This is a genomic window from Brachybacterium sp. AOP42-C2-15 (genome assembly GCF_052377065.1).
GTDB lineage: Bacteria > Actinomycetota > Actinomycetes > Actinomycetales > Dermabacteraceae > Brachybacterium.
The window spans coordinates 57672-102636 of the sequence record NZ_JBQSWK010000016.1 but is presented as its reverse complement, the minus strand read 5'-3'; the positions used below and the strand labels follow the sequence as shown (position 1 = coordinate 102636).

Here is a 44965-nt window from a genome sequence, read left to right as displayed (position 1 = left end):
CGTAATTGCGGGCAGAGCCCGATCATTCCGCGGCGTCGAGCTCCAGATCCACCATGAGCTCAGCAGCGATCGTCTCGAGCGCCTCACGGACATCGCCCTCATCGGCCGCGGCGGGCAGTCGCAGCTCGGCCTCCGCCTCGAAGAGCATGCCCCCGCCCTCCGGGGCTTCCCGGGTCCAGCTCCGCAGCCCGTCGATGGTGGCGCCCTGCGAGCGCAGTGCGGCGGTCACCTCACGGACCATCCCGGTGCGGTCCTGGCCCAGCAGATGCAGGCGCAGCGCCCGGTGAGGGCTCCCGGCGGGGCCGTCCGTCGTTCCCGCGGTCGCCTCCACCGCGAGACCGACCTCGTCGGCGAGTGCGGGGAGGGACTCCAGGAAGGCGCCGACGCGCTCATCAGGGAGGTCCACCTGCACGATCCCGGCGAACTTCCCCGCGAGCAGGGCGAGCTGGCTGTCGACCCAGTTGCCTCCCTGCTCGTCGACAGCAGCGGCGAGGGCTGCGACGAGGCCCGGGCGGTCGTCTCCGATGGCGGTCAGCAAGTAGGTCGTCATGCGCCCAGAGTAGCGCTCGAACCGGAGGCGGACCATGGAGTCCGTGATCAGACCCCTGATTTGTAGAGCCCATAGGTGTAGGCGTCGTAGATCGCCTCCCACGAGGCTTCGATGACGTTGGGGCCCACGCCCACGGTCTGGAACTCGAGCCCCCGCCCGGAGGTGCGCACCAGCACCCTGGTGGTGGCGTCCGTGCCGTGCTGGGCATCGAGGATGCGGACCTTGAAGTCGCGCAGCTCGAAGTCGTCGATCTCCGGGTGGTGCTCGCGCAGCGCCGCCCGCAGGGCGAGGTCCAGAGCGTTGACGGGTCCGTTGCCCTCGGCGATCGCGACCTCGCGGCGGCGGGGGCCCTCGCCTCCACCGACCAGCTTCACGGTCGCCTCGGATTCGAGGGTGCCATCGCGTCCGAGCTGCGAGGTGGCCCGCCAGGACTCCACGGTCGAATAGCTGGGTGCCCGCCCGAGCTCGTCGAGCAGGAGCAGCTCGAAGGAGGCGTCCGCGGCCTCATAGGAGTAACCGACCGACTCCCGCTGCTTGACGGTCGTGGCCAGGCGGGAGAGCAGCTCCGGGCGGTCGGCCAGGTCGAAGCCGAGCTCACGACCCTTGAGCTCGATGGAGGCGCGTCCGGCCATGTCGGAGATGATCATGCGCATGTCATTGCCGATCGTCCGGGGATCGGTGTGCTGATAGAGATCCGGATCGACCTTGATCGCGCTCGCATGCAGGCCCGCCTTGTGGGCGAAGGCGCTCGTGCCGACGTACGGGGCCCGCGCGTTCACCAGCATGTTGACGATCTCGCCGATCGCGTGGGCGATGCGGGTGGTCTCGGCGAAGTTCTCCGCCGGGACCAGGTCCATCCCCATCTTCAGCTGGAGGTCGGCCATGAGGGTGACCAGGTCGGCGTTGCCGGTGCGTTCACCGTAACCGTTGATGCAGCCCTGGACGTGGGTGATCCCGGCGCGCACCGCGGAGATCGCGTTCGCGACCGCGCAGCCGGTGTCGTTGTGGGTGTGGACGCCGAGTCGGGCGTCGTGCGCGCCGGCGGCCGCCAGCCGCTCCCGGAGCTCCTCGATGATCTCGGTGACCTGGTGCGGGAGCATCCCGCCATTGGTGTCGCACAGGACCATCACTGCGGCCCCGGCCTCGTGGGCGGCGAGCAGCACGGAGGTCGTGTACTCGGGGTCGTGCAGGAAGCCGTCGAAGAAGTGCTCGGCGTCGACGAACACCTCGCGGCCGAGCCCCACCAGGTGCTCCACCGTGTCCCGCACCATCGCGAGGTTCTCCTCGGCGGTGGTGCGCAGGGCGCCGGTGACGTGCCGGAGGTCCGACTTCGCGACCAGGGTGATGGTCGGGGCGCCCGAGTCCACGAGTGCCGCCACCTGGCGGTCCTCCCCCACTGCGACCCCGGCCTTGCGGGTCGCGCCGAAGGCGGCGAGCCGGGCGGTGCGCAGCTCGAGCTCGACTGCGGCACGGGCGAAGAACTCGGTGTCACGCGGCACAGCACCGGGCCATCCGCCCTCGATGTAGGTCACCCCGAGCTCGTCGAGATGGCGGGCCACGGCCAGCTTGTCCGTGACCGAGAGGGTGAGCCCCTCCTGCTGGGAGCCGTCACGCAGCGTCGTGTCGTAGAGGTGGAAGGCCTGGATCGGCGTCGTGGCGGGGCTGATCGTCATCGTGCGCTCAGACCAGCCGGGTCAGCCAGCTGTGACGGTCCGGGATCCGGCCGTACTGGATGTCGGTGAGCTCCTTGCGCAGGGCCAGCGTGACCTCGCCGGAGCCACCGTCCCCCACCGTCCAGGAACCGCCGTTGGCACGGAACTCCCCGATCGGGTTGATGACAGCGGCGGTGCCGCAGGCGAACATCTCGGTGATCTCGCCGCTGCCGAGCTGCTCGAGCACCTCGCTCATCACCAGGCGCTGCTCGATCACCGTAAGGCCGCGATCCTCCGCGAGGCGCAGGATCGAGGAGCGGGTGACGCCCTCGAGGATCGAGCCGGTCAGCGCCGGGGTCAGCAGGCGGCCGTCCCGGGTGATCGCGAAGACGTTCATCCCGGAGAGCTCGTCGATGCTGGTGTGGGTCTCGGAATCGAGGAAGAGCACCTCGTCGGCCCCCTGCTCGGCGGCCTCGTTCTTGCCCAGCAGCGAGGAGGCGTAGTTGCCGCCGCACTTCGCCGCGCCGGTGCCGCCGGCTCCGGCGCGCGCGTACTCATCGGTGATCCACACGACCAGCGGCTGCACGCCACGCGGGAAGTACGGGCCGGCCGGGGAGGCTATCACGTAGTAGTCGACCGTGCGGGAGGCCCGCACGCCGAGAAACTCCTCGCTCGCGAACATGAAGGGCCGCAGATACAGCGACTCCTCGCTGGTGGCCTCGGGCACCCAGGGCTCATCGGCCGCAGTGGCGGCTTTCAGCGAGGCCAGGAAGTCCTCCACCGGCAGCTCGGGCAGCGCGAGCCGACGTGCTGAGCGCTGCATGCGTTCGGCGTTGGCCTCGGGACGGAAGGTCCACACCGAGCCGTCGGCATGGCGGAAGGCCTTGAGGCCCTCGAAGATCTCCTGGCCGTAGTGGAGCACCGCCGCGGCCGGCGAGAGCTGCAGCGGGCCGAAGGGCACCACCTCGGCGTCGCCCCAGCCACCGTCCGCGGTCCAGCGGGCGTGCACCATGAAGTCGGTGTAGTGCTGGCCGAAGCCCGGATCGGCGAGGATCTGCGCGCGCTCGTCGTCGCCGACGCGGCGAGTGGTGCTGGTCTGGGTGAAGTCGAGCGCGCTCACGGGATTCTCCTCGTTGCAGGGGGCAGTGTCAGTGTGTCAGGGTCCGGCGCTCAGCGCCCGGAGATCGCGGCGACCAGGTCGTCGCCGATCTGCGCAGTCCCACGGGCGGAGAGCTCCTCGGAACCGGCACGGGCGGCGAGGTCGTTCTCGACCGCGGCACGCACGGCGGCGGCCGGCTCGACATGCCCCAGGTGGTCCAAGAGCAGCGCGATCGAGAGCACCGTGGCGGTGGGGTCGGCGAGATCCTTGCCGGCGATGTCGGGGGCCGAGCCGTGGACCGGCTCGAACATCGAGGGGAAGGCACCGGTGGGGTTGATGTTGCCGCTCGCCGCGATGCCGATCCCGCCGCCGACGGCAGCCGCGAGGTCGGTGACGATATCTCCGAAGAGGTTGTCGGTGACGATGACGTCGAAGCGGGACGGATCGGTGACCAGGTAGATCATCATCGCATCGACGTGGGCGTAGTCCACCTCGACCTCCGGATGCTCGGCGCCGACCTGCTCGACGATGCGGCGGTAGAGGTGACCGGCGTGGACCAGCACGTTGTGCTTGTGGACCAGCGTGAGCTTCTTCCGGCGTGCCTCAGCCTGCGCGAAGGCGTAGCGCACCACGCGCTCGACACCGACGGCGGTGTTGAGGGAGACCTCGGTGGCGACCTCGAGCTCCGTGCCGGTGCGCAGCGAACCGCCGTTGCCGACGTAGGGGCCCTCGGTGCCCTCGCGGACCACTACGAAGTCCATCTCCCCGGGATCCGCCAGGGGCGAGACGACGCCGGGGTAGAGCTTGGTGGGGCGGAGGTTGACGTAGTGGTCGAAGGCGAAGCGGAGCTTGAGCAGCAGGCCGCGCTCGAGCACGCCCGAGGGCACGCCGGGATCGCCGACGGCACCCAGCAGGATCGCGTCGTGCTCCGCCAGCCGCGCCATGTCCTCGTCGGTGAGGGTCTCACCGGTGCGATGCCAGCGGCCCGCGCCGAGGTCGAAGTCGGTGGTCTCGACGCTGACGCCGGCGGGCTCGAGGGCGGCGCGCAGGGCGCGCAGTCCCTGGGGGACGACCTCCTGGCCGATGCCGTCACCCTCGATGACGGCGAGCTTCAGGACGGATGACAGGGCAGGGGCGCTGGGGGTGCTCATGGCAGGACTCCGGTTCTTCGGGAAGCGATCAGTAGACGAGGTCGACGGCGTGGATGGACCGTGCGTCGATCGTGGCGCCGAGCTCCTCGGCGAACTCGCGGTCCACGGACTCGTCGAGGTTCAGGACCACCAGCGCCTCGGCGCCGCGGGTGCTGCCGGCGCGGGAGACCTGCATGCCGGCGATGTTGATCCCGGCCTCGCCGAGACGGAGCCCGTACTTGCCGATCAGGCCCGGGCCGTCCTCATAGCGGATGATCAGCAGGTGGTCGCTCATCGCGACATCCAGCGCATGGCCGAACACCTCGGTGAGCTTGTGCTCCTGCTCGACGCCGCTGAGGGTGCCGGAGACCGTGACGACGGAGCTGTCGCGCAGGGTGCCGCGCAGGGTGACCACGTTGCGGAAGCGCTCGGAGTTCTCGTCGGTGACCAGCTTCACGGTGATGCCGCGCTCCTCGGCGAGGACGGGTGCGTTGACGTAGCTGACCTGCTCGGTGACCACGGAGCGGAACACTCCGCGCAGGGCGGAGAGCTTCAGAGCGGTGACGTCGTGGGTGGCGATCTCGCCGTGCACTTCGATATCGAGCAGCTCGGGAGCCTCCCCGGCGAGGGCTGTGAACAGCTGGCCGAGCCGGTCGGCGAGGGCGACGCCCGGACGCACCAGGTCGTCGATCGCGCCACCGGCGACGTTGACCGCGTCGGGGACCAGCTCGCCGGCCAGGGCCAGGCGCACGGACTTCGCGACGGCGACGCCGGCCTTCTCCTGGGCCTCGACGGTCGAGGCGCCCAGGTGCGGGGTGAGGGTGACGGTGTCGAGCTCGAGCAGACGCTTCGCGGTCTCGGAGGCCGACGGGGGCTCGGAGGTGTACACGTCCAGTGCTGCACCGGCGATGCGGCCGCTGCTGAGCGCGTCGAACAGCGCCTCCTCGTCGATCAGACCACCACGGGCGGCGTTGACCACGTGCAGGGAGGGCTTGGCGAGCGCGAACTGCTCGGCGCCGATCAGGCCGGTGGTCTCGGGCGTCTTCGGCATGTGGACGGTGACGACGTCCGCCTCGCCCATCAGCTCGTCGAGCTCGACCACGCGAGCCCCGAGCTCGGCGGCCCGGGCATGGTTGACGTAGGGGTCGTAGGCCAGCAGGTTCACACCGAAGGGGCGCAGCCGTTCAGCGACTAGCTGGCCGATGCGGCCGAAGCCCACCACACCCACCGTCTTGCCCAGCAGCTCGACGCCGGTGAGCTGCTTGCGCTCCCACTTCCCGGCCTTCACCGAGGCGTCGGCGCGACCCAGATTGCGCATCGAGGCCAGGATCAGCGCGACGGCGAGCTCGGCGGCGGAGGTGATGTTCGAGGTCGGAGCGTTGATGACCATGACGCCCGCGCTGGTGGCGGCGGGCACGTCAACATTGTCCAGACCCACACCGGCTCGCGCGACGACCTTCAGCTGCTTCGCCGCGGCGTAGACCTCGGCATCGACCTGGGTCGCGGAGCGGACCATCAGGGCGTCGGCCTCCTGGACCGCCGCCAGCAGGGCGGGGCGGTCGGTGCCGTCCACATTCCTGACCTCGATGTCGGGCCCCAGGACCTCGACGGTCGCGGGCGACAGCTCTTCTGCGATGAGCACGACGGGACGCGTCACGGGAACTCCTCCGGTAAGGATGGTTGTCGTCGCACGCATCCTCGGGGGCGACGGGTACCGGGACAGCTTAAACCGCTGTCCGCCATGCGGTCATGCCTGTCAGGATGCGAGACGCCGTCAGGGTTCACGGCGGAGACCAGCTCAGCATCACGGCCTCGATCTCCACGGTCTCGAGGTCCTCGTTCTTGGTCCCGTCCTCGAGGCCCGCCCGGAATTCTCGGCTGCTACTGCTCGTACGCGATCGGGGGTGCTGGGGGCGTCGGCACCGGAGTCCCCAGTTCACGCCTGCTGAGAGGCCTGCGGAGCTCCTCTATCGCTTCGACGACGCGCTTGGATGCCCCACCGCGGACGCCTCCGAAGACCGCCTCCGTACGTGCCGCGTACGGCTCGGGGACACGGAAACCCTGTTCAGCGACCTCCGCGCCCTCGGCGATCACCCCGGCGACGTCGCCGACGACCGGACCGAATCCGAACCCTTCATAGTCGAAGTACCCGGGGCGACCGATGTGCCCTCCACTGAGGAAGTCACCCCTATCGAACTGGAAGTAGATCACGGGTCGCTCCGCCACGGCTGCATCAAAGGCGATGGATGAATAGTCCGTCACCACGACCGCCGCGCCCGCGATCATCTCCTGCACATCCGCCTCCGCATAGGAGACCACTCGCACGTGGGGCGGAAGATCGAACCCGCCCAGATATGGCTCCAAATTCGGGTGGGGCATGAATACGATCTCCACAGCGTGCCGGTCGCCGAGTCCCTGAAGTTCCTGCGACGAGGCGAGAGACCTCCACTCTGTCGCGAACTGAGACTCGAAGAACAGTGGGTTGAGGGCTCGCTCCCCCGTCCCCGCCTTCACGGCGCCGGAGAAATACGCACGCCAGGTCGGCATCAGCAAAATGTGCTTGCGTGAACTGCGCTGGTCGCTCACGCGAGATATCTTGACGAGTCGATCATGGCGCGGGAAGCCCGTCCGGACCACTTCTTTCGTCGTAAAAATGTAATTCGAACCATCTCCCGCTATCGAATCCCTCTCATCCCGGGACGCCGTCACCACGAGGTCCACGGTTTTCGTATTCAGCCAGCGGGACAGGTCTGCTTGCGTCACACCGTGCTGCAGGAAGACATATTTCCATCGCCAACCGCCTCGCCGCGCGAACGGCTCCACCACGTACTGGTCGATATGGGAGGAGATCATATGGGTCGCATTGAGGCAGAGAATCATCCAGAGCAGGCTGCCGTGCGGGATCAGGCGCTTGAAACCTTCAGCGCGGAGCCTGTCCCAGTCGGGCGATCCCTTCTTCACCACGAACCAGGCATTTATTTCTCGACGGCTCGAGCGGAGGTACCGAAAGAGATGCTCTGCGTTGTCGTGCGCGTTCTGGCTGCGGTCCATGAGCACCCAGGCGTCGCGGAACATTTTCTTGAACGGCGGCCTGACCGCGAGCATCTCTGCTCGTCTCAACTTCTTCTGGCCATCGGTCAGCTTCTGCTTACGAGTCTTCGAGTGCCGGGAGACTTCGATGACGTTCGCGGCGCCGCGCTGGTCCTGCTTGCGCATCCGACGAACCTGCGCAGGCCGCACAGCAGTCATCGCTCCGCCGGGCCATTGCGAGGTGAGGGGGACCGACTGCCCATCAAGACGGACGCTCAATGTCCCGTTCAGCGGAACCCACAGCACGCGCTCGTGCAGCAGGGTGCGTCGCAGGTACGTGAAGTCGCGCGTCTTGGCATGGCGGGGCTCGACGGGTCGACCGCCGACGCGAATCTCTTCCTCCGGTGATGCTCCGGTGAAGTGATACACGAGTTTGACGAGACCCTTCTCCTCGTCGACTCCATCGATGACTACTGCATCCCAGCGCCACGGATGCTCTGCATAGCCATGCACCATCGCCTCCCGCTGCGCGGTCGTCCGCTTGACATCGGAGTATCCCTCGATGTTCATCGGATCAAGCATGCGCAGGGCAGCGCCTGCGAGCTGATGGTAGCGATCGCACGTCTCGAGGCTCAGCGGACGATAGGTCCCGTGGAGCGCGTCCTCGTTGCGGTAGATCCACGTCAGGTCATAGATCACCTCATACTGCACCCAATCCGGAACACGGCCCTTCCGCTCGATGGCGTGATGGAGGAGGTCCAGGGTGCCGAACTCAAGGACGTCCGTGTACCTACGAGGGTCAGTCTTGGCGTTCTGCATGGTCGAGCTGCCGTCGCCGCGACGCCGATAGTGGTACTGCGCGGTGTCCAAGAAGGCGACGACGGGACGGTCGAATTCGAGAAGGTACTTGGCCAGCAGATGCGCATCTTCGAACACCGGCCGCACTCGGACATCAAAAAGGAGATCAGCTTTCCGGAGCACGTCGACGCGGAGGCACGAAGACGCCACATGCATGTGGAAGTTCCGCGGGTACCGTTCGAGATCGACGCTCCGGTTCCCGCTCGCGAATCGGAACCTCAGCGCATGGCTGTCCCCTCTGTCGGGTTCGTCCTCCCAGTAGTCGATGTGGTGCCCCGCCACCAGCTCGACATCGTCATCGCTCTCCAGATACTTCGAGATCTCTGTGAAGAACGCTGCGTCGAGGAAGTCGTCAGGATCGGTGAACGTCACCCAGTCCTCATCCTGCAGGTGACCGATTCCCGTGTTGCGCGCCGCTGCTTGACCAGCGTTCTCCTGGTGGATCACCTCGACCCGGATGTCGGTGAGGCGCGCCCACTCCTCGCAGAGCGCCTCGGAGCCGTCGAGCGATCCATCATTGACCAGAACAACCCGTATCCGGTCATGCGGATACGTCTGGGCATCCAACGACGCAAAGTACTCCGGCAGGTACGAAGAGACGTTGTAGACGGCGGAGATGATGGCAAAACGTGGATGTGGCATTGACTCTCTTCGGAACGCGCGGCGATGGGGTCCTTGGTCGTCGACATGGCGGAGGCCTCATGTCATGGAGAACTACGTCCTGCACTCGAAACGAGAAGGTGCGGGAAAATAATTGTCCAGGAAGGCTTGAACGAATCTGTCAGGAATGGGCCTCGCCCCCGGCACCGGCGCATCATTCACACAGATGGCATCCCGATCGCGCTTCTCAGAGAAACCGTTGAATACTGGGATGAATGAGTCGTCCAGGACGTTCAGATAGGTGTATCTCAACTGGCCGGGCACTGCGCGGGCCGTCGACTGCGCATAGTAGTGATGCAGCTGGTCAGCGACGATGTCATCGTGGTGGCGGAACTGCGACCTGGTGGTCATCTCGTACGCCTCGTCGAAGAGCTCCTCCAGCTCGTACAGCACGCTGCGGAGCATGGGATGGGGGGTGTGCTTGATGGCGCGGGAGACGTTGACCCCAGTCGCATCCACCATGAGCTGCCGGATATTCGCTGTGATGTTCAGATGCGGCTCGTGCTCCACGGAGGGATCGATGAAGGGGCGGCGATTGTTGGACGGTGAGACGAGCGCGAGCCCGGAACCGGTGAAGAACTGCTCCGGAGTGACGGGGCGCGTGAGCATCACGTCGTCATTCATGTAGAGGAAATGCTCGCTCAGCCCCTCAATATGGTGGAGCCTGCTGATGATGGCATTCGAGTTGAACACCGGCAGTCGCCCATCGTCCGGAAAAATATCCCGGTGGTCGACGATCGTGATCTTCGCGTCCTCGCTGTCCAGCCATGCTGGCTGCTGCTGGTCGGTCACCAGATAGACGTGACGCACCCACGGCGCGAAGTCGTCGAGCGATCGCAGCGAGTATCTCAGCTCATCGCGCGATCGAAAACGAGCAGGATCAGTAGCTTCTGCGTGGAGCTCGGGCGAGTCCTCTGCTCCGGCAGTCCTCGCCTTCCGAACGAGCCACGCAGGGTCGGAGCCGTCGACCCAGGTATAGACCACGTCGATCGGGAACCTGACGTCATCCAGCATCGGTTGCAAGAAGACTTGCGGGATCTTTACGTCACGGCCGTCCCGCTCAGCGGTGACCAGGCGGGACGCTTCCGCTCCCAGGGTTCGAGCTGCCCTGTTCTCGCGCGGCGCCGTCACAGTGTCATCGACCGGGTCGGTCTCCCAGAATTCGATATCGCAGCCGTAGGCTAGAGCCAGTTTTCGGTCGCTTCCATCGAACATGAGGCACTCTGAGATGCGCCAGACGCCGGAGTCATCGAGACCGTCTTCCCAGCGCACGATTCCTCCGAGTGCGTATTCCGACCCCTTGGACAGTGCATCCGTGATCCGCAACGCGGCTCCGTGGGCGCTGTCCTGCGCACCCTTCTCCAGGGCCGCTCGAACCTGTGCTCTTGAATCGAGGTGCACCGCGATGACGCGCCGCCCCCGGTGGCCCACCCCGTCGACCCACCACCACGGGATACCGGCTCTCTCCAGCAGGTCGACGACGAGCTCGAAGTTGCGCGCGTACACCTCGCGGTCGAGCATGGCGGGGACGCGATGCCAGTGGGCGCTGCGGTACGTGACGAGGTCCGGACCGATCATCGAAGAAGGCACGGATCTCGAAGAGCGCACGGTCGTGGCAAGAGATCTGGAGCGCTGCACGGATCGTTGCACCGCGTTGCGGGTTGTGCGCGCCGCGTCCCATGCCACGGTGTCGCGCACGGGGTCCATCAGTCGGCTGGATCGCACCCGCTCGAACAGGTTCATCGCCACGACTACGTCTTCTCTCGCTCCACTCGGCCCGATGCGGTCAGCATGGGGATCGATCGTCTCCACGTTGCTGATACCCGTCGATCGTAAACGTTCACCGGGAGTTCATTCCGCATTGACCTCCCCCGGCGCGGTGCGGCGGCAGAACAGTTCGACGGGTTGCACGGTGCGCATATGCGAACGGCGGGCGCACCCTGAGGGAGCGCCCGCCGTCGCGGCAGAAGAGGTCGATCAGCGCGCGGCGCTGCCCTCGGTGTAGTCCGAGTCGACAGCCTGGGCGCTCCAGGAGAACATCTTGCGCAGGTCCTTGCCGACAACCTCGATCTGGTGCTTCGCCTCGGTCTCGCGGAGCTCCTTGAACTCCGGCGCGCCGGCGTCCTGATCCTCGATGAAGCGCTTGGCGAAGGCACCGCTCTGGATGTCCGCGAGGACGTCCTTCATGGCCTTCTTGGTGTCGGCCGTGACGACGCGCGGGCCGGAGACGTAGTCGCCGTACTCGGCGGTGTCGGAGATCGACCAGCGCTGCTTGGCGATGCCGCCCTCGAACATGAGGTCGACGATCAGCTTGAGCTCGTGGAGCACCTCGAAGTAGGCGATCTCCGGCTGGTAGCCCGCCTCGGCGAGGGTCTCGAAGCCGGCCTGGACCAGGTGGCTCATGCCGCCGCAGAGCACAGCCTGCTCACCGAAGAGGTCGGTCTCGGTCTCCTCGGTGAAGGTGGTCTTGATGACGCCGGCGCGGGTGCCGCCGATGCCCTTGGCGTAGGAGAGCGCGAGGTCCCAGGCACCGCCGGTGGCGTCCTGCTCGACCGCGACGATGTCCGGGATGCCGCGACCGGCGACGTACTCGCGGCGCACGGTGTGGCCGGGGGCCTTCGGAGCGATCAGCAGCACGTCGACGCCCTCGGGGACCTCGATGTAGCCGAAGCGGATGTTGAAAGGGCATCCGCGTCCTTCACCGCTGCCAGCAGGGCGGGGCGGTCGGTGCCGTCCACATTCCTGACCTCGATCTCGGACCCCAGGACCTCGACGGTCGCAGGTGACAGCTCTTCGGCGATGAGCACGACGGGACGCGTCACGGGAACTCCTCCGTTAAGGATGGTTGTCGTCGCACGCATCCTCGGGGGCGACGGGTACGGAGACAGCTTGAACCGCTGTCCGCCATACGGTCACACCATTCAGGATGCGAGACGCCGTCCGGGGACGAGGCGCGCTCAGGATTCGAGGCGGAGTCCGGCCAGCAGCTGGTGGGCGACGGTCGGGGCCTCCTCCTCGGTGAGGTCGTGGATCTGCACGCTGAAGTACTCCTGCTCGCGGTGGATGAGCACCTGGACGGAGAGCGTGGAATCCAGCCCCGGGCCCACCGCGACCACGGCGAGGTCGGCGCCGGGCACTTCGACCTGCGCGACGTGGTCCCGGGCCGCCAGCGGGTACGGGGACGGGACGGGGAACCCGGCGCGCATGACCGAGCCGCGGCGCCGTCCTCCCTGGAAGACGATCCCCACCTCGGTGACAGCGGGCTCACCGAGGTCGGGCGGCAGCTGGAGGGTCAGGCTCCGCACGGTGTGCTCGCGCCAGTCCTCCCCCGCTGCCGTGCCCTGGACCACGGGCAGCGAGCTCGGATCCTCGATGTGCACGCTGGGCGCGGAGTTCACCGAGTACACCATCAGCACATGGCCGCCGTCCTCGGAGAACCCGAGGCCATAGCTCACGGCCCGCACGAGCGGCCGCTCCTCCCCCGACGCCCGCACCGGGAGGGCTCCGCGCACGGAGGCCAGGAAGAGGATGCCGGAGAACTCGGCGCTGTCGAGGCGCTCGACCTCGGTGACGGCCTCGAGGATGCGCATCCGAGGGCCGTCCTCCGGGTACTCCAGGGGCTCGAGGTCATACATCTCCGGCACCCCGGTGTCCGGTCCCGAGGCGCCGGAGACCGGCACCGCTGCGAAGAGCTCGTCGAAGGCGGACTCGTCATAGCCCTCGAGGCCGAAGGCTTTCACGAGGGCGGCCCCGACTTCGTCGGAGCGGGAGTTGTCGGCCTCGAGCAGCAGGGGCGTGTCGAAGATCTCGAGGATCGCCTGCACGAGCACTCCCGTGGCGGCGCCGACCACCTGCTCATGCCCGCCGAACGCCTCCTCGGCGCGTTCATCGATGCTCCGCGGCAAGGCGGTGAAGATCGGCGAGTCCTCGGGGAATCCGGGCGACCACCAGGTGCCGTAGCGGTCCTCGCGCTCGAGAGAGCCCTTCTCGGTGCCGAACTCGGCGTCGGCCGCGGCGGTGTCGAGCTCGACGAGGTCGAGGTCCTCCTCGCTCGCCCAGCCATCGAAGGTGGTGCCGGGCTCCGCAGGCGGCTCTTCGGCGGGCTCGCCGCCGCCGTCGCTCGCTCCCCCGTCGCCTTCGGCGCTCGGCGACGTCTCCGCCTCCTCGTCACCGCCGCCGAGGCCGGGCAGCAGCGAGCAGGCGCTCGCCGTGGTCACCAGACCCAGGGCCCCCAGGCCCGCCAGCGCCGTGCGTCGCGTGGTCCTGCGCTGTGACATGCCGTGCTCCCTCTGCCCCGTGCGGGCGTGTTCCTGTACATCTGTCTGTCGGCGTTCATGATGCATGAAGAGCAGCGGCGGGCGCACCTCGAGAGGTGCGCCCGCCGTCGCGGCAGAAGAGGTCGATCAGCGCGCGGCGCTGCCCTCGGTGTAGTCCGAGTCGACAGCCTGGGCGCTCCAGGAGAACATCTTGCGCAGGTCCTTGCCGACAACCTCGATCTGGTGCTTCGCCTCGGTCTCGCGGAGCTCCTTGAACTCCGGCGCGCCGGCGTCCTGATCCTCGATGAAGCGCTTGGCGAAGGCACCGCTCTGGATGTCCGCGAGGACGTCCTTCATGGCCTTCTTGGTGTCGGCCGTGACGACGCGCGGGCCGGAGACGTAGTCGCCGTACTCGGCGGTGTCGGAGATCGACCAGCGCTGCTTGGCGATGCCGCCCTCGAACATGAGGTCGACGATCAGCTTGAGCTCGTGGAGCACCTCGAAGTAGGCGATCTCCGGCTGGTAGCCCGCCTCGGCGAGGGTCTCGAAGCCGGCCTGGACCAGGTGGCTCATGCCGCCGCAGAGCACAGCCTGCTCACCGAAGAGGTCGGTCTCGGTCTCCTCGGTGAAGGTGGTCTTGATGACGCCGGCGCGGGTGCCGCCGATGCCCTTGGCGTAGGAGAGCGCGAGGTCCCAGGCACCGCCGGTGGCGTCCTGCTCGACCGCGACGATGTCCGGGATGCCGCGACCGGCGACGTACTCGCGGCGCACGGTGTGGCCGGGGGCCTTCGGAGCGATCAGCAGCACGTCGACGCCCTCGGGGACCTCGATGTAGCCGAAGCGGATGTTGAAGCCGTGGGCGAAGGCGAGCGCCTTGCCCTCACCGAGGTGCGGCTGGATCGACTCGGCGTAGACCTTCCGCTGATCCTGGTCCGGGGTGAGGATCATGATCAGATCCGCCCACTCGGAGACCTCGGCGACGGTGCCCACGCCCAGGCCCTGCTCCTCAGCCTTCGCACGGGACTTCGAGCCCTCGCGCAGGCCCACCCGGACCTCGACGCCGCTGTCGCGCAGGTTCAGCGCGTGGGCATGGCCCTGGGAGCCGAAGCCGACGATCGCGACCTTCTTGCCCTGGATGATGGACAGGTCGGCGTTGTCGTCGTAGAAGATCTCAGCCACGTTGTGCTCCTTCGTGTTCGGGGTGCGGGCGACAGGTCGATCCTATCGCCGAGTGTCTTACGTTGTGAGAGGCCGTCTCAGTCCTGGAGACTCAGGTCCGGAGTTCCAGCCCTGGAGGTTCAGCCCTGGAGTTTCAGCCCTAGAGGTTCAGCCCGGGCGTTTCAGCCCAAGAGGCTGCGGTCGGTGATCGCGCGTCCACCCCGACCGATCGCGACCTCGCCGGACTTCACTATCTCGCGGATGCCGAAGGACTCGAGCATCCCCAGCAGCGCGCTGAGCTTGTCCTGGGTGCCGGTGGCCTCGACGGTCACCGAGTCGGCGGCCGCATCGACCACCTTGGCCCGGAACATCTGCACGATCTCCAGCACCGAGGTGCGGGTCGAGTTGTCCGCAGTCACCTTGATCAGGATGAGTTCGCGCTGGACCGTGGACCGGGCGTCGAGCTGGACGATCTTGAGCACGTTCACCAGCTTGTTCAGCTGCTTGGTGATCTGCTCGAGACGCCGCTGATCGACGTCGACCACCACGGTGATGCGGGAGATCTCCGGGTGCTCGGTTGGTCCGACCGCGAGCGAGGAGATGTTGTACCCGCGGCGCGAGAAGAGCGCGGTGACGCGGGTGAGCGCACCGGGCTTGTTCTCCACCAGGACCGAGAGGGTCTGGTTCTCGGGGGTCATGACGTAATCGGACGTGCTCGTCGGGTTTCCTGCGCCCGCAGAGCTTCCGGCGTTCATTGCACTCATGGCGTTCATGATCAGATGTCCCTCTCCCACTCGGGGCTCATGCCCTGCGCGATCTGGATCTCGTCGTTGGAGACGCCGGACGGCACCATCGGCCAGACCATCGCGTCGGCGCTGACGGTGAAGTCCACGATCACCGGGCGATCGTTGATCTCCATCGCCTGCTGGATGGTCGCGTCGATGTCCTCGTCCCGCTCGCAGCGCAGTCCGGCGCAGCCATAGGCGTCGGCGAGCTTGACGAAGTCGGGGATCCGGCGGGAGCCGTGCCCGGTGTTCAGGTCGGTGTTGGAGTAGCGCTTGTCGTAGAACAGGTTCTGCCACTGGCGCACCATGCCGAGGCTCGAGTTGTTGATGATCGCGACCTTGATCGGGATGTTGTTGATGACGCAGGTGGCGAGCTCCTGGTTGGTCATCTGGAAGCAGCCGTCGCCGTCGATGGACCACACCACCTTGTCCGGCTGACCCACCTTGGCACCCATCGCCGCCGGCACCGAGTAGCCCATGGTGCCCAGGCCCCCCGAGTTCAGCCAGGTGTAGGGGTTCTCGTACTTGATGAACTGGCTGGACCACATCTGGTGCTGGCCCACCCCTGCGACATAGATGGAGTCCGGTCCGGAGATCGCTCCGATGCGCGAGATCACCTTCTGGGGTGCGGTGAAGCCGTCCTCGGTCTCGGTCCAGCCCAGCGGGTAGTTGTCCCGGAGCATGTCCAGGGTGTTCCACCAGGTCTCGTAGTCACGGGTGTCGTCGGCCGCGATGCGATCCCGCAGCTCGGCGGTCAGAGCGCGGGCGATCTCGGCGGCCTGGCCGACGATCGGCACATCTGCCTCACGGTTCTTCGAGATCTCCGCCGGGTCGATGTCGGCGTGGACGATCTTCGCGCCGGGTGCGAAGGACTCCAGCACGCCGGTCACGCGGTCGTCGAAGCGGGCCCCGATGTTGACGATCAGATCGGAGCGCTGCAGGGCCGAGACCGCGGAGACGGTGCCGTGCATGCCCGGCATGCCCAGGTGGCTGGGGTGGGAGTCGGGCAGTGCGCCGCGGGCCATCAGCGTGGTGACGAAGGGGGCGCCGGAGACATCGATCAGCTCGCCGACCTCCTCGGTCGCACGGCCGCGCAGCACACCGCCGCCGAGCAGGAAGACGGGGCGCTTGGCTGCCATCAGCAACGAGACCGCCTCACGGATCTGCTTGCTGTGCGGGCGCGGGTCGGGGCGGTAGCCGGGCAGATCGAGCGCTTCGGGCCACTCGAAGGTGGTCATCGCCTGCTGGGCGTCCTTGGTGACGTCCACCAGCACCACGCCGGGTCGACCGGTCGATGCGATGTGGAAGGCCTGCTTGATCACCTTGGGGATGTCCTCCGCCTTGGAGACCAGGAAGTTGTGCTTGGTGACCGGCATCGTCATACCGACGATGTCCGCCTCCTGGAAGGCATCGGTGCCGATGAACATGGAGCCGACCTGGCCCGTGATCGCCACCATCGGGATCGAGTCCATCTGGGCATCGGCGATCGCCGTGATGAGGTTGGTCGCGCCGGGACCGGAGGTCGCCAGGCACACACCGACCTTGCCCGTGGCGTGGGCATAGCCGCTGGCCGCATGCCCGGCACCCTGCTCATGGCGAACCAGCACATGACGGAGGCCTTCGGCGTCCATCAGCGGGTCGTAGGTCGGCAGGATCGCACCGCCGGGAAGGCCGAAGACGACCTCTGCCCCGGCAAGCTTGAGGGACTCGACCAGCGCCTTGGCACCGGTCATCTGCTGTCCGTTCATCGGAACTCCTTCGTCGTCTCGGACGGTGGGCATGGCGGTGAACTGCTGCGTGGACCTCCTCGTCCCTCCGCCGTGCTGTCGCCGACGCACGAAAAAGCCCCTCCGCCAGGGACTCGGGAGGGGCGCGGATGACAGCTCGTAGTGACGAGGGGCGTCAGCCGCGCTCGGTAACTACGAGAAGGATCTTCTGCATGCCGACAGATTAGGCCTTTTCACAGCGCAGAGGCCACCTGTCCGGATTGCGAGACCGGGCGGACAGCAGGGTCGTGCCGCGCCACCCGCGGCGCCCTGCCGGACCGACGAAGGTCCTGCGGAGAGCGCATTTCGTCGTCTACCTTATGAGCGACGCCACCCGGCCCCCGAGAGGTTCGAGAACAGCAGCCATGAGCACCCCAGGACACTCCCCACTCATCGCCCCCGCGGAGCACGCGCCGCTGGCCGATCAGCGCATCGTCGTGATCGGTGGCGGCATGACCGGTCATCGCTTCGCCGCGCGCCTTCGCGCGCAGGACCCCGAGGGGCGGTGGACGCTCACCGTCATCGGCGAGGAGCCACAGCAGCCCTACGACCGGGTGCACCTGTCGAACTGGTTCGCCTCCCGCAACGCCGACCTGCTCTCCCTGGACGTCTCCGTCTGGGAGGACCCGCGCATCAGCCTGCTCACCGGGGACAAGGCCGAGACGATCGACCGGGTCGCCGCTCACGTGACCACGACGTCCGGCACCACCATTCCCTACGACCGGCTGATCCTCGCCACCGGCTCCTGGGCCTGGGCGCCGCGTGCCGACGGAAGCGAGCTGCCGGGGATCTTCTCCTATCGCACCGTGGGCGACGTCGAGCAGATCGCCGAATGGGTGGCGCTCCGCGAGAAGACGCTGGGACGCCAGGTCCGCGGCGTTGTGGTCGGCGGCGGCGTGCTGGGCCTCGAGGCCGCGGCCGCGCTGCAGGATCTCGGTGCCGCCTCGACCGTGGTCGAGTTCGCCGACCGGGTGATGGCGGTCCAGCTCGACCAGGGCGGCGGGGAGATGCTGCGCCTGCTGATCCAGGACAAGGGCATCGACGTGCGCACCGGGGTCGGCGCCTCCCGCTTCCAGCCCGCCGGGGACGGACAGGTCGGCACCGCAGTGCTCTCCGACGACTCCACCCTCGACGCGGACGTGGTCATCTTCTCCACCGGCATCCGCCCCCGGGACCGGCTCGCCCGCGAGGCGGGGCTCGCGATCGGCGAGCGCGGCGGCGTGGTCGTCGGCGATTCCTGCCAGACCTCCGACCCCGCGATCTGGGCGATCGGCGAATGCGCCTCCTTCCAGGAGGCCTGCGCCGGGCTCATCGCCCCGGGCAACGACATGGCCGATGTGGTCGTGGACCGCTTCCTGGGCGGCACCCGCACCCATCAGCGCAAGGACGACGGCACCAAGCTCAAGGGAGTGGGGGTGGACGCCGCCGCCTTCGGCGACGTCAACGCCGTCACCGCCGGAGCCCTCGAGGTCGCCTTCGTTGACCCCGTGAACCGCAAGTACCGCAAGCTGGTGATGTCCGATGATGCGAAGGTGCTGCTGGGCGGCGTGTTCGTGGGAGACATCGAGCTGTTCTCCCAGCTGCGCCCTCTGATCGGCCGCGCCCTGGGCGCGGACCCGTCGGCCGTGATCGCCCCCGAGGGCGGGGACGCGATGGCCGATGCCGAGCTGCCCGACGATGCGGTGGTCTGCTCCTGCAACAACGTCTCCGCAGGCACCATCCGCGCCTCGGTGACCGAGCATGGCTGCACCACGCTCGGCGAGGTCAAGGAGTGCACGACCGCGGGCACGGTGTGCGGCTCGTGCGTGCCCACCCTGACGAAGCTGCTGAACAAGGAGCTCGAGCGCTCTGGCATCGCGGTCTCCACCGCGATGTGCGAGCACTTCGCCCATTCCCGCGCCGAGCTGTACCAGCTGGTCAAGGAGGGCGGTCAGCAGACCTTCACCGAGATCGTCACCGCCTTCGGCCGGGGCCGCGGCTGCGCGGTGTGCAAGCCCGTCGTCGCCTCGCTGCTGTCGAGCCTCGGCACCACCTCCGGGCGCCTGCACTCGCCGGTCGGCGAGCAGCTGGGATCGCTCCAGGACACCAACGACCACGTGATGGCGAACATCCAGAAGAACGGCACCTATTCGGTGATCCCCCGGATGCCCGCCGGAGAGGTCACGCCCGAGCAGCTGCTGGTCCTCGCCCAGGTCGCCATCGACTACGGCCTGTACCTCAAGCTCAACGGCGCCCAGCGGATCGGCATGTTCGGGGCGCGGCTGGATCAGCTGCCCGAGATCTGGCGGCGCCTGGTCGATGCTGGCTTCGAATCCGGCCACGCCTACGGGAAGTCGCTGCGGATGGTGAAGTCCTGTGTGGGCTCCACCTGGTGCCGCTACGGCGTGCAGGACTCCACCTCGATGGCCGTCGCGCTCGAGCGGCGATACCGCGGCCTGCGCTCCCCGCACAAGCTCAAGGTCGGGGTCTCCGGCTGTGCACGCGAGTGTGCCGAGGCCCGCGCGAAGGACGTCGGCGTGATCGCGACGACCAAGGGCTGGAACCTGTACGTCGGCGGCAACGGCGGCGCCCAGCCTGCCCACGCCCAGCTGCTCATCGAGGACCTCGATGACGAGACCCTCGTCAAGTGCATAGACCGCTTCCTGATGCTGTACATCCAAGAGGCCGACAAGGTCCAGCGCACCGCGCGCTGGGTCGAGGACCGCGCGGGCGGGATCGAGGAGCTGCGCCGGGTGATCGTCGAGGACTCCCTCGGCATCGGCGAGGAGCTCGAGGCGCAGATGGCCAACCACGTCGCGACCTATGAGGATGAGTGGACCGCCACCCTCGACGACCCGCAGCGCATGGCCAAGTTCGTCTCCTTCATCAACGCCCCCGGAGTGGCCGATCCGGATCTCGCCTGGGTGCCCGAGCGCGGTCAGATGCGACCGGCGAACGAGATGGACCAGCACACCGCGCCCGACCCTGTCCGGGCACGGGCACTGGCCTCACTCAGCCTGGGGGCGACCAGCCCGCTGGGCGATTCCGTCGACGGCGAGGAGATCCGCTGATGACCACCCAGGACCAGACCATGATCGATGTCTGCGCACTCAGCGACCTCTCGGTCGAGCGCGGTGCCGCGGCGCTGCTCGGAGACGACCAGGTGGCGGTGTTCCGCCTGGTCGACGACTCTGTACGCGCCTGCCAGCAACGCGACCCGTACTCCGGGACCAACGTGCTCTCACGCGGGCTGATCGGCTCGCATGAGGTCAGCAGTGACGGTGAGGAGCCCGGGGAACTGGTGCCCACGATCGCCTCACCGATGTACAAGCAGGCCTGGAACCTCGACACCGGTGAGGTGCTCGACGCCGGCGGCGGCGAAAAGCTCCCGATCGCAGTGCACGAGGCGCAGGTGCGGGACGGCCGGGTTCTGGTCTCCGCCACGCCCCGACCTCTCGCAGCCGGCGCCACCGGGATCGCCCCATGACCGCCGCCCTCCCCTCATTCGACGGGGTGCTGGGCGACGCGACGCTCTCCCCCGGTGCCGTGGCGCTGGTGGGCGGCGGGCCCGGCGCCCTCGACCTGATCACCGTGCGCGGGCTGCACCTGCTGCAGCAGGCGGACGTGGTGGTCGTGGACCGGCTGGGACCGCGCGGCCTCACCGAGCGGCTGGGCACGGAGGTGACGCTGATCGACGTGGGCAAGACCCCCGGGCATCCCTCCCGCACCCAGGAGCAGATCGGGGCGCTGCTGGTCGAGCACGCCCGGGCCGGCCGTCGCGTGGTGCGGCTCAAGGGCGGGGACCCGTTCCTGCTGGGCCGCGGCGGCGAGGAGGTCCTGGCCTGCCGCGCCGCCGGCATCGAGGTGCAGGTGGTGCCCGGCGTGACCTCCGCCATCGCCGGCCCCGCGGCCGGGGATGTCCCGGTCACCCATCGCGGTGCCGCGGTCGCTCTGCACGTGGTCAACGCCCACGGAGATCTCGGTCCCGCGGATCTCGCGGCGCTCCGGGATCCCGGCACCACCACCGTGCTGATGATGGGCGTGGGGTGGCTGCCCCGGCTGGTCTCCCAAGCGCTGCTGAACGGCGTCGCCCCCGAGACCCCGGTCGCGGTGATCCAGAGCGCGACCCTGCCCGAGCAGCGGAGCGTGCGCGGCACCCTGGCCACGATCGAGAAGACGGTGCGGGAGGCCGGCGTCGGCTACCCCGCGGTGATCACGGTGGGCCGCACCTCGGCCGAGGGGTTCCTGGGGGCTCACTCCCCCGGCTCCCCCGGATCCCCCGACTTCCCTGCCGCTCCCGGCGCCACCGACTCCCCTGCCGCTCCGGTACGCGGGGCGGGGCGGGAGGCGCTGCCTGCGACCGAGCTGGCGGACCGCGCCGCGGTGCCCGTGCTCATCGGCTGCGCGCACGGCACCCGGCTGCGCGAGGGCCGTGACGTGATCCGGGCGATCCTGCGCCGGATCGCCGAGCAGCTCCCCTCCGTCGCCGTGCGGGAGGCGTACGTGGATGTGCAGAGCCCGGAGGTCGCCGAGGTCGTGACCCAACTGGCGCCGGCGAGCACCACCGTGCGCACCCGCGAGGAGGACACCCCGCCGGCCGCGGTGGTGGTGCCGCTGCTGCTATCCACCGGTTTCCACGTGGGCGAGGACATCGCCGGCGCTGTCGCCGGTCACCAAGCGCTGGCCGCAGCGCCTCTCGGCCCTGATCCCCGGCTCGCCGAGGTGATGGCCCAGCGACTTCAGGAGGCAGGGGCCCAGCCTGATGACGCAGTGGTGATGGCGGTCGCCGGCACCCGCGACCGGGCGGGGCAGAAGATGGCCGCGCAGATGGGCGCGCTGCTCTCCGCACGGCTCCAGCGCGAGGTGACCGTCGGCTTCATCGCCGCGGCGCAGCCCACGGTCGCCGATGCCGTGACCCAGGCTCGGAAGCGCACCGGAGCCCGGGTGGTGGTCGCCACCTATCTGCTGGCTCCCGGCTACTTCCATGCCCAGCTGCGGCAGGTCGGCGCGGATCTGGTGGCGGCGCCGCTGGGAGACCACCCGTTGATCGCCGAGATCGCGGTGGACCGCTACCGCTCCGTGCTGGGCGCCTGAGGGATGGGATAGCGGGCAGGAGCTGGCGTCCCGCAACGCCGTAGCCCACGCCGTCCAGGCTGCCCGCGCCGCACCCCACGCAGCACACGCAACTCACGCAACTCACGCAACTCACGCAACTCACGCAACTCACGAGCATCCCCTCTGAGCTGTCGCCACGGCATGTGCCAGGCGACAGCTCAGAGGGGATGGAGACCTGCTCGGCTCAGTCCAGAGCCTCAGTCCAGAGCCTCAGTCCAGAGCCTCAGTCCAGAGCCTCAGTCCAGAGCCTCAGTCCAGGTGCCGGCGGGTGGCGCCGTAGGTCGCCGAGCGCACCAGGTGGGCGTAGACCTTGAGCGCCTGGGAGACCTTGCGGTCGCGGTTCTCAGGGCGCCACGGCAGCGGGCCCTTCGCCGCGCGGCGGCGCTCGAGCTCGTCCTCGGGCACATCCAGCTCGAGCAGGCGCTTGTCGACATCCATGATGATCTTGTCGCCGTCCTCGATCAGACCGATCAGCCCGCCCTCGGCCGCCTCCGGCGAGATGTGGCCGATGGAGACGCCGCTGGTGCCGCCGGAGAAGCGGCCGTCGGTGATCAGGGCACAGGTCTTACCCAGGCCCCGCCCCTTGAGGAACGAGGTCGGGTAGAGCATCTCCTGCATGCCGGGACCGCCCTGCGGACCCTCGTAGCGGATCACCACGACGTCGCCGGCCTTGACCGTCTTGTCGAGGATCTTCTGGACGGCCACCTCCTGGGAGTCGCAGACCACCGCGGTGCCCTCGAAGTGGAAGAGATCCTCGGTGATGCCGGCGGTCTTGAACACCGCACCGTCCCGCGCGAGGTTGCCCTTGAGCACGGCGAGGCCGCCGTCCTTGGTGTAGGCGTGCGGGACGGAGCGGACCACGCCGTTCTCCCCGTCGGTGTCCAACTCGTCCCAGGTGTTCGTGGTCGAGAAGGCCTGGGTGGTGCGCACTCCGCCGGGGGCGGCGTGGAAGAGCGCCTCGGCCTTCTTCGAGGCGGTGCCGCCGCGGATATCCCACTCCGCGAGCCAGCTGGCGAGGTCCGGGGAGTGGACGGTGTGGATGGAGTGGTCCAGCAGTCCGGCCCGGTCCAACTCGCCGAGGATCGCGGGGATCCCCCCGGCGCGGTGGACGTCCTCCACGTGCGCGGTGCCGTTCGGGGCGACCTTGGACAGGGTGGGCACCAGGCGCGAGATGCGGTCGATGTCGTCCAGGCCGAAGTCGACGCCGCCCTCGATCGCGACGGCGAGTATGTGCAGGATGGTGTTTGTCGAGCCGCCCATCGCCACGTCCATCGCCATGGCGTTCCCGAACGCGGCCTTGGTCGCGATCGAGCGCGGCAGCACCGACTCGTCGCCGTCCTCGTAGTAGCGCTTGGAGAGCTCGACGATCTTCCGCCCGGCCTCGAGGAAGAGCTCCTTGCGGAAGGCGTGCGTGGCGAGCGTGGTGCCGTTGCCCGGCAGGGAGAGGCCGAGCACCTCGGTGAGGCAGTTCATCGAGTTCGCGGTGAACATGCCGGAGCAGGAGCCGCAGGTGGGGCAGGCGTTCTCCTCCACCTCCGCCAGCTGTGCGTCGGTGATGGAGTCATCGGCCGACAGCGACATCGCATCGACCAGGTCGATGCGGTGCTCGGTGACGCCCTCGATCGGCTTGCCGGACTCCGAGGGGCCGCCAGAGACGAACACGACGGGGATGTTCAGCCGCATCGCGGCCATCATGTGGCCCGGGGTGATCTTGTCGCAGTTGGAGATGCACACCAGCGCGTCCGCGGTGTGGGCGTTGACCATGTACTCGATGGAGTCAGCGATGATGTCGCGGCTGGGCAGCGAGTAGAGCATGCCGCCGTGGCCCATGGCGATGCCGTCATCCACGGCGATGGTGTTGAACTCCTTGGAGACACCGCCGGCCTCCTCGATCGCCCCGGCGACCAGGTCCCCCATGTTCTTGAGGTGGACGTGGCCCGGCACGAACTGGGTGTAGGAGTTCGCGATCGCGATGATCGGTTTGCCGAAGTCGCCGCTCTTCATGCCGGTGGCGCGCCACAGGGCGCGAGCGCCGGCCATATTGCGGCCGTGGGTCGAGGTGCGGGAACGGAGCTGAACCATGCAGGCATGCTACGCCGCCATGCGAGATGCCGGTGTCACCATCCGGACAGCGGACGGTGAGGTCTCTGGTCGTCTAACGTCCCGTCTGCTCCACGAAGAGGTAGACCGCCGAGTCCTCGATGAAGCTGTCGTGGCCGATCCCGAACCAGGTGCCCGCGGCGTCGGCGGGTCGCTCGCCCTCGACCTCGCAGACCATCGAGCGCTCGAACTCCTCGCCCTCGTCGCAGGCTGCGGTGATCTCCACATCGGAGGGCCCGTCGCTGACCTGGGTCGCGCGGAAGCCCTCCTCGGTCGCGGCGGCGATCGTCTCGGGGGTCTCGTCCTGGCCCACCAGATAGGCGAAGTGGAAAGTCTGGTCTGCCTGCAGCCGGAGCTCCCCGGCGTCCTCGGCGGCGGCGCGCACGATCAGGGCGGTGTTCCCGTTGGTGGTTCGCACCAGGGCCACATCCCAGGTTTCGGAGACATCCTCAAGGGCGTCTCCTTCGATGCTGCCCCCGGTGCACCTGATCTGCTCCCCGAGGAGAACGTCACCGGGACAGTCCGGGTTGCTCACCGTGGCCTCCAGGAAGGTGCTGACCTGGCTGCCGACCTCCTCGGCGGGGACCTTCTCGGCGCCGTCGAGGAGGGGCAGGAAGAGGTAGTGGCTGCCGGGGTCGGTGGGATCGGCGGTGTGTGCTCCTCCCCCGTCGCTCGCCGCAGGGTCAGCGCCCTCCGCGCCGGGCGCGGTCTCCTCGGACTCGGACGGGGCCGGAGTCGTCGCACCGGGCTGCTGCGTGGTCGTCGGACTCGGCGCGGACGGCTGCGTCGGCTCATCGCCGCCGCGCGTGCAGCCCGCCAGCGCGAGAGCTGCGACAGCGACCAGCGCAGCCCCCCGGGTGGTGCTCCGGCACAGACTGCGCGCAGCTCTGCGCACGCCCCTGGTCCCCTGCATGCTCATGACGGCCGTTCCCCCAGTGCAACGCTGCCGGCCCGTGCTCGTCCCGGACGGTTCCGGGTGGACCTCCGGATGACGGTAATCGGCGTCGCTCGGCGGGTCCACCCGGCAGGGGCCGGCTCAGCACCTCCCCTGCCCGAGGTCACCTCCCGGCCGGGTCCTTCGCGAGAGCATCGCCGTCGAGGTCCGGCGCTGCGTCGAGGTCCTGCGCTGCGTCGGGATCGATCGCCAGGCCCCACCCCTCCGGTGCGCCCATCGGAGAGGTGAGCTCTTCGTCGTGGTGGTCCGCACGAACCGGGAAGTCCGGGTCCTCGGCGAGCTGTCGATGCAGATCCGACAGCCGCAGCTCCTCGGTCAGGGTCCGCACGCGCTCAGCCGCAACCTGCTCGGGGGTGGGCTCATGGTCGCCCATGCCCACCTGGAGCGCGGGTTCGACCTCTTCCAACGCGCCGATGCTCACGCGGTACTTGTGACGCAGGATCTCCAGCCGCAGCACGCGGGCGAGGAAGTAGATGCCGAGCAGGTTCGGGAGGGCCATGAGGAAGAACATGGCGTCGGAGAAGGCGATCACCGAGTCCAGCGAGATCGCTGCACCGACCACGATGGCCAGCACCCAGATGATGCGGAACCCGGTCTTCACGCCGTTGCTGCTGCCGAAGAGGAACATCGCGTTCAGCTCGCCGTAGTAGGCGTAGGCGAGGATCGTCGAGAAGCCGAACAGCGTCACCGCGATGGTGAGCAGGATGGGGAACCAGCCGGTCACCGTCGCGAAGGCGCTCGCGGTGAGGGCCACTCCGTCGGCGTCTCCGGTGGTGTACACGCCGGTGACCACGATCGCGAGGGCGGTAAGCATGCAGATGCCGATCGAGTCGACCAGCGGCTCCCACATCGCGGTGAAGCCCTCGGTGGCGGGCTCCTTGGTCTTCGAGGCGCTGTGCGCCATCCCGGCAGATCCGACACCCGCCGCGTTGGAGAACAGGGCTCGCTGGATGCCGATCACGGCGACGCCGATGATGCCGCCGGTGACTCCGTCCGCCGTGAAGGCACCGGTGAAGATCTGACCGAAGGCCTGCGGGACGGCAGTGATGTTGACAGCCAGGATGATCAGGATGCAGGCGGTGTAGAGCACGGCCATGGCAGGTGTGAGTGCGGAGGTCCAGCGCGCGATCGACTTCACGCCGCCGAGCACCACGGCGCCAGCGAGCACCGCGAGCACCACCCCGATGACCCAGCTGTTCCCCTGCAGGAAGCCGCTGCCCGTCGCGCCGGAGATGATGGCTGCGACCTGATTGGCCTGGAAGAGGTTTCCGGCACCGAACACACCGACCAGGGCGAAGACCGCATACAGGACCGCCAGCACGCCGCCCAGGCGCTTGCGGCCGATCGAGGCGAGGCCATCCCGCAGGTAGTACATGGGGCCGCCCTCGGTGGTCCCGTCCTCGTTGACCTTGCGGAACAGCACTCCAAGGGTGGCTTCGGCCATCTTCACGCTCATCGCGAAGAAGCCGAAGATCGCGATCCACAGCGCCGCACCCGGCCCTCCCGCGCTGATCGCCACCGCGACGCCGGCGATGTTGCCCAGCCCCACCGTGCCCGAGAGCTCGGTGGCCAGCGCCTGGTAGCTCGAGACCTCCCCCGGATCGGTCTTGGCGGTGTATCGCCCGCGGATCACCCGGATCGAGTGCTTGAGCCCGGTGATCGGCTGGAAGCGCAGCCAGACCGTGAGGAACACCGCGGCGGCCATCAGCCAGACCACGATGACGGGCACTCCGCCTAAGACCGGGACCTCGAAGAACACGACGGCGCTGAGCCAGTCCGCGATCGGGCCGAAGTATCGTTCCACGGCTGCGTCTATGCCTGTCATCGGGCGCGTTCTCCTCCGGCGGGATGGTCCGCCTGTGGTGTCGGTGTCATGGCGCCGCTGCCGTCACCCGACGATCCGGGGAGGCGCTGGCGCACGGGCATCGACGACTGTACAGACGCTGAGATACCGGTGAGTCAGTGCTGTGGGCGGCGCAGGAGAGGTGGGTTCTCGCTGGCCACATGGCCGAAGCGTGGCCGGAGGCTCCCCTTTGTCGGACAATCTGGCACCGAGACAATTTACCAAGTCTTGACCTTTGGTATGCGGTCGTTCACAACGACGCCGCCCGTCGGCGGTGCCGGTGCCCGCCACCGCCCCAGAGCCCGAGCCCGAGCCCGAGCCCGAGCAGAGCCCGCACCTGTACCCGGGCCTGGACCCGGAACGGCGGACGGCCCGGCCCCGCCTGAGGCGGGGTCGGGCCGTCCACAGATCACGGACCTCAGCTCACGCCGAGCTTCTCCATGATGATCTCGCGCACGCGGCCGGCGTCGGCCTGGCCGCGGGTGGCCTTCATGATCGGGCCGATGAGGGCGCCGATGGCCTGGACCTTGCCGCTGCGGATCTTCGCGACCACATCGGGGTTGTCGGCGATCGCCTGATCCACGGCGCCGGTGAGCACCGAGTCGTCGGAGACCACTGCGAGGCCCTCGGCCTCGACGATCGCGGTCGGGTCGCCCTGGCCCTCGAGCACCTTGGTGAGGACCTGCTTGGCGATCTTGTCGTTGATCTTCTTCCCGTCGACCAGGCTCTGCAGCTCGGCGACCTGGGCAGGAGTGACGTCGAGGGCTGTGATGTCGAGGTCGCGGTCCTTCGCGATGCGGGCCAGCTCACCCATCCACCACTTGCGGGCGCTCTGCGCACTCGCACCGGCGGCGACGGTCGCCTCGATGAGATCGAGGGCGTCGGCATTGATGACGTCCCGCATCTCGAGGTCGCTGAAGCCCCATTCGCCTCGCAGACGACGCCGACGCGCGGCGGGCAGCTCGGGCAGGCTCGTGCGAATCTCCTCGACCCACTCCCGGCTCGGCGCGACCGGCACGAGGTCCGGCTCGGGGAAGTAGCGGTAGTCCTCCGCATCGGACTTCGGGCGACCCGAGGAGGTGCCGCCGGTGTCCTCGTGGAAGTGGCGCGTCTCCTGGATGACCTTCTGGCCGGCATCGAGCACGCCCGCCTGGCGGGAGATCTCGTAGCGGACCGTGCGCTCGATCGAGCGGAAGGAGTTCACGTTCTTCGTCTCGGTGCGGGTGCCCAGCTCCGCCTCGGGGCTGTCCCGCAGGGAGACGTTGATGTCGGCGCGCACATTGCCGCGCTCCATCTTCGCCTCGGAGACGTCCAGCGCCCGGAAGATGTCGCGCAGGGTGCGCACGTAGGCCGCGGCGACCTCGGGGGCGCGCCCCTTGGTGTTCGGGATCGGCTTGGTGACGATCTCGACCAGCGGCACACCGGCGCGGTTGTAATCGACCTGCGAGTGAGTCGCTCCGTGGATGCGCCCGGTGGAGCCCCCGACGTGGGTGTTCTTGCCGGCGTCCTCCTCCATGTGGGCGCGCTCGATCTCGACCCGGATGATCTCGCCATCCTCCAGCTCGATGTCGACCCAGCCCTCATAGGCGATGGGCTCGTCGTACTGCGAGGTCTGGAAGTTCTTCGTGAGGTCGGGGTAGAAGTACTGCTTGCGCGAGAAGCGGCAGGTCTCGGCGATCGAGCAGTTCAGCGCCAGACCGATCTTGATCGCGTACTCGACGGCCTTGTGGTTCACGACCGGCAGCGCGCCGGGCAGGCCGAGCGAGGTGGGGGTGATCGCCGTGTTCGGCTCGGCCGCGAAGATGTTCGGCGCGCCGTCGAACATCTTGGTGGCGGTGCCCAGCTCGACGTGGACCTCGATGCCGAGCACGGGGTCGAAGCGCGAGATGGCCTCGTCGTAGTCGACGAGTTCGATATCGGATGCAGTGCTCATCAGTTCGCTCCTCCGGTGAGCTCGGGGGCCTTGGCCAGCAGGGGTCCGCCCCAGGAGTCCTCGAGCAGTGCCTCCAGGGCGCCGCCCACGCGGTACAGGCGCTCGTCGGCGCGGGCCGGGGCGAGGAACTGGATGCCGGCGGGCAGGCCGTCCTCGGCGAGGCCGCTGGGCAGCGAGATGCCCGGCACGCCGGCGAGGTTGGCGGGGATGGTGGCGATGTCGTTCATGTACATCGCGGTGGGATCGTCGACCTTCTCGCCGAGGCGGAAGGCGACCGTCGGGGCGGTCGGCGAGGCGAGCACGTCGACCTGTTCGAAGGCGGCGGCGAAGTCGCGCTGGACGAGCGTGCGCACCTTCTGGGCGCTGCCGTAGTAGGCGTCGAAGTAGCCGGCCGACAGGGCGTAGGTGCCCAGCAGGATGCGGCGCTTGACCTCGTCGCCGAAGCCGGCGCCGCGCGTCGCCTTCATGACGTTCTCGGCGGTGGGGTGGTCCTCGGGGACCACGCGCAGGCCGAAGCGCATGCCATCGAACTTCGCGAGGTTGCTCGACGCCTCCGAGGGCATGATCAGGTAGTAGGCGCCCAGCGCGTAGCGGAAGTTCGGGCACGAGACGCGCACGATCTCCGCTCCGGCGCGCTCGAGCTGCTCGAGCGACTCGGCGAAGCGGGCGCTGACCTCGGGGGCGAAGCCCTCGCCCTCGAGCTCCTCGATGACACCCACGCGCAGGCCCTTGACGTCCTTGCTGCGGGCGGCCGCGGCGAAGGGGCCGACGGCATCGGTGAGGGAGGTCGAGTCATGCGGGTCGTGCCCGGCGATCAGCTCATGCAGCAGCGCCGAATCCTCGACGGTGCGGGTCACGGGGCCGGCCTGGTCCAGCGAGCTGGCCATGGCGATCAGCCCGTAGCGGGAGACGGAGCCGTAGGTGGGCTTGACGCCCACGGTGCCGGTGACGGCGCCAGGCTGACGGATCGAGCCGCCGGTGTCGGTGCCGATCGCGAGCGGGGCCTCGTAGGCGCCCACTGCCGCGGCGGAGCCGCCGCCGGAGCCGCCGGGGATCCGGTCGCGGTCCCAAGGGTTGCGGGTGGGGCCGTAGGCGCTGGTCTCGGTGGACGAGCCCATCGCGAACTCGTCCATGTTGGTCTTGCCGAGGATCGGCAGACCGGCCTTGCGCAGGGCCGTGACCAGGGTCGCGTCGTAGGGAGGGATCCACCCCTCGAGGATCTTGGAGCCCGCGGTGGTGGGCTGGCCCTCGGTGACCACGACGTCCTTGACGGCGATGGGGACGCCGGCCAGACCGTGCAGCTGCTCGCCGGCTGCGCGGCGGGTGTCGACCTCGCGGGCGGCGTCGAGGGCCTCGTCGGTGTTGACGTGGAGGAAAGCGTTCAGATCGCCGTCGACGGCGGCGATGCGGTCCAGGTGGGCGCGGGTGAGCTCCTCGGAGGAGATCTCACCGGCGGTCAGCGCGGCGGCCTGGGCGGCGGCGCTGCGGCGGATGATGTCGGTCTGGTTCTGGGGGGTCATCTGTGGGGTCACTCCTCGCCCAGGATCTGCGGGACGGCGAAGCGGCCGTCCTGCGCCTCAGGAGCGCCGGCGAGCGCCTGCTCCTGGGTCAAGGTGGTCTCGACGACGTCCTCACGGAAGACGTTCGTCATGGCAATGGGGTGGGACGTCGCGGGAACATCCTCGGTGGCGACCTCGGACACGGAGGCGACAGCATCCATGATGGAGTCGAACTCGCCGGCGAAGCGGTCGATCTCCTCATCGGTGAGCTGGATCCGTGCGAGGTCGGCGAGGCGTGCGACGTCATCTCGTCCGATCGAAGGCATGTGGGTCATTCTAGGTCGACGCAGTGACCTCGCGGGCCGACGGGCCCCGGCGCACGGGAAGGGAGAGCGGGATCATGGCCCCCGATCCCACCGCGATCCCACCGCCCGGCGCATCCGGCGTGGCGCCGCTGAGCGCCGCTGAGCGCCACGGAGCAGCTGCGACCTGCCACAGAGCTCCGTGAACGAGCCTTCACCCGTTCACTCGCTGAGCGGCGCCCCCGGAACGGCTGCCGCTGCCGGCACCCGGTAGTGATAGCCGCCGATCCGGCGGAAGCCGAGGTCCCGGTACAGGGTGCGGGCAGGGGTGTTGTCCGACTCGACCTCGAGCAGGACCCGCTGCGCTCCCTGGACCGCGGCGAAGGCGAGGAGCGTGCCGGACAGGGCGCGGCCCAGGCCCCGGCGTCGTTGCGCGGGGTCGACCGCGACCATGTTGAGCACCGCGACGGTCTCCTTCCCCACCTCGACCAGGGCGGCGCGGCCCACGGCGGCGTCCGGCGTCTGCCCGGCGGGAAGGCGCACCTGGACCGCGGGAGTGCCGGCGAGGATGTCGTGCATCGTGCGGCGGGAGTCCTCTCCTTCGCGCGGAGCGAGCCGCCAGGCGGCCGCGAACCAGTCCTCGTCGAGTCCGCCGGTGGCGATCACTGCCGAGGGGTGCGGGCGGGGCAGAGCGCCGGACAGCGCCAGCTCCAGGATCTCGCTGCCGCCGACGCTGCGGTCCCCGCGGGCGGCGAGCAGCTCATCCAGCTCCTCCGGGGTGACGCCCTCGATGATCCGGTGGACAGGATGCTCTCCCGCCATCGTGACCAGTGACTCCACCCGGTCCAGCGCTGCGGCGAGCGCTTCGGGGGAGGTCGGGGGGTCGAGCGCGATGATGCTGTGTGCACGCTTGGTGACGCCGCGTGAGCGCAGCAGCGCGAAGCCGTCGACGTCGAGCCGCTGCAACGGCCGCCAGCCGGCGATGAGCGCCTCGCCGAGTCGGGAGCCCGTGAGCGGGCGGGGGGCCGAGGAACGGGAGCTGGAGCGGGTACGTCGGGTCACCGGGCAGAGCCTACCTATCCTGCCGCGGAGCCGCCGGGCTCCCCGCGCGGTGCCGCCCCGTCGCTTCGGTAGACTCCTGCTTCCCCCACCGACCATGAAGGGACCTCGACATGTCCGTCGACCCGAACATCGATTACCACGCCCACGACCCTGAGGACGGCGAGCAGCGGTCGGATGATCCCGTGCTCCGTGAGGCTCAGGAGCTCGAGGCACGGATGCGCCGCGCGCTGGCCACCAAGGAGGATCCGCTGCGCGATGGCGAGTCGACCTCGGAGCGTCTGCGTCGCCTCGAGCAGGAGCAGGCCGCCCAGAGCCCCTCGGAGGACTGACGGCGCGGTGCCGCAGCTCCTCAGCGGAGCGCCGCGACTCATCCGTCGTGCGGACTTGTCACACTGAGGGCATGACTGCCGGCATCGACTCCCCCACCTCCCCTGCACTCTCCCTCCGCGAGGAGGCCCGCGAGGCGCTCGAAGCGCTGACCGGTCACGTGGGGGCAGACTTCCACGACGGGCAGTTCGAGGCGATCTCCGCGCTGGTCCAGGACCGGCGTCGGGTGCTGGTGGTCCAGCGCACCGGCTGGGGCAAGTCCGCGGTGTACTTCCTGGCCGCGCTGCTGCAGCGCCGTCGGGGTGCTGGTCCGGCCCTGATCGTCTCGCCGCTGATCGCCCTCATGCGCGACCAGGTCGCCGCCGCCCGCCGCGCCGGGGTGCGGGCGGAGGCGATCAGCTCCGCGAACCCCACCGAGTGGTCCGATATCGAGCAGGCTCTGGCCGCGGACCAGATCGATGTGCTGCTGGTCTCCCCCGAGCGGCTGGTCAATCCCCGCTTCCGGGAGGAGCAGCTGCCTCGCCTGGTGGAGCGCTGCGGCCTGCTGGTGATCGATGAGGCCCACTGCATCTCCGACTGGGGCCATGACTTCCGGCCCGACTACCGCCGGCTGCGGGATCTGGTCGCCGAGCTCGGCCCGGACGTGCCGGTGCTCGCGACCACCGCGACCGCGAACTCGCGGGTGGTCGCGGATGTCGCCGAGCAGCTGGGCGTCCAGGCACCGCAGGGCACCGACGCCGAGAGCGAGGTGCTCACCCTGCGCGGCCCGCTGACCCGCGCGTCGCTGCGCCTGGGGTCGCTCTCGCTCGATGACGATCGGGCCCGCCTGTCCTATCTGGTGGAGCATCTGGACCAGCTGCCGGGCTCGGGCATCATCTACACCCTCACGGTTTCCGCGGCGGAGGACCTCGCTGAGCTGCTGGACCGCCCGGACCGCCGGGTGCGCGCCTACACCGGCCGCACCGATCCGGAGGAGCGAGCCGAGCTGGAACGGGCGCTGAAGGACAACGAGGTCAAAGCGCTCGCGGCCACCAGCGCGCTGGGCATGGGGTTCGACAAGCCGGATCTGGGGTTCGTGGTCCACCTCGGCGCACCGAGCTCGCCCGTCGCCTACTACCAGCAGGTGGGCCGTGCCGGTCGTGCCACCGAGACCGCGGACGTGCTGCTGCTGCCCGGCCGGGAGGATCGCGCGATCTGGGAGTACTTCGCGACTGCATCGATGCCCTCCCAGGAGAACGCGAGCGCGGTGCTCAGCGCCCTGGCCTCCTCGGAGCGACCGCTGTCCACCCCGGCGCTCGAAGCACGAGTGGACGTGCGCCGCACCGCACTCGAGCTGCTGCTGAAGGTGCTCGCGGTCGACGGAGCGGTGCAGAACGTCAAGGGCGGCTGGATCGCGACCGGAACGCCCTGGACCTACGACGGGCCGCGCTACGAGAACGTCGCCCGAGCACGCCGCGAGGAGCAGCAGGCGATGCTCGAGTACGAGCGGCTGCGCAGCGGGGATCCGCAGCAGTGCCGGATGCTGTTCCTCGCCCGGCAGCTCGATGATGACACCGCGACCCCCTGCGGTCGCTGCGATATCTGCGCGGGCCCCTGGTACCCGGGGCCGGGCACGGGATCAGCGCTGCCCTCCCCGGAGCAGGGCAGCGCTGCGGAGCAGGTCTCCGCGCTGCTGGAGCGGGTCGGGGTGCCGGTGGCTCCGCGCGCGCAGTGGCCCCAGGGGCTGGACCGCCTGGGCGTGGTCGACGAGAACGGGCGCACCCCGCGCGGGAACATCCCGGCGGGACTGCGCGCCGAGGAGGGACGGGCGCTGGCGCGTTCCTCCGACCTCGGCTGGGCTGCTCTGCTGCGTCAGGTGCTGCGCACCGACGAGGAGGGCCGTCCGGTGGACTCCGAGGTGCCGGAGGCGCTGGGACGTCGCATCGTCGAGGTGCTCGCCGCCTGGGACTGGGAGCAGCGCCCGGCGGCCGTGGTCGCGGTCCCGTCGCTGACCCGTCCGCATCTGGTGAGCTCCCTCGCCGCTGGCATCGCGTCCGTGGGCCGGCTCGCCGACCTCGGGCAGCTCGGGCTCGCCCCGGGCGCCGCGCCCCTGCGCGCGGGCGGGAACAGTGCCTTCCGGCTGGCAGACCTCTGGGACCGCTTCGTGGTCACCGAGGAGCTGCAGCAGCAGCTCGAGGCGCAGGAGGGGGCTCCGCTGCTGCTGGTGGACGACACCATCTCCTCGCGCTGGACGATGACCGTCGCCGCCCGCGCGCTGCGACGTGCCGGGTCCGGACCGGTGCTGCCCCTCGCCCTCGCTCTGGAGGCGTGAGCCGCCGGGCGGCGACCCCGTCCGACGGCGCGATCACTCCCCCGGAGTCTCCTCCGCCGCAGAATCATGGAGCTGCTCGGGCTCGAGGGCGACCGCCTCGGCGCCGCCGGCGAGTAGGGCCACAAATCCGGCCTCGTCGAGGATCCGCAGCCCGAGGTCCCGAGCCTTGGTCTCCTTCGTCCCGGCGTTCTCCCCGACCACCACGAAGTCGGTCTTCTTCGAGACCGAGCCGGAGGCCTTCCCGCCCCGGGAGATGATCGCCTCCTTCGCCCCGTCGCGCGTGAATCCCTCGAGGCCGCCGGTGACCACCACGGTCAGGCCCTCGAGGGTCCTCACGAATCCCTCGGCGACCTCATCGGCCATCCGCACGCCCGAGTTCGCCCAGCCGTCGACCAGCTCGCGATGCCAGTCCACGGCGAACCATTCGACGACTGCCTCGGCGATGATCCCGCCGACCCCGTCGGTGTCCGAGAGCTGCTCGACGCTCGCCGCCCGGATCGCCTCCATCGAGCCGTAGGCCGTGGCGAGGGACCGCGCGGCCGCAGGTCCCACATGGCGGATCGAGAGCGCGACCAGCACCCGCCACAGCGGCTGCTCCTTCGCCTTCTCGAGCTCGTTCATCAGCGTCTCGGTGGACTTCAGCACTGCCGGCTGCTTCTGCTGCTTCCAGAGCGCCTCGCGCTTGTAATGGCGGAACTGGGGGCGGGACCAGAAGGCGGGCTGGATCCTCCAATCGCCGGTCGGCTCCCCGTCCCGGCGCTCCGGCTGCCAGACGTACACGTCCTGCAGGGCTGCGGGGGTGAGGTCGAAGAGGTCGGAGCCGGTGGTGATCACGGGCTGCTGGAGGGCGGGCAGCAGCGGATCGTCGACCGCGGTGATCCGCAGCAGCGGCACTCCGTCGGTGCCGTCGGTGACCTCACCGTTCTTGATCACCACGAAGTTGTGCTGCTCGGTGTCCGCGGCATCGCGGATCGGCAGGTGGACGGCATGCCCTGCGGCGAGCGCGGCGAGTGCCTCACCACGGCGCTTGTCGGGATCGGTCAGCGCGATCGCGCTCTCCTCGCCGAGCGACTCGATGTCGAAGGCCCCGCGGGAGCCTGCGTGCTCGACCCTGCCGGCGACCTGGGCGGGGCAGTCCTTCTGATTGGGGCAGCGCCAGTCCTTGTCCCCCTCCTTCTCGGGGCGGATCTCGGTGCCGCAGGCCGGGCAGTGGGTGGGCATCACGAAGAGGCGCTCGCTGCCATCTCGCAGTGACTCGACCGGGCCGAGGATCTCGGGGATCACGTCTCCTGCCTTGCGCAGGATGATGGTGTCGCCGATCAGCACCCCCTTGCGCTCGACGTCGAACTGGTTGTGCAGCGTCGCCTTCTCGACGGTCGATCCCGCCACGGTGACCGGCTCCATCACGCCGAACGGCGTCACCCTGCCGGTACGGCCCACCTGCACCTGGATGTCCAGCAGCTTGGTGGTGACCTCCTCGGGCGGGTACTTGAAAGCCGTCGCCCAGCGCGGGGCACGGGAGGTGGAGCCCAGTGCGCGCTGCTGGGCGAAGGTATCGATCTTGACGACGATCCCGTCGATCTCGTGCTCGACGTCGTGGCGGTGCTCGCCGTGGTGCTCGACGTAGCTGACCACCTCATCGATCGACTCGGTGACGGCCATGTAGCGGCTGGTGGGCAGCCCCCACGAGGCGAGCAGCTCGTACATCTCGCTCTGAGAGGCCACCGGCGGGTCCGGCCAGGCCCCGAGCCCGTGCACCGTGAGCCTCAGCGCGGCCAGCCTGGCCTCCCCGGCCTCTCGCTCCAGGCCGTCCTTCTTCTCCAGCTGCTGGCGCAGTCCGCCGGCAGCTGTGTTCCGCGGATTGGCGAAGCTGGGGAACCGCCGGGTGGCGGCGAGCAGCTCGCGCTGCTCATCGAAGGGCCGACGGCCGCTGGCCTGCCGGGATTCCCAGCGGGTGCGGGACTCCTCGACGGCGCGCTCGCGCAGCTCGAGCTGGAACTCGTTCAGGCGCGTGAAGTCCTCCGTGGGCATGAACACCTCGCCGCGCACCTCGACCAGCGCCGGATGGCCGGTGCCCTCGAGCCGCTGCGGGATCTGGACGATGCGCAGAGCATTTGCGGTGACGTCTTCGCCGGTGCGCCCGTCGCCGCGGGTCGCCGCGGTGATCAGCTCGCCGTGCTCGTAGCGGAGGTTGATGGCGAGTCCGTCGATCTTGAGCTCGGTGAGATAACGGGCCTGTCCACCGAGCTCCGCGGCGGCGTGCGTGCACCACTCCCGCAGCTCGTCGATCGAGAACACGTTGTCCAGGCTCTGCATCCGCTCGGCATGGTCGATCGTGGGCAGGCCCGCGGCGGCGGCCCCGCCGACGGTGCGGGTGGGAGAATCCTCGGCCGCCAGCTGCGGATTCGCCTCCTCGAGCGAGCGCAGCTCCTGCTCGAGCCGGTCGTACTCGGCATCGGCCATGGTGGGCGAATCATGCTCGTAGTAGTCCGCGCGCGCCTGCTCGATCTGCGCGGTGAGAGAGGCGATGCGCTGCTGCGCGGTCTCATCGGCGGTGCGGGGTCCTTGCTCGTTCGTGGTCACCAGAACATTGTGACGCACGGGTGCGACTGTCAGGCTCAGGCGGCCAGGCGCTCCGCCCAGGACGGTGCGACCCGCAGCAACGCCTCGAGAGCCGGTTCGTAGAGCAGGGTCGATGCCTCCGGCTGTGCGGAGGGGTCGACCAGACCGCTGTGCATCGCATGGGAGGCTCCCGTATGGGCGATCACGGCGACCCCCGCGGCATCGGCGTCGCTGTGGCCCAGGCGTCGCCAGGTCTCGAACATCATCTCCAGCTCGGGGCCGAGCAGCCCGCCGGGCCGAGGGTCGACGACCAGTTCGAAGGCGCAGCCGTCATCGCAGGCTTCCGCGATGCCCTCCCAGAGGGCGCGGCCCTCGGGGGTGGTCAGTGCGGGAAGTCGGCGCGGGGCGATCGCCATCCGGCGTGCACCGGCGTCGCGGGCGGCGCGCAGCAGCGAGATGTCAGCGCCGGCCCCGAGGGTGACGGAGCTCGCGTCCAGACCGTATTCCTCGAGCGCGACGAACAAGCAGCGCCAGAGCACCCCGATCTCCGGGGCCGGGATCGGCGCGTAGCGACGTCGGCCGGAGGGGGTCGGGATCCGGCCCTGATGAACCGCCGCCACAGCATCCTCGCGCAGCAGCACGTGCAGCTGCGCGCCGGGGACCCGGTCGTGCAGCGAGGTCAGATGGTCGACCAGCCCTTCGGCCAGCAGCATCGGCAGGTCACGCACGGCCCCGGGGTCGCCCAGGGTCCGCTCCCCCGACTGCAGGAAGGTGGCGCCGGAGAGGGTGGCCGGGCCCAGCGCGGTCGTCATCAGCGGACCCTCATAGCCCAGCAGCGCGATGCGTGCCGCATCGAGCATCCGCTCTCTCAGCTCGCGAGCATGCTGCCAGGCTCGTCCGGTGCCGGAGCCCAGGCGCCAGCCGTAGCTGACGAGATCGCCGGTGGTCTCGGCGAGCAGGGCCAGGCTTGCCGGCAGCAGGTGGTCGGTCTCGTCACGGCCGAGGGCCGAGGGCAGGTAGAGCCGGGTCGCGATCTGCTCCTCGAGGTCATCACCGAGCAGGGCGCGCAGGCGCATCAGCGCCGCGAGCGGCGGGTCGGCCGGAAGTTCGAGCCGATCAGCCTGCTCGGCGGTGGGAGCACGGTAGGTGCCGTCTCCGGTGAGGGTGACCAGGGGCTTCATCGGCGGCGCTCCAGGGTGGCGGCGGCGAGGACTCGGTCCCCGTCATAGAGGACGAGGGTCTGTCCGGGGGCGACGCCGCGGATCGGGGTGCTGAGCCGCACCCGCAGGCCGGTGCCCGTCGCAGGGGTCTCGAGGACCTCGGCGGGGGTCGCCTCGCCGTGGGCACGGATCTGGGCATGGACCTGGCGTCCCACCTCGAGCGGCTCGAAGGAGACCACGTCGGTCGCGAGCAGCTCTCGCGTGGACAGCAGCTCGCCGGCTCCGATCACCACCTGGCGGGAGGCGGGGTCGATGTCCACTACGTAGCGGGGAGCGCCGTCGGGTGCGGGCTGCTGGATCCCCAGACCCTTGCGCTGTCCGATCGTGAAGCCGTGGGTGCCGCGGTGGGCGCCGAGCACCTTCCCCTGATCATCGAGGACCTCACCGGGTGCCTCTCCCAGATGGCGCTCGAGGAAGCCGCGGGTGTCCCCGTCGGCGACGAAGCAGATGTCGTAGCTGTCGGGCTTGGTGGAGACGCCGAGCCCGCGGGCTCGGGCCTCTGCTCGCACCTCGGCCTTGGTCTCGTACTCGCCGAGGGGGAACAGGGAGCGGCCCACGGCCTCCGGTCCCATCACCGCCAACACATAGGACTGGTCTTTCGCCATATTGCGCGAGCGGTGCAGGGACGGCGCACCGTCCGGGCCGTCGGTGCGGATCGAGGCGTAGTGGCCCGTGCACACGGCATCGAAGCCCAGCAGGGTGGCGCGCTCCATGAGTGAAGCGAACTTGATCCGCTCGTTGCAGCGCACGCAGGGGTTCGGGGTGCGGCCTGCCGCGTATTCGGACAGGAAATCCTCGACCACCAGGTCGTGGAAGTCATCGGAGAGGTCCCAGACGTAGTACGGGATGCCGATGCGATCGGCGGCACGGCGGGCGTCCGAGGCATCCTCCACCGTGCAGCAGCCGCGGGAGCCGGTGCGGGTCTGGTCGCGGTTCTTCGACAGCGCCATGTGCACGCCGACCACCTCGTGCCCGGCCTCGGCGGCGCGCGCCGCGGCGACCGCGGAATCCACCCCGCCGCTCATCGCTGCCAGCACCTTCACCCCGTCCACCTTCCCTCGTCCGATTCTCCAGTCTACGGAGACGAGGCTGTTCGGCCGAGGGGTGGGGAACGTGATGTTCGCCCCGGATCGCGCGTCGGAGATGGCGTCGGGGCAACGCCGGAGGCGGCGTCGCAGGCAGCGTCGGGGGCAACGCCGGAACCAGACCGTGCCGGCAGCGGCTGGTGCCCTCAGCCCATCAGCGCGCCGACGGCGCGGGCCCTGGTGAGAGCTTCGGGAAGCGCTGCCAGCAGGATCTCGATATCTCGCTCAGTGCTGGTCCAGCCCAAGGAGAGGCGCAGCGCACCGCGCGCCTGCTGATCGGTGACGCCCATCGCAGCGAGCACCGGGCTGGCCTGGGTCACCCCGGCGGAGCAGGCGGAGCCCGCCGCTGAGTCCACGCCGCGCTCATCGAGCAGGAACAGCAGGGAGTCCGAGTCCGCGCCGGGGAACACCACATGCACGATGTGGCCCGACTGCGGGGTGCCGTCGGCGAGGGTGAAGCGGGCCTGCGGATCGATCGCGCGGATTCCTGCCCGCAGCGTTCCCGCCAGCGCCCGCAGCCGCGCGGACTGCTCCTCGCGCTCGGTGAGGGCCTCTCCCAGAGCTGCCGCGAAGGCGGCGGTGTGAGCCGCGTCCAGCGTTCCCGAGCGCACGCCCCGCTGCTGCCCGCCGCCGGTGCTGAACGCAGCGAAGGGCACTCCGGGCCTGGCCACCAGCACCCCCACCCCCACGGGCGCGCCGAGCTTGTGCCCGGACAGGGACATCAGATCCACGTCGTCCCAGCTCGGCAGCGGGACGTGTCCTGCTGCCTGCACCGCATCGGTGTGCACCAGGGTGCCGTGCTCCCGGGCGGCCGCGGCGAGTGCGGCGAGGTCCTGCAGCGCGCCGGTCTCATTGTTGACCAGGGCTGCGCTGACCACGCCCACAGCACCATCGGCCAGCGCCTCGGCGACGCCCTGGGCACGCAGAGCACCCTGGTGGTCCACCGGGAGCTCGCGCACCTCGATCCCGGGATCGCCGGCGGTCAGGGAGCGTGCCGTGGCGAGCACGGCGGGATGGTCGGTCGCGGCGACGGCGACCGCGGTACGTGCCGGATCCTTCTGCTGGGCGCCGAGGCCGACGGAGCGGATCGCGAGATTGTCCGCCTCGGTGCCGCCGGAGGTCATGATCAGCCAGCTGCGAGGCACGTCGAGTAGCGCGGCGATCCGGGCCAGGGACTCGTCGAGCACACCGCGCGCCCGTCGGCCCGAGGCGTGCACGGAGGAGGGGTTGCCCCGCACCGCGGAGGCCTCGAGGAAGGCGTCCCGGGCTGCGGGGCGCAGCACCGTGGTCGCGGCGTGGTCGAGGTAGGCGCGCTCCTCCGTCCCGAGGGTCACCATGGCTTCACCGGATCGTCCTGCGAGCCGCCGGGCTCTTCCTCGCCGTCCCCGCCCTGCGCATCGCGATTGCGTTCCTCGAGCTCGTCGTCCTTCTGGTCCTCCTCCGAGTTGCCGCTGGTGGGCGCCTCCTCCTCGGGGCCGTCCCCTTCGGGGTCCTCACGGGAGGGATCGCCGGGATCCGTCTGTCCCGGCGACCCGCGCTGCTCCTCGCCGCGTGCGTCGGGGTCGTTGCCGGCCTCTTCATCGGCCTCGCGCCGCTTCTCCTCGACGCGTTCGCCGTTGCCCTCGGTGGTCTCGGAGTCCTCGTTCCCGGCTCCTCCGCCGCCCTGGCCCTCGCCCTCGCCCTCGCCGCCCCCGCCTCCGCCGGCGCAGGGCGCGAGCAGCTCCTCAGCCTCGAAAAGTCGATCAGCGCGCTGCTGCGGGTCCTCGAGCAGATCGGCCTGGCGCTCGATCGAGATCGCGAGGTTGTTGAGGATCTTGCACTGGGCGTGCATCGGCGAGTTCAGGTCGCTGTGACCATTCCATTCCTCCAGGGCCTGGCGCAGCTCCTCCTCGGCGGCGGCGTCCTCGCCCTGCTGCAGCAGGGCGGTGCCCTGGGACAGATGAGGCAGATACGGCTCGAACCAGTTGGCGAACTCCACCGGTCCCAGGCGCTCGATGGCCGCGGGATAGTCCCCGTCCTCGTAGGCGCTCAGAGAGGTCGCCTGGGTGATCGGCATGGAGACGAACTTGACCGTCAACAGGGCCAGCGCCAGGATCAGCGGGGAGAGGATCGCGAACACGATGATGCGGGTCAGGCGCAGCCGCTTCACGTTCAGACCGAAGTCCTTGGGGCTGCCGCTCTGGTCCTGCGCGAGCGTGGTCCCGGGACCACCGGTGGCTGCCGTGCCCGCAGCCTCCGCGCTGCGGGGATGCTCTGCCAGTGGTGTGCTCATCGCTGCGCTCCTGAGATGTCGTAGCGGTCGAGCCGGCGGGGCAGCCGGTAGGTCATCTCGCCGAGCTCCCAGATCAGCAGGGCGGCCAGCGGGATCGCGGCCACCCAGTACCAGTCCTCGAAGCTCGCGACCCCCCGTGTGGACTCGATCGGGATCGGCCGGAGGGTGATCCCCTCCATCGTGCCCTCGATCGGTGCTGCCGGGTCCGTGCGGTGCAGGTACGGCACTCCGATCTCTCCGGCGATCGTCTGCAGCTGCTGCTCGTCGATGCTCGAGATGCCCTGCTGGCCATCCGGTCCGGTGATGTATTCGCCGTGGTCCTGGCCGCCTTCGGCCTTCATGGGCCCGCCCTCGGGGGTGCCATAGCCGAGCACCGCCCCGCCGTCCACGAAGCCCGCGGCCTGGCTGAAGGACTCGGAGTCGCGTTCGTCGGTGTTCTCCCCGTCGGAGAGGAAGTACACCAGCACGCTCGAGTCGGGATCCTCGGACCGGGCCTCGGAGATCTCCACCAGCAGCGGGGTCAGCGCACGGTCGACGTTCGACCCCGTCGAATAGGAGGTGGGCTCGGTGGTCAGGGTGTCGATCCACGCGCGGGCGGCACCGGCATCCGTGGTCAGCGGCAGCTGCTGGGTGGCCGTGGAGTCGAAGGCGATGATCGAGTACCTCGCGCCCTCGGTGAGGCCCATGATCTGCTCCATATCCGCCTTCACCCCCTCCAGCCGCGGCTGCTCGCCCGCATAGTCCTCGGCGTTCATCGAGCCGGTGCGATCCACCACGAAGAACACGTTCGCGTTCATCCGCTGGGTCTGCTCACCCTCGATCGGGGTGACCGGGCGCAGCGCGACCACCAGCAGCAGCAGGACCATCAGCAGGCGGCGCAGCCAGGCGGTGCGCTGGCGCGGCCGCCGCACCAGCAGCACTGTGCACAGGACCAGCATCACGCCGAACAGGGGGATCGTCGCCCACAGCGGCATCAGGTGCTCGAAATACATCAGCGGGCCCTCCATCCCAGGATCAGGATCCCGACGAGCGAGAGGAAGGTGAGGACGAATCCGAGCGCGGGATGGTCCGTGCGGACCACGGTCGGGGTCGCCCCCAGCACCTCCGCCTGCGTCTTCTGGATCTGGTTGATGATCGAGGGGATGGCCTCCGGGTCCGAGGACTCGTACAGCTCGCCGTCCTGGTCCTCGGTGGCCGTCTCCAGCTCCTCGAAGCACTGGGGACCGCACTCGTAGGCCCCGGGGTAGAAGGTGTACAGATCGATGTCACGTGAGGCGACCCTCTCGGTCGCCTCGTCGAGGGTGAAGATCGGCTCGCCGTTGACCTCGTTGTCCGTCGCGAAGATGATCGAGCGGGATCGATCCTGCTCCGCCTGGTCGAAGACCTGCGCGCAGGAGGCGAGGCCGTCCGGGACGATCGACGCCTCATCGGCGATCCCTCGGGTGCCGTCGACGAAGTCCACGTACTGACGCACCTTGTCGTCGGAGTAGTCCTGAGTGCCCAGGCGGTAGCCGAACTCGTCGAAGTCGATCGCCTCGGCCCCGGCCTCGAGCTCACGCTTGATCAGGTCGTAGTCATTGGTCAGCGGGAACACGGTGCGACTGGTCGAGTTGAAGATCGACAGCGCCACCCGCTCCCCCTCGAAGCCGTCCACCATCTCGGCGAAGGTCGAGAGGATCTCGGTGTCGTACTCATACATCGACCCCGAGACGTCCAGGCACAGCACGATGTCCCGCGACGAGAACTCCGGGGTCTCGATCCGCTCGCTCGCGATCCGCCCGGACAGCAGCGACGCCGCGATCACGGCGAACACCGCGATCCCCACCTGGAGCACGCGCACCACCCGGGCCGTGCGCTGCGCCCGCACGAAGCTCGGGATCCGATCCATGTACTGCGAATTCGCCACCAGCACCGGGGAGCGGCGCATCGCGCGCCGGTTCCAGAAGGTGATCGCCCAGACAGCGATCGCTGCCAGCAGCAGCAGCGCGGTGACCCACCAGAAGATCATGACCACGCGCGGATCACCTCCCGCGCGCGACGCACGGATTCGCGCAGGTCGCGGTCCGAGGACATCGCGAAGTCCGGCTCGTACAGGTCGGCGATGAGCTCGCCGACCGCGCGGGTGCGCTGATCGGCCAGCAGGGTCGCCAGATCCTGGCTGGTGACGTCGTGCCCAGTCGTGCGCCGCACGAAGCGGCGCATCACACCGGTGAGCTCGTGATGGCCGTCCCGCGCCTCGAGCTCGCCCGCCTCATGGCGATCGGCGATGTCGTTCACGGCGCGCAGGAACTCCGCCTTCAGGGTCTCGACGTCGCTGGGGCGGCGACGGTAGGCGATGCGCTTCTCGATCGCCCGCGTGATCTTCAGGGTGCCCACGATCAGCGCCGTGATCACCAGGACGCACAGCACCGCGAGGATCACCCAGGCGATCGAGTACTGCGGAGGGGCGATGATCTCCGGGGGCGCGGGTTCGGCCAGCAGCACGCCGGCGACCAGCTCAGGAACGGCCATGGCGATACTCCCTCGACCGCAGCAGCGAGACCATGTCGTCCACCACGGTGCTCTCCCCCTGCGTGAGCATGTGGCTGATGTGCAGGCGGTCCAGCATCTCCTCGATGCCCTCGTTGCGCGCCTGCCGGTACGCCGCGACGTCATGGGCGACCCGTTTCGAGGTGCGTGCCATGGCGCCGATCTCACGGGGCGAGTCCACGTCGATCACATCGTGGTCCAGCGCGGCGCCCTGCAGCGGGTCCGCATCGGCGATGCGGATCACGATCAGATCGTGGCGCGTCTTCAGTCGCCGCAGCAGTGTGAAGTCCTCGACGGTGGGGTGGGCCTCGTCGGTGATGATCGTCATCAGGGTCGAGTGCGTGGTGACCCGGAAGGCGCGTTCGAGCAGCCAGGAGGTGTTCGCGGCACCGGCCGCCGTGGTGGTCGCCTGCTGCGCGGTGCGCAGCAGCAGCTCGAGATGCCCATCGCTCGAGCGGGAGGGCAGCTGGATCGGGCGGCTCTCCTGACCCGCGACCATTCCCACCAGATCGCCGTTCTTCTGGGCCAGGAAGCAGACCATCCCGGCGGCCATGATCATCGCGTCCCGCTTGGAGCTGCCGTCGGCGGCGGTGGCCGCCATCGCCGCGGAGGTGTCGACGACGATCGAGAGATGGCGCACCCGCTCCTCGTTGAACTGCCGGATCAGCGGCTCTCCCGAGCGGGCGGTGGCCTTCCAGTCGATATCGGAGATCTTGTCGCCGGGCTGGTAGTACTTCAGGTCGTCGAAGTCCTCGCCGCTGCCCTTGAACAGCGACCGCCCCCGGCCCTGGATGAGTCCACGTGCCCGGTTCGAGGTGTGCAGATCCACCCGTGCCTTGACACGGGTCAGCAGCGACGTGGCCATCGAGTCGTCCGGTCCCCCTCAGTCGTTCTCGGTCGTTCTCAGTCGTCTGGGCCGCTCAGGGC

Annotated in this window: 33 protein-coding genes and 1 pseudogene (1 of these 34 running past the window's edge); 5 read left to right on the top strand and 29 right to left on the bottom strand. The window is 69.2% G+C overall.

The window, feature by feature from the left end:
- Positions 1-22: 22 nt before the first annotated feature.
- From ACT3SQ_RS10815 to ACT3SQ_RS10760, 12 genes and pseudogenes are all read right to left on the bottom strand, one after another.
- Positions 23-550 carry a glycine cleavage system protein R gene (locus ACT3SQ_RS10815; protein WP_442332907.1) on the bottom strand — a complete coding sequence of 176 codons (528 nt, stop codon included), beginning with the start codon at positions 548-550 and terminating at the stop codon, positions 23-25.
- 47 nt (positions 551-597) lie between these two features.
- On the bottom strand, positions 598-2223 hold the full coding sequence (cimA, locus tag ACT3SQ_RS10810) for a citramalate synthase (protein WP_442332908.1): 1626 nt from the start codon (positions 2221-2223) through the stop codon (positions 598-600).
- A gap of 7 nt (positions 2224-2230) precedes the next feature.
- The gene (locus ACT3SQ_RS10805) at positions 2231-3322 is read right to left on the bottom strand and encodes a branched-chain amino acid aminotransferase (RefSeq protein ID WP_441446256.1); all 1092 of its coding nucleotides are present in this window, start codon (positions 3320-3322) and stop codon (positions 2231-2233) included.
- A gap of 50 nt (positions 3323-3372) precedes the next feature.
- Positions 3373-4452, bottom strand: a complete 1080-nt coding sequence (locus ACT3SQ_RS10800; protein WP_441446255.1) for a 3-isopropylmalate dehydrogenase — start codon at positions 4450-4452, stop codon at positions 3373-3375.
- A gap of 28 nt (positions 4453-4480) precedes the next feature.
- Positions 4481-6088: a phosphoglycerate dehydrogenase gene (serA, locus tag ACT3SQ_RS10795; RefSeq protein ID WP_441446254.1), complete on the bottom strand. Its 1608-nt coding sequence runs from the start codon at positions 6086-6088 to the stop codon at positions 4481-4483.
- A 224-nt stretch (positions 6089-6312) separates the two neighbouring features.
- Positions 6313-8961, bottom strand: coding sequence for a CDP-glycerol:glycerophosphate glycerophosphotransferase (locus tag ACT3SQ_RS10790; protein ID WP_444502806.1), 2649 nt, complete (start codon positions 8959-8961; stop codon positions 6313-6315).
- A 72-nt stretch (positions 8962-9033) separates the two neighbouring features.
- Positions 9034-10722: a Stealth CR1 domain-containing protein gene (locus ACT3SQ_RS10785; RefSeq protein WP_444591997.1), complete on the bottom strand. Its 1689-nt coding sequence runs from the start codon at positions 10720-10722 to the stop codon at positions 9034-9036.
- Positions 10723-10956: 234 nt separating this feature from the next.
- Positions 10957-11661 (bottom strand): annotated as a pseudogene (gene ilvC, locus ACT3SQ_RS10780) (ketol-acid reductoisomerase); the annotation flags it as partial.
- Between the two features lie 275 nt (positions 11662-11936).
- Positions 11937-13256 carry a hypothetical protein gene (locus ACT3SQ_RS10775; RefSeq protein WP_441446346.1) on the bottom strand — a complete coding sequence of 440 codons (1320 nt, stop codon included), beginning with the start codon at positions 13254-13256 and terminating at the stop codon, positions 11937-11939.
- 126 nt (positions 13257-13382) lie between these two features.
- Positions 13383-14414 (bottom strand): ketol-acid reductoisomerase, encoded by a 1032-nt coding sequence (gene ilvC / locus ACT3SQ_RS10770; protein WP_444601130.1) that lies wholly within the window; start codon positions 14412-14414, stop codon positions 13383-13385.
- Between the two features lie 161 nt (positions 14415-14575).
- The gene (ilvN, locus tag ACT3SQ_RS10765; RefSeq protein WP_345080766.1) at positions 14576-15091 is read right to left on the bottom strand and encodes an acetolactate synthase small subunit; all 516 of its coding nucleotides are present in this window, start codon (positions 15089-15091) and stop codon (positions 14576-14578) included.
- Between the two features lie 77 nt (positions 15092-15168).
- On the bottom strand, positions 15169-16959 hold the full coding sequence (locus ACT3SQ_RS10760) for an acetolactate synthase large subunit (RefSeq protein WP_441444811.1): 1791 nt from the start codon (positions 16957-16959) through the stop codon (positions 15169-15171).
- A gap of 350 nt (positions 16960-17309) precedes the next feature.
- On the opposite strand from ACT3SQ_RS10760, the gene nirB reads away from it, so the two are divergent.
- The 3 genes from nirB to cobA are packed head-to-tail and all read left to right on the top strand — an operon-like array spanning position 17310 to position 22017.
- Entirely contained in the window at positions 17310-19994 is a 2685-nt protein-coding gene (nirB, locus tag ACT3SQ_RS10755) for a nitrite reductase large subunit NirB (RefSeq protein WP_441444810.1), read from the top strand.
- Positions 19994-20410, top strand: a complete 417-nt coding sequence (gene nirD / locus ACT3SQ_RS10750) for a nitrite reductase small subunit NirD (protein ID WP_441444809.1) — start codon at positions 19994-19996, stop codon at positions 20408-20410. Before nirB ends, nirD begins: the two co-directional genes overlap by 1 nt.
- Positions 20407-22017, top strand: coding sequence for a uroporphyrinogen-III C-methyltransferase (cobA, locus tag ACT3SQ_RS10745; RefSeq protein WP_444601129.1), 1611 nt, complete (start codon positions 20407-20409; stop codon positions 22015-22017). Before nirD ends, cobA begins: the two co-directional genes overlap by 4 nt.
- 270 nt (positions 22018-22287) lie before the next feature.
- Here the strand turns inward: cobA and ilvD are convergent, their stop codons facing one another.
- The 7 genes from ilvD to ACT3SQ_RS10710 form a co-directional block, all read right to left on the bottom strand.
- Positions 22288-24120 (bottom strand): dihydroxy-acid dehydratase, encoded by a 1833-nt coding sequence (ilvD, locus tag ACT3SQ_RS10740; RefSeq protein ID WP_441444807.1) that lies wholly within the window; start codon positions 24118-24120, stop codon positions 22288-22290.
- Positions 24121-24193: 73 nt separating this feature from the next.
- A complete protein-coding gene (locus tag ACT3SQ_RS10735) occupies positions 24194-25057 on the bottom strand; it encodes a hypothetical protein (protein WP_441444806.1) in 864 nt (287 codons plus the stop codon).
- Between the two features lie 139 nt (positions 25058-25196).
- Positions 25197-26918: an alanine/glycine:cation symporter family protein gene (locus ACT3SQ_RS10730; RefSeq protein ID WP_444601128.1), complete on the bottom strand. Its 1722-nt coding sequence runs from the start codon at positions 26916-26918 to the stop codon at positions 25197-25199.
- A 436-nt stretch (positions 26919-27354) separates the two neighbouring features.
- Entirely contained in the window at positions 27355-28869 is a 1515-nt protein-coding gene (gene gatB / locus ACT3SQ_RS10725; RefSeq protein WP_441444804.1) for an Asp-tRNA(Asn)/Glu-tRNA(Gln) amidotransferase subunit GatB, read from the bottom strand.
- Positions 28869-30389, bottom strand: a complete 1521-nt coding sequence (gatA, locus tag ACT3SQ_RS10720; RefSeq protein WP_441444803.1) for an Asp-tRNA(Asn)/Glu-tRNA(Gln) amidotransferase subunit GatA — start codon at positions 30387-30389, stop codon at positions 28869-28871. Before gatA ends, gatB begins: the two co-directional genes overlap by 1 nt.
- Positions 30390-30397: 8 nt before the next feature.
- Positions 30398-30694 (bottom strand): Asp-tRNA(Asn)/Glu-tRNA(Gln) amidotransferase subunit GatC, encoded by a 297-nt coding sequence (gene gatC, locus ACT3SQ_RS10715; RefSeq protein WP_193116046.1) that lies wholly within the window; start codon positions 30692-30694, stop codon positions 30398-30400.
- Positions 30695-30892: 198 nt separating this feature from the next.
- The gene (locus ACT3SQ_RS10710) at positions 30893-31732 is read right to left on the bottom strand and encodes a GNAT family N-acetyltransferase (protein ID WP_441444802.1); all 840 of its coding nucleotides are present in this window, start codon (positions 31730-31732) and stop codon (positions 30893-30895) included.
- 110 nt (positions 31733-31842) lie between these two features.
- Here ACT3SQ_RS10710 and ACT3SQ_RS10705 point away from each other — a divergent pair, with 110 nt between their 5' ends.
- On the top strand, positions 31843-32061 hold the full coding sequence (locus ACT3SQ_RS10705; RefSeq protein ID WP_441444801.1) for a hypothetical protein: 219 nt from the start codon (positions 31843-31845) through the stop codon (positions 32059-32061).
- Between the two features lie 71 nt (positions 32062-32132).
- On the top strand, positions 32133-34370 hold the full coding sequence (locus tag ACT3SQ_RS10700; RefSeq protein WP_441444800.1) for a RecQ family ATP-dependent DNA helicase: 2238 nt from the start codon (positions 32133-32135) through the stop codon (positions 34368-34370).
- Between the two features lie 33 nt (positions 34371-34403).
- On the opposite strand, the gene ACT3SQ_RS10695 is transcribed toward ACT3SQ_RS10700, so the two are convergent.
- The 10 genes from ACT3SQ_RS10695 to ACT3SQ_RS10650 form a co-directional block, all read right to left on the bottom strand.
- Positions 34404-36953: an NAD-dependent DNA ligase LigA gene (locus tag ACT3SQ_RS10695; protein ID WP_441444799.1), complete on the bottom strand. Its 2550-nt coding sequence runs from the start codon at positions 36951-36953 to the stop codon at positions 34404-34406.
- Between the two features lie 35 nt (positions 36954-36988).
- Positions 36989-38113 (bottom strand): hypothetical protein, encoded by a 1125-nt coding sequence (locus ACT3SQ_RS10690; RefSeq protein ID WP_444601127.1) that lies wholly within the window; start codon positions 38111-38113, stop codon positions 36989-36991.
- Positions 38110-39195, bottom strand: a complete 1086-nt coding sequence (gene mnmA / locus ACT3SQ_RS10685) for a tRNA 2-thiouridine(34) synthase MnmA (RefSeq protein ID WP_441444797.1) — start codon at positions 39193-39195, stop codon at positions 38110-38112. Before mnmA ends, ACT3SQ_RS10690 begins: the two co-directional genes overlap by 4 nt.
- Positions 39196-39383: 188 nt before the next feature.
- A complete protein-coding gene (locus ACT3SQ_RS10680; RefSeq protein WP_441444796.1) occupies positions 39384-40574 on the bottom strand; it encodes a cysteine desulfurase family protein in 1191 nt (396 codons plus the stop codon).
- Positions 40568-41509, bottom strand: coding sequence for a hypothetical protein (locus tag ACT3SQ_RS10675; RefSeq protein WP_441444795.1), 942 nt, complete (start codon positions 41507-41509; stop codon positions 40568-40570). Before ACT3SQ_RS10675 ends, ACT3SQ_RS10680 begins: the two co-directional genes overlap by 7 nt.
- Positions 41506-42501 carry a vWA domain-containing protein gene (locus ACT3SQ_RS10670; protein ID WP_441444794.1) on the bottom strand — a complete coding sequence of 332 codons (996 nt, stop codon included), beginning with the start codon at positions 42499-42501 and terminating at the stop codon, positions 41506-41508. Before ACT3SQ_RS10670 ends, ACT3SQ_RS10675 begins: the two co-directional genes overlap by 4 nt.
- The gene (locus tag ACT3SQ_RS10665) at positions 42501-43517 is read right to left on the bottom strand and encodes a vWA domain-containing protein (RefSeq protein WP_441444815.1); all 1017 of its coding nucleotides are present in this window, start codon (positions 43515-43517) and stop codon (positions 42501-42503) included. The genes ACT3SQ_RS10670 and ACT3SQ_RS10665 overlap by 1 nt, the downstream gene beginning before the upstream one ends.
- A complete protein-coding gene (locus tag ACT3SQ_RS10660; RefSeq protein ID WP_441444793.1) occupies positions 43514-44020 on the bottom strand; it encodes a hypothetical protein in 507 nt (168 codons plus the stop codon). Before ACT3SQ_RS10660 ends, ACT3SQ_RS10665 begins: the two co-directional genes overlap by 4 nt.
- Positions 44007-44903: a DUF58 domain-containing protein gene (locus tag ACT3SQ_RS10655; RefSeq protein ID WP_441444792.1), complete on the bottom strand. Its 897-nt coding sequence runs from the start codon at positions 44901-44903 to the stop codon at positions 44007-44009. The genes ACT3SQ_RS10660 and ACT3SQ_RS10655 overlap by 14 nt, the downstream gene beginning before the upstream one ends.
- 55 nt (positions 44904-44958) lie before the next feature.
- Positions 44959-44965: the 3' end of an AAA family ATPase gene (locus ACT3SQ_RS10650; protein ID WP_442332481.1), read on the bottom strand. It continues 1139 nt past the right edge of the window; only the last 7 of its 1146 coding nucleotides appear in the window; its start codon lies off the right edge, out of view — the gene reads right to left on this strand; its stop codon occupies positions 44959-44961.

Coding starts and splice junctions, on each gene's coding strand:
- ACT3SQ_RS10800 (WP_441446255.1), bottom strand. CDS start 4,452: ATGAGCACCCCCAGCGCCCCTGCCCTGTCATCCGTCCTGAAGCTCGCC.
- ACT3SQ_RS10680 (WP_441444796.1), bottom strand. CDS start 40,574: ATGGTGACCCTCGGGACGGAGGAGCGCGCCTACCTCGACCACGCCGCG.
- ACT3SQ_RS10700 (WP_441444800.1), top strand. CDS start 32,133: ATGACTGCCGGCATCGACTCCCCCACCTCCCCTGCACTCTCCCTCCGC.
- ACT3SQ_RS10790 (WP_444502806.1), bottom strand. CDS start 8,961: ATGCCACATCCACGTTTTGCCATCATCTCCGCCGTCTACAACGTCTCT.
- ilvN (WP_345080766.1), bottom strand. CDS start 15,091: ATGACCCCCGAGAACCAGACCCTCTCGGTCCTGGTGGAGAACAAGCCC.
- ACT3SQ_RS10705 (WP_441444801.1), top strand. CDS start 31,843: ATGTCCGTCGACCCGAACATCGATTACCACGCCCACGACCCTGAGGAC.
- cobA (WP_444601129.1), top strand. CDS start 20,407: ATGACCGCCGCCCTCCCCTCATTCGACGGGGTGCTGGGCGACGCGACG.
- ACT3SQ_RS10815 (WP_442332907.1), bottom strand. CDS start 550: ATGACGACCTACTTGCTGACCGCCATCGGAGACGACCGCCCGGGCCTC.
- ACT3SQ_RS10730 (WP_444601128.1), bottom strand. CDS start 26,918: ATGACAGGCATAGACGCAGCCGTGGAACGATACTTCGGCCCGATCGCG.
- ACT3SQ_RS10670 (WP_441444794.1), bottom strand. CDS start 42,501: ATGTATTTCGAGCACCTGATGCCGCTGTGGGCGACGATCCCCCTGTTC.
- ilvD (WP_441444807.1), bottom strand. CDS start 24,120: ATGGTTCAGCTCCGTTCCCGCACCTCGACCCACGGCCGCAATATGGCC.
- ACT3SQ_RS10655 (WP_441444792.1), bottom strand. CDS start 44,903: ATGGCCACGTCGCTGCTGACCCGTGTCAAGGCACGGGTGGATCTGCAC.
- gatA (WP_441444803.1), bottom strand. CDS start 30,389: ATGACCCCCCAGAACCAGACCGACATCATCCGCCGCAGCGCCGCCGCC.
- ACT3SQ_RS10775 (WP_441446346.1), bottom strand. CDS start 13,256: ATGTCACAGCGCAGGACCACGCGACGCACGGCGCTGGCGGGCCTGGGG.
- nirD (WP_441444809.1), top strand. CDS start 19,994: ATGACCACCCAGGACCAGACCATGATCGATGTCTGCGCACTCAGCGAC.
- ACT3SQ_RS10735 (WP_441444806.1), bottom strand. CDS start 25,057: ATGAGCATGCAGGGGACCAGGGGCGTGCGCAGAGCTGCGCGCAGTCTG.
- gatC (WP_193116046.1), bottom strand. CDS start 30,694: ATGCCTTCGATCGGACGAGATGACGTCGCACGCCTCGCCGACCTCGCA.
- gatB (WP_441444804.1), bottom strand. CDS start 28,869: ATGAGCACTGCATCCGATATCGAACTCGTCGACTACGACGAGGCCATC.
- ACT3SQ_RS10760 (WP_441444811.1), bottom strand. CDS start 16,959: ATGCCCACCGTCCGAGACGACGAAGGAGTTCCGATGAACGGACAGCAG.
- ACT3SQ_RS10690 (WP_444601127.1), bottom strand. CDS start 38,113: ATGAAGCCCCTGGTCACCCTCACCGGAGACGGCACCTACCGTGCTCCC.
- ACT3SQ_RS10665 (WP_441444815.1), bottom strand. CDS start 43,517: ATGATCTTCTGGTGGGTCACCGCGCTGCTGCTGCTGGCAGCGATCGCT.
- ACT3SQ_RS10675 (WP_441444795.1), bottom strand. CDS start 41,509: ATGAGCACACCACTGGCAGAGCATCCCCGCAGCGCGGAGGCTGCGGGC.
- cimA (WP_442332908.1), bottom strand. CDS start 2,223: ATGACGATCAGCCCCGCCACGACGCCGATCCAGGCCTTCCACCTCTAC.
- nirB (WP_441444810.1), top strand. CDS start 17,310: ATGAGCACCCCAGGACACTCCCCACTCATCGCCCCCGCGGAGCACGCG.
- ACT3SQ_RS10660 (WP_441444793.1), bottom strand. CDS start 44,020: ATGGCCGTTCCTGAGCTGGTCGCCGGCGTGCTGCTGGCCGAACCCGCG.
- ACT3SQ_RS10785 (WP_444591997.1), bottom strand. CDS start 10,722: ATGAACCTGTTCGAGCGGGTGCGATCCAGCCGACTGATGGACCCCGTG.